General features: G+C 48.4%; 57 protein-coding genes and 2 riboswitches (2 of these 59 only partly in view). Of the genes, 39 read left to right on the top strand and 18 right to left on the bottom strand.

Annotation, left to right across the window (positions count from 1 at the left end; translation table 11 throughout):
• From DP120_RS04255 to DP120_RS18655, 11 genes are all read left to right on the top strand, one after another.
• Positions 1 to 925: the 3' portion of a GGDEF domain-containing protein gene (locus tag DP120_RS04255; protein WP_112222112.1), read on the top strand. The gene continues 191 nt to the left of window position 1, outside the view; the window shows 925 of its 1,116 coding nt (coding positions 192-1,116); its start codon lies off the left edge, out of view; it ends in the stop codon at positions 923 to 925.
• A 132-nt stretch (positions 926 to 1,057) separates the two neighbouring features.
• Positions 1,058 to 4,198 (top strand): DEAD/DEAH box helicase, encoded by a 3,141-nt coding sequence (locus DP120_RS04250; RefSeq protein ID WP_112222110.1) that lies wholly within the window; start codon positions 1,058 to 1,060, stop codon positions 4,196 to 4,198.
• A gap of 293 nt (positions 4,199 to 4,491) precedes the next feature.
• Entirely contained in the window at positions 4,492 to 5,106 is a 615-nt protein-coding gene (locus tag DP120_RS04245; protein ID WP_112222108.1) for an NUDIX hydrolase, read from the top strand.
• A 203-nt stretch (positions 5,107 to 5,309) separates the two neighbouring features.
• Positions 5,310 to 6,086, top strand: coding sequence for a glutamate 5-kinase (gene proB, locus DP120_RS04240; protein WP_112222106.1), 777 nt, complete (start codon positions 5,310 to 5,312; stop codon positions 6,084 to 6,086).
• 385 nt (positions 6,087 to 6,471) lie between these two features.
• On the top strand, positions 6,472 to 7,257 hold the full coding sequence (gene proB, locus DP120_RS04235; protein ID WP_112222104.1) for a glutamate 5-kinase: 786 nt from the start codon (positions 6,472 to 6,474) through the stop codon (positions 7,255 to 7,257).
• Between the two features lie 18 nt (positions 7,258 to 7,275).
• The gene (locus DP120_RS04230; RefSeq protein ID WP_112222102.1) at positions 7,276 to 8,553 is read left to right on the top strand and encodes a glutamate-5-semialdehyde dehydrogenase; all 1,278 of its coding nucleotides are present in this window, start codon (positions 7,276 to 7,278) and stop codon (positions 8,551 to 8,553) included.
• 153 nt (positions 8,554 to 8,706) lie between these two features.
• Positions 8,707 to 9,441 carry a sulfite exporter TauE/SafE family protein gene (locus DP120_RS04225; protein ID WP_112222100.1) on the top strand — a complete coding sequence of 245 codons (735 nt, stop codon included), beginning with the start codon at positions 8,707 to 8,709 and terminating at the stop codon, positions 9,439 to 9,441.
• Positions 9,442 to 9,872: 431 nt separating this feature from the next.
• The gene (locus DP120_RS04220; RefSeq protein ID WP_420812420.1) at positions 9,873 to 11,063 is read left to right on the top strand and encodes a multidrug effflux MFS transporter; all 1,191 of its coding nucleotides are present in this window, start codon (positions 9,873 to 9,875) and stop codon (positions 11,061 to 11,063) included.
• Between the two features lie 136 nt (positions 11,064 to 11,199).
• Positions 11,200 to 12,000, top strand: coding sequence for an ABC transporter ATP-binding protein (locus DP120_RS04215; protein ID WP_112222096.1), 801 nt, complete (start codon positions 11,200 to 11,202; stop codon positions 11,998 to 12,000).
• Entirely contained in the window at positions 11,993 to 12,988 is a 996-nt protein-coding gene (locus DP120_RS18660; RefSeq protein WP_240611964.1) for a hypothetical protein, read from the top strand. The genes DP120_RS04215 and DP120_RS18660 overlap by 8 nt, the downstream gene beginning before the upstream one ends.
• Positions 12,988 to 13,659, top strand: a complete 672-nt coding sequence (locus tag DP120_RS18655) for a hypothetical protein (protein WP_240611963.1) — start codon at positions 12,988 to 12,990, stop codon at positions 13,657 to 13,659. The genes DP120_RS18660 and DP120_RS18655 overlap by 1 nt, the downstream gene beginning before the upstream one ends.
• Before the next feature lie 500 nt (positions 13,660 to 14,159).
• On the opposite strand, the gene DP120_RS04205 is transcribed toward DP120_RS18655, so the two are convergent.
• The 8 genes from DP120_RS04205 to mtnW all read right to left on the bottom strand — a co-directional run bounded on the left by DP120_RS04205 (position 14,160) and on the right by mtnW (position 20,421).
• The gene (locus DP120_RS04205) at positions 14,160 to 14,540 is read right to left on the bottom strand and encodes a VOC family protein (protein ID WP_112222094.1); all 381 of its coding nucleotides are present in this window, start codon (positions 14,538 to 14,540) and stop codon (positions 14,160 to 14,162) included.
• 16 nt (positions 14,541 to 14,556) lie between these two features.
• A complete protein-coding gene (locus tag DP120_RS04200; RefSeq protein ID WP_112222092.1) occupies positions 14,557 to 15,198 on the bottom strand; it encodes an alpha/beta fold hydrolase in 642 nt (213 codons plus the stop codon).
• 123 nt (positions 15,199 to 15,321) lie between these two features.
• Positions 15,322 to 15,732, bottom strand: coding sequence for a DUF4395 domain-containing protein (locus DP120_RS04195; RefSeq protein WP_112222090.1), 411 nt, complete (start codon positions 15,730 to 15,732; stop codon positions 15,322 to 15,324).
• 78 nt (positions 15,733 to 15,810) lie between these two features.
• A complete protein-coding gene (gene mgtE / locus DP120_RS04190; protein WP_112222088.1) occupies positions 15,811 to 17,169 on the bottom strand; it encodes a magnesium transporter in 1,359 nt (452 codons plus the stop codon).
• Between the two features lie 184 nt (positions 17,170 to 17,353).
• Positions 17,354 to 17,887 (bottom strand): 1,2-dihydroxy-3-keto-5-methylthiopentene dioxygenase, encoded by a 534-nt coding sequence (locus DP120_RS04185; RefSeq protein ID WP_112222086.1) that lies wholly within the window; start codon positions 17,885 to 17,887, stop codon positions 17,354 to 17,356.
• A 25-nt stretch (positions 17,888 to 17,912) separates the two neighbouring features.
• A complete protein-coding gene (locus tag DP120_RS04180) occupies positions 17,913 to 18,542 on the bottom strand; it encodes a methylthioribulose 1-phosphate dehydratase (protein WP_420812419.1) in 630 nt (209 codons plus the stop codon).
• Positions 18,539 to 19,204 (bottom strand): 2-hydroxy-3-keto-5-methylthiopentenyl-1-phosphate phosphatase, encoded by a 666-nt coding sequence (locus tag DP120_RS04175; protein WP_112222084.1) that lies wholly within the window; start codon positions 19,202 to 19,204, stop codon positions 18,539 to 18,541. The genes DP120_RS04180 and DP120_RS04175 overlap by 4 nt, the downstream gene beginning before the upstream one ends.
• Positions 19,205 to 19,206: 2 nt before the next feature.
• Positions 19,207 to 20,421: a 2,3-diketo-5-methylthiopentyl-1-phosphate enolase gene (mtnW, locus tag DP120_RS04170; RefSeq protein ID WP_112222082.1), complete on the bottom strand. Its 1,215-nt coding sequence runs from the start codon at positions 20,419 to 20,421 to the stop codon at positions 19,207 to 19,209.
• A 68-nt stretch (positions 20,422 to 20,489) separates the two neighbouring features.
• A riboswitch (SAM riboswitch) is annotated at positions 20,490 to 20,600 on the bottom strand.
• A gap of 382 nt (positions 20,601 to 20,982) precedes the next feature.
• Here mtnW and DP120_RS04165 point away from each other — a divergent pair.
• From DP120_RS04165 to DP120_RS04145, 6 genes are all read left to right on the top strand, one after another.
• On the top strand, positions 20,983 to 21,312 hold the full coding sequence (locus tag DP120_RS04165; RefSeq protein WP_112222080.1) for a hypothetical protein: 330 nt from the start codon (positions 20,983 to 20,985) through the stop codon (positions 21,310 to 21,312).
• A gap of 242 nt (positions 21,313 to 21,554) precedes the next feature.
• Positions 21,555 to 21,709, top strand: a riboswitch (SAM riboswitch).
• Between the two features lie 260 nt (positions 21,710 to 21,969).
• A complete protein-coding gene (mtnK, locus tag DP120_RS18590; RefSeq protein WP_205854500.1) occupies positions 21,970 to 23,148 on the top strand; it encodes an S-methyl-5-thioribose kinase in 1,179 nt (392 codons plus the stop codon).
• A 3-nt stretch (positions 23,149 to 23,151) separates the two neighbouring features.
• Positions 23,152 to 24,213 carry an S-methyl-5-thioribose-1-phosphate isomerase gene (gene mtnA, locus DP120_RS18585; protein ID WP_205854499.1) on the top strand — a complete coding sequence of 354 codons (1,062 nt, stop codon included), beginning with the start codon at positions 23,152 to 23,154 and terminating at the stop codon, positions 24,211 to 24,213.
• Positions 24,210 to 25,295: a sugar ABC transporter substrate-binding protein gene (locus tag DP120_RS04155; RefSeq protein ID WP_112222078.1), complete on the top strand. Its 1,086-nt coding sequence runs from the start codon at positions 24,210 to 24,212 to the stop codon at positions 25,293 to 25,295. Before mtnA ends, DP120_RS04155 begins: the two co-directional genes overlap by 4 nt.
• Before the next feature lie 59 nt (positions 25,296 to 25,354).
• A complete protein-coding gene (locus tag DP120_RS04150; protein WP_112222076.1) occupies positions 25,355 to 26,908 on the top strand; it encodes a sugar ABC transporter ATP-binding protein in 1,554 nt (517 codons plus the stop codon).
• Positions 26,832 to 27,869, top strand: a complete 1,038-nt coding sequence (locus DP120_RS04145; RefSeq protein WP_112222074.1) for an ABC transporter permease — start codon at positions 26,832 to 26,834, stop codon at positions 27,867 to 27,869. Before DP120_RS04150 ends, DP120_RS04145 begins: the two co-directional genes overlap by 77 nt.
• A gap of 358 nt (positions 27,870 to 28,227) precedes the next feature.
• Here the strand turns inward: DP120_RS04145 and DP120_RS04140 are convergent, their stop codons facing one another.
• Positions 28,228 to 29,640 carry a sodium/glutamate symporter gene (locus tag DP120_RS04140; RefSeq protein ID WP_112222072.1) on the bottom strand — a complete coding sequence of 471 codons (1,413 nt, stop codon included), beginning with the start codon at positions 29,638 to 29,640 and terminating at the stop codon, positions 28,228 to 28,230.
• A 400-nt stretch (positions 29,641 to 30,040) separates the two neighbouring features.
• On the opposite strand from DP120_RS04140, the gene DP120_RS04130 reads away from it, so the two are divergent.
• From DP120_RS04130 to DP120_RS18255, 3 genes are all read left to right on the top strand, one after another.
• Positions 30,041 to 31,045, top strand: coding sequence for an EAL domain-containing protein (locus tag DP120_RS04130; protein ID WP_112222070.1), 1,005 nt, complete (start codon positions 30,041 to 30,043; stop codon positions 31,043 to 31,045).
• Positions 31,046 to 31,109: 64 nt separating this feature from the next.
• Complete coding sequence (locus DP120_RS04125; RefSeq protein WP_112222068.1) at positions 31,110 to 31,703, top strand: flavin reductase family protein; 594 nt, start codon at positions 31,110 to 31,112, stop codon at positions 31,701 to 31,703.
• Positions 31,704 to 31,767: 64 nt separating this feature from the next.
• Positions 31,768 to 32,007, top strand: a complete 240-nt coding sequence (locus DP120_RS18255; RefSeq protein WP_133257372.1) for a hypothetical protein — start codon at positions 31,768 to 31,770, stop codon at positions 32,005 to 32,007.
• 139 nt (positions 32,008 to 32,146) lie between these two features.
• Here the strand turns inward: DP120_RS18255 and DP120_RS04120 are convergent, their stop codons facing one another.
• From DP120_RS04120 to DP120_RS04105, 4 genes are all read right to left on the bottom strand, one after another.
• Positions 32,147 to 33,154 (bottom strand): FecCD family ABC transporter permease, encoded by a 1,008-nt coding sequence (locus DP120_RS04120; RefSeq protein WP_112222066.1) that lies wholly within the window; start codon positions 33,152 to 33,154, stop codon positions 32,147 to 32,149.
• A complete protein-coding gene (locus DP120_RS04115) occupies positions 33,151 to 34,149 on the bottom strand; it encodes a FecCD family ABC transporter permease (RefSeq protein ID WP_112222064.1) in 999 nt (332 codons plus the stop codon). The genes DP120_RS04120 and DP120_RS04115 overlap by 4 nt, the downstream gene beginning before the upstream one ends.
• A 69-nt stretch (positions 34,150 to 34,218) precedes the next feature.
• Positions 34,219 to 35,136: an iron-hydroxamate ABC transporter substrate-binding protein gene (locus tag DP120_RS04110; RefSeq protein WP_112222062.1), complete on the bottom strand. Its 918-nt coding sequence runs from the start codon at positions 35,134 to 35,136 to the stop codon at positions 34,219 to 34,221.
• 5 nt (positions 35,137 to 35,141) lie between these two features.
• Entirely contained in the window at positions 35,142 to 35,933 is a 792-nt protein-coding gene (locus DP120_RS04105) for an ABC transporter ATP-binding protein (RefSeq protein ID WP_112222061.1), read from the bottom strand.
• A gap of 132 nt (positions 35,934 to 36,065) precedes the next feature.
• Here DP120_RS04105 and DP120_RS04100 point away from each other — a divergent pair, with 132 nt between their 5' ends.
• The 3 genes from DP120_RS04100 (at position 36,066) to DP120_RS04090 (ending at position 38,880) form a co-directional block, all read left to right on the top strand.
• Positions 36,066 to 37,115: an NAD(P)/FAD-dependent oxidoreductase gene (locus DP120_RS04100; protein WP_112222059.1), complete on the top strand. Its 1,050-nt coding sequence runs from the start codon at positions 36,066 to 36,068 to the stop codon at positions 37,113 to 37,115.
• Positions 37,116 to 37,646: 531 nt separating this feature from the next.
• On the top strand, positions 37,647 to 38,483 hold the full coding sequence (locus DP120_RS04095; RefSeq protein WP_112222057.1) for a PP2C family serine/threonine-protein phosphatase: 837 nt from the start codon (positions 37,647 to 37,649) through the stop codon (positions 38,481 to 38,483).
• Entirely contained in the window at positions 38,473 to 38,880 is a 408-nt protein-coding gene (locus tag DP120_RS04090; protein WP_165843713.1) for a GNAT family N-acetyltransferase, read from the top strand. The genes DP120_RS04095 and DP120_RS04090 overlap by 11 nt, the downstream gene beginning before the upstream one ends.
• On the opposite strand, the gene DP120_RS04085 is transcribed toward DP120_RS04090, so the two are convergent.
• Entirely contained in the window at positions 38,850 to 39,446 is a 597-nt protein-coding gene (locus DP120_RS04085; protein ID WP_112222053.1) for a histidine phosphatase family protein, read from the bottom strand. The genes DP120_RS04090 and DP120_RS04085 overlap by 31 nt on opposite strands.
• Before the next feature lie 93 nt (positions 39,447 to 39,539).
• Here DP120_RS04085 and DP120_RS04080 point away from each other — a divergent pair, with 93 nt between their 5' ends.
• A complete protein-coding gene (locus DP120_RS04080; RefSeq protein WP_112222051.1) occupies positions 39,540 to 40,109 on the top strand; it encodes a GNAT family N-acetyltransferase in 570 nt (189 codons plus the stop codon).
• Between the two features lie 47 nt (positions 40,110 to 40,156).
• Positions 40,157 to 40,873: a sulfite exporter TauE/SafE family protein gene (locus tag DP120_RS04075; protein ID WP_112222049.1), complete on the top strand. Its 717-nt coding sequence runs from the start codon at positions 40,157 to 40,159 to the stop codon at positions 40,871 to 40,873.
• Positions 40,874 to 41,174: 301 nt separating this feature from the next.
• Here DP120_RS04075 and DP120_RS04070 read toward each other — a convergent pair whose 3' ends face one another.
• Complete coding sequence (locus DP120_RS04070) at positions 41,175 to 42,014, bottom strand: aldo/keto reductase (RefSeq protein ID WP_112222047.1); 840 nt, start codon at positions 42,012 to 42,014, stop codon at positions 41,175 to 41,177.
• Between the two features lie 92 nt (positions 42,015 to 42,106).
• Positions 42,107 to 43,336, bottom strand: a complete 1,230-nt coding sequence (locus DP120_RS04065; RefSeq protein WP_112222045.1) for a dicarboxylate/amino acid:cation symporter — start codon at positions 43,334 to 43,336, stop codon at positions 42,107 to 42,109.
• A gap of 493 nt (positions 43,337 to 43,829) precedes the next feature.
• Here DP120_RS04065 and DP120_RS04060 point away from each other — a divergent pair, with 493 nt between their 5' ends.
• Complete coding sequence (locus DP120_RS04060; protein WP_112222043.1) at positions 43,830 to 45,062, top strand: MFS transporter; 1,233 nt, start codon at positions 43,830 to 43,832, stop codon at positions 45,060 to 45,062.
• Between the two features lie 47 nt (positions 45,063 to 45,109).
• On the opposite strand, the gene DP120_RS04055 is transcribed toward DP120_RS04060, so the two are convergent.
• Positions 45,110 to 45,961, bottom strand: a complete 852-nt coding sequence (locus DP120_RS04055) for a MurR/RpiR family transcriptional regulator (RefSeq protein WP_112222041.1) — start codon at positions 45,959 to 45,961, stop codon at positions 45,110 to 45,112.
• A 122-nt stretch (positions 45,962 to 46,083) separates the two neighbouring features.
• On the opposite strand from DP120_RS04055, the gene gnd reads away from it, so the two are divergent.
• The 11 genes from gnd (at position 46,084) to DP120_RS03995 (ending at position 55,605) form a co-directional block, all read left to right on the top strand.
• Positions 46,084 to 46,968, top strand: a complete 885-nt coding sequence (gnd, locus tag DP120_RS04050) for a phosphogluconate dehydrogenase (NAD(+)-dependent, decarboxylating) (RefSeq protein ID WP_112222039.1) — start codon at positions 46,084 to 46,086, stop codon at positions 46,966 to 46,968.
• A 148-nt stretch (positions 46,969 to 47,116) separates the two neighbouring features.
• On the top strand, positions 47,117 to 48,661 hold the full coding sequence (gene gntK / locus DP120_RS04045) for a gluconokinase (RefSeq protein WP_112222037.1): 1,545 nt from the start codon (positions 47,117 to 47,119) through the stop codon (positions 48,659 to 48,661).
• Between the two features lie 792 nt (positions 48,662 to 49,453).
• Positions 49,454 to 51,109 (top strand): FAD-binding dehydrogenase, encoded by a 1,656-nt coding sequence (locus DP120_RS04035; RefSeq protein WP_112222033.1) that lies wholly within the window; start codon positions 49,454 to 49,456, stop codon positions 51,107 to 51,109.
• Between the two features lie 38 nt (positions 51,110 to 51,147).
• A complete protein-coding gene (locus DP120_RS04030; RefSeq protein WP_133257371.1) occupies positions 51,148 to 51,444 on the top strand; it encodes a hypothetical protein in 297 nt (98 codons plus the stop codon).
• Positions 51,437 to 51,880 carry a DUF4181 domain-containing protein gene (locus DP120_RS04025; protein ID WP_112222029.1) on the top strand — a complete coding sequence of 148 codons (444 nt, stop codon included), beginning with the start codon at positions 51,437 to 51,439 and terminating at the stop codon, positions 51,878 to 51,880. Before DP120_RS04030 ends, DP120_RS04025 begins: the two co-directional genes overlap by 8 nt.
• A gap of 78 nt (positions 51,881 to 51,958) precedes the next feature.
• Positions 51,959 to 52,363 carry a GNAT family N-acetyltransferase gene (locus DP120_RS04020; RefSeq protein ID WP_112222027.1) on the top strand — a complete coding sequence of 135 codons (405 nt, stop codon included), beginning with the start codon at positions 51,959 to 51,961 and terminating at the stop codon, positions 52,361 to 52,363.
• 142 nt (positions 52,364 to 52,505) lie between these two features.
• Positions 52,506 to 53,045, top strand: a complete 540-nt coding sequence (locus DP120_RS04015) for a GNAT family N-acetyltransferase (protein ID WP_112222025.1) — start codon at positions 52,506 to 52,508, stop codon at positions 53,043 to 53,045.
• 35 nt (positions 53,046 to 53,080) lie between these two features.
• A complete protein-coding gene (locus tag DP120_RS04010) occupies positions 53,081 to 53,644 on the top strand; it encodes a nucleotidyltransferase family protein (RefSeq protein WP_112222023.1) in 564 nt (187 codons plus the stop codon).
• A 12-nt stretch (positions 53,645 to 53,656) separates the two neighbouring features.
• Positions 53,657 to 54,175, top strand: coding sequence for a GNAT family N-acetyltransferase (locus DP120_RS04005; RefSeq protein WP_240611962.1), 519 nt, complete (start codon positions 53,657 to 53,659; stop codon positions 54,173 to 54,175).
• Positions 54,172 to 54,738, top strand: coding sequence for a GNAT family N-acetyltransferase (locus DP120_RS04000; RefSeq protein ID WP_112222021.1), 567 nt, complete (start codon positions 54,172 to 54,174; stop codon positions 54,736 to 54,738). Before DP120_RS04005 ends, DP120_RS04000 begins: the two co-directional genes overlap by 4 nt.
• Positions 54,739 to 54,756: 18 nt before the next feature.
• Positions 54,757 to 55,605 (top strand): hypothetical protein, encoded by an 849-nt coding sequence (locus DP120_RS03995; RefSeq protein ID WP_112222019.1) that lies wholly within the window; start codon positions 54,757 to 54,759, stop codon positions 55,603 to 55,605.
• A gap of 53 nt (positions 55,606 to 55,658) precedes the next feature.
• On the opposite strand, the gene DP120_RS03990 is transcribed toward DP120_RS03995, so the two are convergent.
• Entirely contained in the window at positions 55,659 to 56,096 is a 438-nt protein-coding gene (locus DP120_RS03990) for an NUDIX hydrolase (RefSeq protein WP_112222017.1), read from the bottom strand.
• A 173-nt stretch (positions 56,097 to 56,269) separates the two neighbouring features.
• Here DP120_RS03990 and DP120_RS03985 point away from each other — a divergent pair, with 173 nt between their 5' ends.
• Positions 56,270 to 56,914 (top strand): class I SAM-dependent methyltransferase, encoded by a 645-nt coding sequence (locus DP120_RS03985; RefSeq protein ID WP_112222015.1) that lies wholly within the window; start codon positions 56,270 to 56,272, stop codon positions 56,912 to 56,914.
• A gap of 36 nt (positions 56,915 to 56,950) precedes the next feature.
• Positions 56,951 to 57,671 carry the 5' portion of a metallophosphoesterase family protein gene (locus DP120_RS03980; protein ID WP_112222013.1) on the top strand. Its footprint extends 41 nt past the window's final position, so the window shows 721 of its 762 coding nt (coding positions 1-721); it begins with the start codon at positions 56,951 to 56,953; its stop codon lies off the right edge, out of view.

Below are 57,671 nucleotides of genomic sequence, written 5' to 3'. Positions count from 1 at the left end.
CGCAATCATCTTCATTTCCTGGTTCATGGTCAGGGTATTAAAGATTTTCAATCCTTATATCCTCTTTTTCGCCGGGACCCTTATTGCAGTTGTTATGATTCTTTCGAATCCAGGGCTGCCGGGGCTTCAGATGACTTTGCTTTTGCCGATGGCGATTTCTTTGATCTACCTTAAGAAATTCAAGCTGACCATCAGTTTCCTGACAAATTTCGTGGCTCTTCTGATTATTTACCTTATTAGCGAAGACAGTCGGGCAGCAATGACGCCTTATGAATATTTTGCGTATTTGTTTATTCTGGTAGCCGGTTTTATCGTTTATCTCGCAGTCATTGAAAGAGGAACGGAAATGCTTTCGATACTTAGACAAGCGGTGGAAAAAGAAGAAGAACTGCTTATTCAGAATCGGGTCATGGAGCGGCTGTCGAAGACGGATGCACTGACGGGTCTCTATAATCATAAAACTTTCCAGAATTATTTGGATACACTGGTCCAGCAGGTGGAAGGGTCGGGGATGCAGCTCCAATTGGCGGTATTGGATATCGATAATTTCAAGAGCATCAATGATAATTTCGGCCACAGTACCGGCGATTCGGTGCTGAAGCATGTTGCGGGAATCCTATCGGAAAAAGCCGGTGTCCATGATGTCGTTGCGCGTTACGGCGGAGAAGAATTTGCCGTTATTTTTACAGAAAAATCCTTCGAAGAGACATTGAAACTTCTAGAGGAAATGCGCAGAGCGGTAGCCGAATTAAAACATCCCGAAATCGCTGGTGGAAGCGTCACGATCAGCGCCGGGCTGCAAAATTACTATCCGGGCCTGCCAAAAAGCTATTTTTTCAAAAAGGCGGATGCGTATCTATATGATGCGAAGCGGAACGGCAAAAATCAAATTCAGCATAATCGGAGTTATAACTATATTATCTGATGAATACTTGCCGCTTCGCCTTTAGGCGGGAGCGGTGTTTTCTTTTATAGGCCATCAGTTCGATTGTACCAAACCGGTTTTATTAGCGATAATGGAGAGTAAATGCAAGCGTGTGCGGGAAAGGGTCATTCCATGAATACATTATTGAACGATTATCGGATAAAAAAATTATGCGGCATGGCTGCTTACCGAAAAGGCAAGGCTTATTTTGACGCGGGCAAAGTGGCATTGGAGCCGCTAAGTGAAAATACTTCCGTCGTCAAAGCGGAAGTCCAGGCAAACGGCATTTTTGAAGTGTCGGTCAAGGAAGAACAGGATGAGACGATCTTCGCTTCCTGCAGCTGTCCGCCTGTCGGCTTTGTCAGCACCTATTGCCAGCATATTGCCGCAACGCTTTTGGCAATCAATGAAGTGCAGCAGCAGGAGCTTCAAAAAACGCAGCGCTTGATGGAGTTATTCGGCGACAAAAATATGCGTCCAAGCAAAAAGCAACTGCATTTTGATGACCGTCCGGTATTGGAAATCAACTTGTTGCTGCATTCAGCGGAAGCGGAAGACGGCGAGCGTTTCTTCTCGGCTAAACTCAGCGCCGGCATGGACGGGGCGGTGCCGATCCGCAACGCGGGGGCGTTCCTGCAAGCTGTCGACCAAGGCGTAAGCTATCCGATTTCTCCGGATTTGACTTATTCACGGGAGGCCTTCAGTTTTACGACGGAAACGGACGCGCTGCTGCGTGAATTGATGAAGATCAACGGTGCGGTGACTGGCCGCGGCCGCATCATTATTCCTGCTTCTTCCTGGGATACGCTTGTGAAATTGCTCGCGGAAATTCCGTCAGTCAATATCGGGCATAAAGGGCGGATATACAGAGGCCTGCGTTTTGACACCGATTTGCCGTTGATCTTCCGTTTTGAAGCGGCCGGCAACGCGGGTTATCTGCTGACAGCGGAAGGGCTCGAACAAATCACGGTCATGAAATCGTACGGACTCGCCATCAGCGGTGGGGCGTTCGTGAAATTGCCACCGGACGACTGCAGGCGATTGGAAGAATTGAAAGAGTTGATGGAGGGTTCGGCTGAGCTTGAAATAACACCGGCTCAAGGCGATTATTTCATGGAAAGCGTCATTCCGGGACTGGAGCGTCTCGGAGAAGTACATATGGCGGCCGCTGTCACCGGTCGGCTGGAAGAAACACCGTTATCGGCAAAATTATATCTCGACCGGATCCGCAACCGGCTGCTTGCCGGAGTGGAATTTCATTACGGCCAATTGGTCATTAATCCATGTGAAGAAGCGGAAGATGAAATCCGCCATCTGCCAGGCGTCCGCCGCCAGCGCGCCAAAGAAGAGCGGATCATGGAGCTTATGAAGAACAGCCTCTTCACCCAGACGGACGGCGGCTTTTACATGCAGGACGAAGAAGCGGAATATGATTTTTTATTTCACACCATCCCGCAGCTGGAAGAATTGATGCAGGTGTATGCCACGACAGCTGTGAAAATGCGCGTGCAGAAAAATTACTTGGGACCGAAAGTGAAAGTGGAAGTAAAAGAGCGGACAGATTGGCTGGCGTTTAAACTCGAGCCGGGTGAGATTCCAGAGGCGGAAATCCGTCTGGTGCTCGCTGCTTTGAAGGAAAAGCGAAAATATTACCGCATCCCTAACGGTACGTTATTGTCTTTGGAGACACCGGAATTTATTGCGCTGAATGATTTGATGCTTGAACTTGGCAATGAAGAGCAGTGGTTCGGCGACGAAATCCGGCTGCCGTTGATTCAGGGGCTGCAGCTGGTGACGTCGCTCGAGGAAAGCGAATTGCTCGACCCCGGCGCGGATTTTGCGAAGCTGCTGCAGAATCTCAGCAACCCCGAAGAAGTCGGTTTTGAAATCCCGGAACCATTGGCAGAGGTATTGCGTGATTACCAGAAAGCCGGTTTCAACTGGCTGAAGGCTTTGGCGAAATACCGTTTTGGCGGCATTCTCGCGGACGATATGGGGCTCGGCAAAACTTTGCAGAGCATCGCGTTCATCCAGTCGGAACTAGCGGAAATCCGCCGGCGAAAAGCTCCGGTGCTGATCGTCGCGCCTTCATCGCTGACCTATAATTGGCTCGAAGAATTCGCGAAATTCACTCCCGATATTAATGCCGTAATCATTGATGGCAATAAAACCCGGAGAACGAAACGGTTTGCCGAAAACGAAGAAGCGGATGTCCTCATAACGTCCTATCCGTCGCTCCGCATGGACGGCGCTTTATACAAGGGTAAAACGTTCCATACGCTGTTCTTGGACGAAGCGCAGGCTTTCAAGAATCCGGTGACCCAAACGGCGAAAGCGGTCAAAGCGATTGAAGCGGATTACCGCTTTGCACTTACCGGGACGCCGATTGAAAATTCGCTGGACGAATTATGGTCGATTTTCCATGTCGTATTCCCGGAACTGCTGCCGAACCGCATGCGTTTCGCTGAAATGCGGCGCACGAGCATCGCAAAACGCGTCCGTCCCTTCATCCTGCGGCGCGTCAAACAAGATGTGCTGAAGGAATTGCCGGACAAAGTCGAAACCCTGCAATTTTCCGAACTGTATCCGGCACAGAAAAAATATTATGCGGCGTACCTCGCAGAACTTAAACAGGAAGCGCTCAAGCATCTCAATAAAGACAGCCTGCAGAAAAATCGCATCAAAATTTTGGCGGGTCTCACGCGCCTACGCCAGTTATGCTGCCACCCTTCGCTGTTCGTTGAAGATTATCAGGGCGGTTCGGCGAAATTCGATCAATTGATGGAAATCGTTGAAAGCAGCCGAATGGCGGGGCGCCGTGTATTGGTGTTTTCCCAGTTTACGCAAATGCTGCAATTGATCGGCAACCGGCTGACGCGGGAGGGACGGCCATATTTCTATCTCGATGGCCAGACTCCGCCGCAGGAACGCGTTGAAATGTGCAGCCGCTTCAACGAAGGTGAAGGAGACCTGTTCCTTATTTCATTGAAAGCAGGAGGAACCGGGTTGAACCTGACAGGAGCCGATACGGTCATCCTCTACGACCTCTGGTGGAATCCGGCAGTCGAACAGCAGGCCGCGAGCCGGGCGCATCGTATGGGGCAGCAGCACACCGTACAGGTGATTCGGATGGTCGCTAAAGGAACCATCGAAGAAAAAATCACCGAATTACAGGAGAAGAAGAAGAATCTCATCGACGAAGTCATCCAATCCGGCCAGGAACCGCTGGCGGCGATGACGGAAGATGATATTCGGGAACTGTTGATGATTTGATGGAGAGTCGTTAATAGAAGGACAAATTCATTTATGACATCACTTCAGCTTCGAGAGGGATTTCTATAGATATGGAGCAAAGCAGCTGAGATTCTGGATTCACTTATTGCTAATTAAAAGCAGTGCTCCTGTATCGCTTCGCTGCTTCGTCGCAAAGATTTAGCCTTACAAGCGTCGGCTAAATCTTCGAAGCTGTTTTGCGGGATATCGTTTCGTGTATCCATTTAATTGCCAGGAAAGCATTTAACTGGATGGTTTGTTAAAATAGAAGGAAAGGAAACGGAGGTGAAGATATGGATCCGAAAAGTTTAGTATCAAAAGTGAAAGACCGTATTCCCGAAGTGCTGGGCAATAAGGATTTCTCGAAATTTGCAATTCTCCTGCCGATGATCGAAAAAGACGGCGAAGTCCATATCCTCTTCGAAGTCCGTTCCCATCAAATGAGAAGCCAGCCGGGAGACATTTGCTTTCCTGGCGGGAGAATCGACAAACAGGATGATTCAGAAAAAGATACAGCAATCCGCGAAACCATGGAAGAGCTGGGAATTGAACGCCAGCAGATTTCGGAGGTTTTTCCTCTGGACTATATCGTTTCGCCGTTTGGCATGATTGTTTACAGCTTTGCAGGAATCATTGATCCGGATGTTGAATTTCGGCCGAATCCACCGGAAGTGGACAGTCTGTTCACGGTGCCTTTATCGTTTTTCCTCGAAAAAGATCCAAAGGTCTACCGCGTGAATTTTGATATTCAGCCGGAAGAAAGTTTCCCTTACGACCTCATTGCCGGAGGGGAAAATTATAATTGGCGCACCCGACAGGTCGATGAATATTTCTATATCTACGAAGACAAAGTGATATGGGGCCTGACCGCCAAAATACTGACACATTTCATGGAGATCATTCGCTGAATGGTCTTTTTTTTATGCTTTAAACTCGTTTTTTTCATTATTTCAAACTACGGTATATGCAGTTTTATGAATAATTATGTTATAAAAACTTTATTTATAAGTATTAATATTAATTATTATTGACTAAAAATACATATAAGTGCATAATAATAAAAATTATAAGCTAGTCTCCAAGCAGGAGGGAAAGACTGGGTGGTAAGAGTTTGAAAAAGAAACGGATTGTGGTAAAAATCGGCAGCAGTTCACTAACAAATCCAAAAAACGGATTGTGTATCGACAAATTGCAGGACCATGTGGAGGCACTCGCATATTTAAAAAAACTGGGCCATGAAGTCGTGCTAGTGTCATCAGGAGCGGTGGCAGCCGGATGTACGGGGCTCGGTTACTTATCGCGCCCTGTCCACCGCATTGGGCGTCAGTCTGCGGCGGCAGTGGGCCAAGGTCTTTTATTGCAGGCCTACGTTGAAGAATTCAAGAAACATGGAATTCTGGCGGCGCAACTCTTGTTGACAAAAGATTATTATGTGAATGCCCGTGAGACAATTATTGAACTTTTAGAGCATGAGGTCTTGCCGGTGATCAATGAAAACGATTCTGTTTCCGCCGAAGATTTAAGCTTTGGCGATAACGATATGCTCTCAGCGCTTGTAAGTGGACTGATAAAAGCGGATTTCTTGATAATCTTAACCGACGTTAATGGGATTTATGGACAGAACCCGAATAAAAACCCTGCTGCTGAAAAATACGATTTTCTCACGGAAATAAGCGAAGAGCTGATGAATGCAGTTTCCGGATCTGATTCTGAAGTCGGGACAGGCGGCATGGAGTCAAAAGTGAAGGCGGCAGGAACAGCTCTTTCTTTTGGCGTGGATGTATTCATAGGGTCCGGGAACGGGCAGGAGAAACTTTTTAAAATAATTATTGGAGAAGGGGACGGCACTTACATCAGCAAGGCTTTGGAAGCTATAAAAGCACATTGAGAACTGGGGGGAATTTGGAAATGTCATTAATGTATGTTAAAATTGCTACTTAATTCTTTTGTTTAAAATTTCACAAGCAAATATTTAAACAATACCGAACGAGGCGAAGCGCTGGTGGGAAGATGCTGGATTCAGAGAGAAAACCCTTTTGGCGGTTTTAGAATCCATGCAGGATTATACGCTCATCATTTTGTTTTTAAATTATAAAACTCTTTTTCACAGTGTTAATTCGGTCTATTAAGTTAAATAAAAAATCGTAACAGCGTATAGTCTGATCGTATGATTGAGCACAATCTTCAATTGGAAAACATGCCATGGATCCGAGGTTTTTCCCTCTTCAAGAAGAAGGAAAAAATTTTTATTTAAAATTAGGAGATGATAGTAAGTGGAAAAGAAAAGAATAGTCGTGAAAATAGGCAGCAGTTCGCTGACAGATTCGAATGGGAAGTTATCGATCAGCAAATTGCGCGAACATGTTGAAGCGTTGGCCCGTTTGAAAAACCAAGGCCATGAAGTCATTTTAATCTCATCTGGAGCAGTAGCTGCAGGATTTAAGAGCATTGGTTATTTATCGCGTCCGGATGCAGTTGTCGATAAACAATCGGCTGCAGCTGTCGGACAGGGACTGTTGCTGCAGGCGTATGGGGATGAATGCAAAAAGCACGGTATTATTGCCGCACAATTGCTGTTGACCAAGGACTTATATAAGAATGCTAACGATACTATCTCGAATTTATTGGAGCGGGACGTAATGCCGATCATCAATGAGAATGACTCGGTCGCAGTGAAAGAACTGACTTTTGGAGACAATGATATGCTGTCGGCTTTAGTCAGCAAACTGGTGCACGCTGACTTCCTGATGATTTTGACTGATATCAATGGCATCTACAGCGGCAACCCGAATACCGATCCAACAGCTAAAAAATATACATTCCTTACAGAAGTCCATGAAGAAATGGAAAATGCCGCTTCTTCAGAAGGTTCTTCAAACGTCGGTACCGGCGGAATGAAATCAAAAGTGGTAGCTGCTAAAACAGCATTGGCCTCAGACGTACAGGTCTTTATCGGTTCAGGAGAAGGCAGTGACAAACTGGTAGATATTTTTGAAGGAAAAGGCGACGGAACTTATATTGGCAAATTGGTGGAATCTAAAGTACTAGTAAATGCATAAATTGAAAGGAGACAAAGGATGACTGAACTTCTACAAGAAGAAAAAGTTACAGAGAATGAATTGATCCTAAAAGCACAAAAAGCAAAAGAGGCCGCTTTCCAATTAGCGAAAGCGACGACAAAAGATAAAAATGAGGCTTTGCAAACTATTTCAGCTCAATTGTTGGAGGAGCAGGACTTCATTTTAAACGAAAATGCAAAAGACATAACAGCCGGGCAACAGGCAGGGATGAACGATTCACTGGTGGATCGCCTGAAACTGGATGCAGTCCGCTTAAAAGATATGGCTGATGCGCTTATCCAATTAACCCAATTAAACGACCCCATCGGAGAAACCCTCGAAAAATGGGAGCAGCCCAATGGACTGGCGATGACAAAAATCCGCGTACCGATCGGTGTCGTCGGCATGATCTACGAAGCGCGCCCTAATGTAACAGTTGATGCCTCGAGCCTGTGCCTGAAAACAGGAAATGCGATTGTACTGCGCGGCAGTTCAACAGCTATCAACTCCAATAAAGCGATTGTCCAAGTAATTCGCCGTGCGCTGGAAAAAACCAACTTGCCGGTTGAATCGGTTCAATTGCTGGAAGATACACGCCGGGAAACGGCGTCGCAAATGTTCAAATTGAACGACTATCTGGATGTTTTGATTCCGCGCGGCGGAGCGAAGCTTATCCAAACGGTCGTGCAAAATGCCACAGTCCCCGTTTTGGAAACAGGAGCGGGGAATTGCCACATCTTTATCGACCAAACAGCGGACGTGAAGATGGCAATTGATATTGCAATCAACGCGAAAACCCAGCGTCCTTCTGTCTGCAATTCGTGCGAAACGATTCTCGTGCAGAAAGATTGGGCCGAAGCTCACCTGACTGATCTTGTGGATTCTTTACAAGGAGAGAACGTGAAGATTCACGGAGATGAAGCCGTACAGCAAATTTCTTCATCTGTTGCGCCTGCAACTGACGAAGATTGGGCGACGGAATATCTGGGCTTTGAAGTGGCCATGAAAGTCGTTGACACGGTCGACGAGGCCGTTCAGCATATCAATCAATACGGCACGAAGCATTCGGAAGCCATTATTTCAACGGAAGCGGCGAATGTTGAACAATTCTTCAATGAAATTGATGCAGCTGCGGTTTATCATAATGCTTCAACCCGCTTTACCGATGGCTTCGAGTTTGGCTTTGGCGCTGAAATCGGCATCAGCACCCAAAAACTTCATGCACGCGGACCGATGGGCTTGCCGGCTTTGACGTCAACGAAATATATTATCAGAGGCAATGGACAAACGAAATAATGAACAAGGGAAGGCTATCCCAAAAGTCGTGTGAGCGGCTTTTGTGGGTGGCTTTTTTTCTACATAAGATAAACTTATCGTTTTTTATAATAACTATTGAATTTATTTAAGTTGCTGGAAGGATTATAGTTAGGGTGAAAAGAGGTGACAGGGATGGAATTCATATTTATGTTCTTTCTCGGCGTGGTTGCTACGACTCTGGGAACCCTGGCTGGAGGCGGCGGACTGATCAGCCTGCCGGCGATGCTGCTGCTCGGTCTGCCCGTCCATTCAGCGATCGGTGCCAATAAAGTCTCGAATACGGTCAGTTCGTTCTCCAGTTTTTATTACTTGATCCGCAAAAAGAAGATATCGCTGAAAGAGTCCTATTGGATCGTGCCGGTCAGCTTAGTGGGCGGTGTGGCAGGTGGTTTTATCGCTTCATCGATACCCGAAGAACAAATGTATATACTGGTGAGTTTCCTTTTAATCGCTGCATTCTTCACTTCGTTTATCGGCAAGAAAGGGTTTGTGGGCGAAAGCCGGCTGAAATTGGAGCCGAAAAGTGCGGGCGGGTTATTCGGTATCGGAATGTACGATGGCCTTTTCGGTCCCGGGCAGGGGACGCTGATGCTATTCCTGTTCAGCTACCTCGATATCGCCTATATCCGCGCTGTCGGTTTTGTGCGGCTCGCTACGTTTTCCAGCTGTCTTGGAGCCGCGATCACATATACGCTTGCGGGCCATATCATCTGGCCGTTGACGCTTGCGCTTATGGCCGGATCGGTTACCGGAGCACAGGCAGGCGTGAGAATTGCCGAAAAGCTCAATCCGAATTTTGTGAAGCCGCTGCTGCGTGCGGTCACAGTGTTGTTGATTGCGCAAATTCTTTTTACGCGGGTATTTTGAGGAAAACTTCAGTCCAATCAAGGAAGCCTTTGCGGGTGCAGAGGCTTTTTTAGTTGTGGGTGCAGGTTGTAGGAGGCGAAACTGCTGGAAATAATTGCTTGATTTTTTGGAGACAGAGTAATTATCTTTCGCATCGAAATTTGCGCGCGATTAAATTGATTTGTGCACGATAAAACTAATTTATGCGCGATTAAAATGATTTGCGCGCGATTAAAAAATTATATCGGCGTTCAGCAAAAATAACGCTGCAAACTGGAAATATCTTCTTAATTCTTTCCTTCCAAAGAAAATTCACAGGCTACAGAAGCCAAAAAAAGGGAAGTCTGACTTGTTCTGTGGTAGGCTAAAAAACAGCTATTTTCTTTTCAGGAATTTGTTAAGAAGAAATATAATTGAAAGAAGGTACCATACGAATGAAAAATTTAGCCGGGATGAAACGATCACGTTTCATCATACTTTTAGGCGCTTTAACAGCCATGATTCCTTTTACCATCGATATGTATCTTCCGGCGTTTCCGACTTTGGCAGAGGTATACCATACCAATGCGTCGGCAGTACAGCTCAGCTTGACCGCCTGTTTGCTGGGGCTCGCATTCGGTCAATTGGTGACGGGACCGCTCAGTGATTCACTTGGCCGTAAAAAGCCATTGATCATTTTTTTGATAGCTTATGCCATCGCTTCGGTCGCCTGTATCTTTGCCCCGAACATATACATATTCATCGGATTGCGCTTTGTACAAGGCTTTGCAGCTTCTGCCGGGCTCGTTATTTCCCGGGCAATAGTGCGGGACGTCAGCAGCGGATCGGAATTGACCCGCCTGTTTGCTTTGCTGATGGTCGTCAATAACCTCGTACCGCTGCTCGCTCCATCAGTGGGGAGTACGGTTCTCTTATTTGCCGACTGGAAAGGGATTTTCCTAATTCTTAGTTTGCTGGGGCTCATTCTTTTATTCGTTAGCGCTTGGCGCCTTGAAGAAACCCTCCCGCCGGAAAGAAGAGTGCCGGGCAACCTGACGGAAACCTTCAGCAATTTCAGCATCATCATCAAAAACCGGAAGTTTACCGGTTATGCGTTGGCGCAGGGACTGTTGATCGGCGGCGTCTTTGCCTACGTGGCCGGAACGCCGTTTATCTACCAGAACATTTACGGCGTTTCGCCGCAGGTATTCAGTATCCTTTTCGGAATGAACGGCATCGGCCTGATTTTCGGCAGTTATGCCGTCGGTCGCTTCAGCCATGTGTGGTCGGAGAAGAAATTCCTTGAAGTTGCGCTGTATACGGCGACTGCTGCAGGCGCCGTCCTGCTTGCCGTCGTATTGGTTGATGGACCGCTGTGGGCTGTCGTCGTTCCGATTTTCTTCTTTGTCACGGCAATCGGAGTCGTCGGCACCGCTTCCTTCACGCTGGCGATGGAAGAACAAAGCCGCGTGGCAGGCAGTGCTTCTGCATTGCTCGGACTTCTGCCATTCATACTCGGTGCAATCGCCGCGCCTTTAGTCGGTGTTGCCGGAGAAGAAACCGCCGTACCATTAGGTCTGATTATATTCACTATGTGTCTGCTGGCGCTGCTTGCCTATTTATTCCTTGTAAAACGCCTGGATCATAAAGTGAATGCGAATTAAATAAAAATGGAAATAACACCCTTTAAGCTGTCGAATTCTATTCGGCAGCTATTTTTATTAATCCCAAATGGACTCCCAAATTCAACCAGTTCAATGTTAAAATTAATGTATTACATAAAATTAATGAGGTGTTCAGATGGATTCAGCAAATGAATCGATTCTATCCATTCAGGATTTGACGATGAGCTACGGAGGAAAACAGGTGCTGAACGGCATCAATCTGGAAGTGTCAAAAGGGCAGATTATCGGCTATATCGGACCGAATGGTGCCGGCAAAAGCACGACTGTAAAAATCATGCTGGGCTTGATCGACAATTATAAAGGGAAAGTCGTGATTTTCGGTCAGGACATTTCAACTGGCGACCCGTCCTATAAGCGCCGCATCGGCTATGTGCCCGAAAACGCGGAAGCCTACGACAACCTGACAGCGATGGAGTATCTCGTCTTCATCGGAGAACTTTACGGCTTGGATCAGGCGTTTGCCCAAGGAAAAGCGGAAAGCCTGCTGCAGCAATTCGAATTGATTGATGTCCGTCATGCACGTCTGTCTTCTTTTTCGAAAGGAATGAAGCAAAAGGTGCTGATCATTTCGAGTCTCCTGCATAATCCGGACCTGCTGTTTTGGGATGAGCCTCTGAGTGGCCTTGATGCCAACAGCATGATGGTCATCCAGGAAATCCTGTCGCAGCTGGCGGAAGAAGGAAAGACCATCTTTTATTCGTCCCATATCATGGATCTGGTCGAAAAGATCAGCAATCGCATCGTCCTGCTGGTGAACGGCAAAGTAGTGGCGGACGGCAGTTTCGAAGAATTGCAGGAACAGAGCGAGGAAGGGTCGTTATCGGGAATCTTCAACCAATTGACCGGCTTTACCGAGCATCGTGAAAAAGCCGCGCATTTCGTTTCCGTTGTAAGAGGAGACCATGACGATGCGTGAGTTTAAATCACTCAAATTCATCGCATTGTTCAAGGGGCTGTTCCGTCGTTTCGGCGTCGATTACGAAGTCATGATGCTGATTTTGCGGATCAAACTGACAATGGACGAGCGCCGGGTGCCGACGGTTTTCAATGAAATGGGCAAGAAAAAGGAAGGCAATCAATTCCTGAAATCGCTGTGGATTTATGGCATCTACAGTTTACTGTTGCTGCCATTCCTGTTTATCGGCGAAAATTACATTTTCCAGATGAGTATCATGTTCGGCATGATCCTGTTTATCCTCATGACTTCAATGATCGCCGATTTTACATCGGTCCTGCTGGATGTCCGCGATAAGAATGTGCTGCAGACGAAACCGGTCGATAAAAAGACGATTACGGTTGCGAAAACGATTCATATCCTGATTTATATGAGCTTTGTAACCGGCGCGTTTGTGGCCTTGCCGTTGTTCGTAGGTTTGTACCGGCACGGACCTCTGTTCTCTCTAATTTTCCTGGGAGAAATAATATTGGCGATGTTATTGGTTGTCGTGCTGACGTCGCTGCTTTACCTGTTTGTGCTGCGCTATTTCGACGGAGAGCGCTTGAAAGACATCATCAATTACGTCCAAATCCTGCTTTCAGTGGGACTCATAGTCGGTTACCAAGTGCTCATCCATGCATTTGAATTCACCAATCTCAATATAACTTACTCGTTCAGCTGGTGGCATTACCTGATTCCGCCGATCTGGTACGGTGCGCCGTTTGAGATGATACTGAACGGCAATACGGCCGGTCATATGATTGCGTTTACTGCACTTGCAATTCTTGTGCCGATTGTCGCGATTTTGGTGTACAGCCGATTGATGCCTTCATTTGAACGCAATCTCGAGAAAATGCTGAGCGATACGAAAAGCCGGAAACCGGGCAGGCATTTACTCGATGAATTCTGGGCGAAGCTGTTGTGCCGCAGCAAGGAAGAACGTGTTTTTTCCGATTTTCAGCATTGATGATGAAAAAGGAAAGAGAGTTCAAGCTGAAAGCTTTTCCGAATCTCGCAATGTCTGTGATTTTCCCGTTTTTATTCATATTCAATGAATTGCGGATCCGCAGCCTCGCCGATATTTCAGAAGGCAATATGTTTTTGTTCATCTATTTCTGCAACATCATGATTCCGGGAACAATTTTCATGCTGAAATTCTCAGGCAGCTACAAAGGCGGCTGGGTTTTCAGGGCAGCTCCGATTGAGCGTGAGTCTGCGGCTTTCAGCGCGGCGATTAAAGCGTTTCTCGCCAAACTGTATCTTCCTATATTTGTGGTGATCAGCGTTGCATATGTATTCATCTTTTCGGCACGCATCCTGCCGGACCTTGGCGTTGTGCTGCTGAGCGCCATTCTGCAATCACTGATTACCTATAGAGTAATGAAAGATGAAGACTTTCCGTACACGAGATCCTTTGAGTTCGCACAGGATCCCGGCACTGCCCGGATGATGCTGATGACGTTCATCATCGGTGCGTTCCTCGGCGTCCATTTCATCGCAAGGGCGATCGATTACGGCATCTATGTCTATTTGGTACTGCTGATTGTGGCAGTGGTCATAGGATGGCGCAAGACGTTTCCGGAAGATTGGAAAGCGGAAGATGTGAAAGAAACTTCCAAAGCGGAAGTGGAGATGTAGGTAGACACCTCTCTGGAGCGAGTGCTTTGGTGGGGTGTTTTTTTGGAGTGAGAGTTAATATTATGTGGTAATATTATACAGTAAAATCGGCGTTCAACTGTAATTAGGAAATAGAAAGTATTCATGGCGAATTGGAAAGTATTTCAGTCAATTTGGAAAGTATTTAAGCCAAACTGGAAAGTAAATTAGGCTATTTGGAAAGTAAGCCCAAATAATGGAAAATAAGATTGCTGATTTCTCATAACTTGAGGCGTTAAATTTCGCTCTCAACACGTAATGGACAGTATTTAGCTCATAACAGACAGTATATCCGTAAAAATGGAAATTACTACTCTCACTAGCTCTTATCCGGGCATACCTCCAAAAGAAAAAACATTGAATTCATCGGATAGTTGCGCCGCACAGCGGCAACTATCCCCTGGAACATTCGCCCCGCCGAATGTTTTTCCATCACAAACGAAAGTCCGGACGGCTGTGGCTGTCCGGACTTTCGTTCATTCCTATGAAGAAATCTTATCACTCGTCAGAGCGTGCGTATTTCCTTCGGTATCTTCAAAGAACGCCATCCACGTTTCAGCGGGACCATTTTTGACGACACAATGGGGAGGGCCGCTGAACTCGACGCCGCGCGCTTGAAAGTCTGTATAGCTGCGGTCAATATCTTCGACTTCGAAATAAATGACCGAACTGGCATGGGCGAATTGCTCTTTTTCCGGCAGGCTCAACATCAGGCGCAAGCCATCGCAGTCGAAGAACGCCATCGTATCTGTGCTGAACAAGAGGGACAGGCCTAGTTGTTCTTTGTAAAAGTCGATCGCCCGTGTAATATCTTTCACAGGCACGCCGATTTGATTGATTTTCTGGACAGTGGTTATAGTCATCAGTATTGTCCTCCTTTTAGAATTTCTCGATTTCGTCCATGATGTCTTTCATGATGTCGATGGAAGCGAGGATCTTTCCTGGAATCTCCAGACTGTGCTCGGTGCCGGGCACCAATCGCAGCGTCATCTGCGGATTCGTTTCTAATTGATTCCACCGTTCTGGAATGTAACCCGGATCTTCATCACCAATAAAACTGAGTGCCCGGTTCGGAAAGGTATGCATCGCATCAAAAACATCCGGCCGTTTGATGAGCGGCGTCAGCCAGATGGCGTTTGCATCCCGGAACAGCGGACGCTGCAATTCGGACGCCATCGCGATGGTGCCGAAGGATTTGCCGATCAGGCAGAATTTCTCGTAGGAGGATTCGGCCATCACTTGATCGATGATTTTTGCCACATCAAAACGAACGGCTTCGCTCAATTCTTCCGTTGTGAAGTCATCGTAAAATTCATCGTTGTAGCGGTAATTCACACTTAAAACATCGTAGCCTTTTTGCAGGTAGATATCCGTAGCGTAATGGAACAGCGGTGCCTGGCTCGTATACCCGGCGCCCGGCAGCATTAGAGCGAGACGGCCGGAAGCTTCTTCCTGCCGGATGAGCAGGTATTGAACAGCGTAACCTTTGTATCCTTCGATAAATCCTTTAACCAATTTCACCAGCAACTCCCCCCTATTATTTCCAGTATAGCGAAATTTCGGAATTATGAAACTGCAAATTGAAATTAAGCATATAAAAACGCCTCATTAGAAAGATTTCACTTTCAATGAGGCGTACAGTATTTAATTCGTCCGGGTGCGGTTGTGCTTCATCATCATCAAACGGTAGCGAATGGTACAGCCGATGCAATAGCCCATCAACGCAATGCCGGCTGCTGCCATGACCATGATGCTGAAGAAATAAGCGGCTGCCGTGATTCCGGCGGAGAAAAATACCAGCGATAACCCGAGGCAGACAGTCGCAATCCATTGATTGAACAATTGCTGGTCGCGGTCTTCCTGGATATATTCATTGGCCGGCTTCTTCAAAAGCGGTCTGGCGGCCATGATGACTGGATTTTTCTTCGTGATCAATGTATAGACACCCACTGCAAACGGCAGCAGGAGGATAGCTGGTGAAAGGATCAGCCCGGCAATAACGGACAATACAATAAAACTCTGATTTATTTGGACAAGCGGTTTTGGAATAGTCATAATGCAACCCCTTTACTCTTTTGGACATTATACCAAGTAATTTAATAGGAATAAAGGGAATAGTACTGGCGCAACTTTCTACATCAATTGCGTGATGAAAACAGTGGCGATGCCGAAATAGATCAGCAGCGACAAAATATCATTTATTGTCGTAATCAGCGGCCCCGATGCGACGGCGGGATCGATGTTTAATTTGAATAGAATTAAAGGAATGATGGTGCCGGCCATGGTTCCGATAATCAGCGTCAGGAGCAGCGAGCTGCCGACGACAAAGCCGAGCACGAGGCTGCCTTGCCAGAAATAAGCGATGCCTGTGATCAGCACGGCGCAAATTATACCGATGATGATGCCGACCCATAATTCCCGGACAATCAATTTGATGCTTTGGCGGAAATTCGGTTTCTGCGATACGAGGCCGCGGACGACCACCGCCAGCGACTGGGTGCCGGTGTTGCCGGTCATGCCCGCAATCATCGGCATGAAGAAAGTCAGCGCGACAACCGTTTCAAGCGTCGCCTCGAACCGGCTGATGATGCCGCCGGACAGCAAGCCGATAAACAGCAAAAGGACGAGCCACGGCAGGCGACGGTAAGCGGCGACAATCGGTTTTGTTTTGAAATCAATCGATTTACCGGAAGCGGATAGTTTCTCGATATCCTCATTGGCTTCCTGCATAACGACATCGATTACGTCATCGACGGTCACAACACCGACGAGCCGGTTGTCATCTTCCACAATCGGCAGCGAGACGAAATCGTAGCGGCTGATCAGATTGGCGACTTCTTCCTGGTCCGTCATTACATCCGCTTTTACAACGCGGCTGTACATGACATTTTTGATTTCTTCATCCAGCTCACCGAGAAGCAGATCCTTATAGGATACAACCCCTTCAAGACGTTTATCCTCATCGACCACGTACAGGTAGTTTAGAAATTCGGCGTAATGAACAAAATGCTTAATCTTGTCGATGGCTTCACGGATGGTGTAATGGCTCGGAATCCAGACGTAGCGTGGGTTCATGATCCGGCCGGCCGTTTCAGGCGGGTAATTCATCAGGTTCTGGACAATCGTCGATTCATCGCTGTTCATATTCGCCAGCAATTCATCGGCGCGATGGGGCTCGATGTCAGCGAGCAGCGAAGCCAGGTCATCGTTATCCATCCGGTCGAGAACTTTCTTGGATTTTTCGACGCCCAGTTTCTGCAGGATTTCCATCTGCTCTTCGCTGTCCAGTTCATCCATCAATTCCGTCAATTGTTCCGTCGTTAAGTATAGAAGGAATTTGGTGCGGTGCTTGTCCGGTATGCGGAGGTAATGCTGCGCCATATCATAGGGCTGCAGTTCATCCATGACTTCTTGGAACTCCAGGATTCGCCCTTCTTTCAGTGACTGGACAATTGCCAATGTAATTTCGTTATCGGTCATTAATAGTGCCATTAGAATCTCTCCTTGAATCAACAGAACGCCAGCCGTTCCAAAAAGCGGACGTGCGGCGTGTTCATTTGTTACACTATCCCCCAAAACGCCGGTGATGAAAAGCTTTTTTATACAAAAAAATCCCGGAGACTCGAAGCGATGCGCTTCTTCTCCGGGATTCTGTTTTCATTTAGTTAGAATGCTTTCAGCTTTGCACGCTTTCTTCCTGGTAAACCGGCACCCATCCTTCAGTCGTAACGAAGATGCGTACTGCGACTACTTTGCGGTCATCGGAGAGGGTGAAGTAATGCGTGATGTTTTCCGGTACGGAAATCAAATCGCCAGGCGTCAGGTGGACTTCGAAAAAGCGCTCGTCTTTGCCCTGGATGATGAAAACGCCGTGGCCGCTGACGATATAGCGGACTTCGTCGTCTGTATGGATATGTTTGCGCTGGAAGTTCTTCAATAATTCATCCAGTTTCGGATTCGAATCGGAAAGGGAAATGACGTCAGCCGCTTTGTAGTTGCGACGCTCGGAGATATCGTCGATTTCCGCTTTGAACGCTTGCAGGATCTGTTCTTTCTCGTCATCGCTCAAATCGAATTTTTCACGGAGCGGTTCCGGCAGTTTATTGATATCCCAGTGTTCATAAACAACTTCCTGCTGTTCCAAAAATGCTGCGACTTCGTTTTGCGCTTCAATCGTTTCGTCTGTACCTTGAATTTTGATGATTGCCATTAATAATCTTCCTCTCTGATTGGGTTTATTTTATTTGAAGTAATGCCAGTTGATATTGAAATAAAAACTCGCTGGCCTCCAATAATTTCTTCGCTTCAAAAGCGTCTTTGCCCCATATGGTGATGCCGTGATTGCGGATGAGTACTGCGCCTTTATCGGCCGTCAGGTGTTCTTCGAAATCTTCCGCCAGCCGCGGAATATGAGCGTGATTGGCGATAATGGGTATGGACAGCACGGCATCTTCATCCCATAAGCCGAATGCTTTGATGAGCTCCTGTCCTTTGAAATCGATTTTGCCGTCGCGTCCATAATGTTCGGACAGGACGTTATTGGCAACGGTGTGGACATGGAGGCTGCAGCCTGCACCAGTTTTATTGTAGATGGCGCTGTGCAGCAAAGTTTCGGCGGAAGGCTTAAGGTGAGTGGCTTCGACCGGCTCGCCTGCCGCATCGACGAGGAGGAAATCCTCATCGGTCCGTTTGTATTTATCCTTGCCGCTTGCTGTGACCAGGAACTGGAGAGGGGCATCGCTTACTTTGATGGCGAGATTGCCGCTTGTGCCCATGAACCAGTCGCGTCCGGCAAGCACGTCCTTGACGTCCGCCAGCTCATTCCATTTTTCCTGTAACTTCGTCAATGTCTGTTCTGCCGTCATGACCGTACACCCAATTTCGAATCGATGATTTCCGTAACGTCCCCGAAATTCTCAAAAGGCTCATAAGGGATGTTCAGTTCTTCGCATTTTTCAATCAGGAAATCGCGGGCAATGACCAAGTCGGCATATTTTGCTGCCTGCAGGTCGGTGATTGAGTCGCCGATGACAATGCTCGTGCCGCCGTCTGCAAGCAGCTTCCGGATGATCGACGGCTTGCAGCAGCCGCAGCCTTGGCTTGCGCATTGTTCGTCGCAGCCGTGCGGGAAATCGATGCGGATAGTGTCGCCTGAGAAATCGGCTTCGTTGCAATAAATGCCGGCAAACGGTCCGAACGGTTCGAGCAGCGGGTAAACGAAAAAGTCGATTCCGCCGCTGACGATATAGAGCGGAATATTGTGCTGTCTCGTATAGGCGACGAAATCTGCAAAGCCTTCCCGGATCTCTGCCTGCTCGAGCACGTAGGCGATGACTTCGTCCTTTTTGGATGATGGCAATAAAGAAAACATCTTTTTGACACCTTCACGTATGGAGATAGTTTGAGCGAGAATCTCGTCTTTGATCGGTTCCCAGCCCGGTGGATTGAAATGCTTCATGATGGCGATTAAATTATCATTGGTTGTGATTGTGCCATCAAAATCACAAAAGATGATTGGCTGTTTCATGATTACCCCCATAATTCCAAAGCTGTTTTTAATTCTGGCTGCTGTTCACTGGCGTTTTCCAATGTTTGATTCTGCAGGACAGCATCGACCGCCTGGCGGAATGCTTTGCCGCCGCCTGCTGCGCCGTCCGGATGTCCATGGACACCGCCGCCTGCGTTGATGATGCTGTCGATTCCGAAATCGTTGATGAGTAACGGTACGAGTCCCGGATGAATGCCGGCGGAAGGAACTGGAAACGCCGGTTTCAACAGGCTTTCATTCGTTAACTGTTCGCCAAGTGCCAGTGCCGCTGTCTTCTCCATGGCAACACTGCCGTAAGGAGAGGGGAACAATGAAAAGTCAGCGCCGGCGTAGCGTGTCAATTTGCCGAGCGCGAGCGGTGCAGCGACGCCGTAGAACGGAGAAGAAGTGAACGCGCCGCTGAACGCTGGATGCGCCATGAGCGGAAGTGCAATTTCGTCATCTTCCGCCAGTTCCTGCAGCACATCGAGTCCGTAAGCATGGACATTGAATAGTAAAGCGTCGGCGCCGAGTTCGCGAGCTTTTCGTGCTTTATCGCGCAGTTGAGATGTGCGGCCTGAGAGGTTCACCGCATAAAGCGTCCGGTGGCCGGTTTCGCTATAGACTTCATGGAGCACTTGTTTCGCAGCGGTGATGCGCTGTTCAAAAGGTGTCAGCGGATTGTCGAACAGGATTTCGTCGTCTTTGACCAGGTCGACGCCGCCAAGCGCTTGCTGTCTGAGCTGCGCTGTTAAATAATCGATGTCCCGGCCAATCACGCCTTTGAAGATGCTCATGACGAGCGGGCGGCCGTGGACGTCGAGCAATCCGCGGATGCCGTCGATGCCAAAGCGCGGTCCAGGAAATTGTTTCAATAGACCTTCCTCAAAATCGAGATCCAATAATCTCACTTCGCCGTCGAGCGACAATTTGCCGAAAACGGTGGTCAGAATAGCCGGCAGATCCGCCGAGAAATTCGCGCTCGGATAGGAAACTTTGATATGCGCTTTGATTGCATCGGGCTTGAGGGGGTGAGGGCTTTGTGGAAATTCCTCCACCGATACCACATAGCCTTTATGTTTTTTCAATTGCTCCTGTTCGAGAAGCGGCAAGTCGGTCCACGATCCGATCGTGAGTCCGAGCGCGATGCCTTCCGCCTTCTTTTCAAAAGACCCCGCTTTGCCGTATACCTGATAGCTCGCTGTCAGTCTGCTCATATGTGACACTCCTTTATTTCAAATAAAAAAACCTCTTCAAATAAGAAGAGGTTAAGGGCGTTAACGACTTCTTATTTCTCAGCCATTCATTTCTGGCTGCAAGAATTAGCACCGTGTCCATTGCTGGACCGGTTGCCGGGCTTCGTAGGGCTTGTCCCTCCACCTGCTCTAAATAAGAATTGATATTCGGTTGGTTGTTGCAATAAAGTAATTCTGATTATTCCATGTGCGAAGAATTCTGTCAACAGGGAATTGTGAGAAAGTTTTTTGGGAGAGATGCCAGTGGTAAAACTGCATAGTGGGGAGTGAGCGGCTCGCCGCTCACGAACCCAGCAGTTTGCGCAGCGAACTGTAGGCAATTAGGGGTTTAGATTTGGCGGCGGAAAGGGCTCCGGACAGTAAACAGGCCGATCCGGACAGTATTTCCGTTTTGCGGACAGTATTTTGAGAATGCGGACAGTAAATCCTTAATTTGGAAATAAAGATTGAGAAATGAATTTGGAAAGTAAAGTGGCTGTTTTGGAAAGTATTTTGGTCAATTTGGAAAGTATTTAGGGTGAAATGGAAAGTATTTCGGCTATTCTGGACAGTAAATCCTTAATTTGGAAATTAATACTGATTGGAAATGAAAAATCATCACCCATGAGAGTCAAATCCCATCCGAAATCGCTAATTTCCCTCAAATCATTCACTAAAAAACGCCGCCCCTCTCAATCAACGACCGTTTTCACAGAAAAACAGATGAAATCACGACCGAAACCGGCTACAACTTCAACAAGCTACAACAAAACCCCTCAAAAACAAAAGAACAGAAATGGAAAAGCCTTCGCCGCCAGCGAAGGCTCCTTTCAAACCTTGGAATTTTTCGCGCAGCGAAAAACTTCCGCTTAAAGGGGCTTAATTTTTTATTGGAGTGAGTGGGGAATTGCAAAAGCAGCCAGCAGCGCCGACAATGAATCGATAGCTTACAAAAAATCCAGCGCGCCTAAATAGAAATTCTTCATAAAGAGCACGTGGAACGGAACGATCAGTCATTTCACAAATTGAAAATAATTCAAAAATTCCTGTTGACAGTCTATTCTGAACCGTGATAGGATTCATCTCATAACAAAAACCGCATATAAAACTTAGTACTCTTATCAAGAGCAGGCAGAGGGACATTGGCCCTATGACGCCCAGCAACCGACCGTAATACCTTCGTGAGAAGGGGCGCTTTATGCGCCGGGATGAACATCCCGCAAGGCACGGTGCTAATTCCACCAGATATTTTATTTCTGGAAGATAAGAGGCATGGAAACTCTTAATTCTGCGCCTCTTTCTTAACGGAAAGAGGCGTTTTTTATTGCTCAAAAAAAGTATCAGTATTCGAATTTTGGAACGTCTTTGAAATAGCGAATAACTGTCCAGACTTCAGCGGCCCAGCTCTTCGGGACATAAGTCAACCCAGCTGTGCGGCAAAAAACGCCACTTCGCTGGTCTGCCTTATGCCTGTCAGAGCTAAACGGGCGCTTCCGCTTTTCTATAATTGAATTCAGGAGGAAGATGACCATGACAACTACAGCAGTATCCACATATCACGCATTGACAGAAGCAGAAGCCATCGCTTTGGCGGCGGGACTTTTCCCGGCAGGAACAGATCTGGAATGCCGGGAAATCGGCGACGGCAATTTGAATTACGTGTACCGGGTAAGCGACCGGGCAAGCGGCAAAGGCGTCATCATCAAGCAGGCGCTGCCTTATGCCAAAGTGGTGGGCGAAAGCTGGCCGCTCACATTGAAGCGTGCAGCGATCGAAGCTGCGGCATTACGCAAGCATGGCGAATATGCGACTGGCCTCGTGCCGGAAGTGTATAGCACCGATGAAGAATTGGCGTATACGATCATGGAGGATCTGTCCCATTTGACGATCGCCCGTGAAGGCTTGATCCAGGGGAAAAACTATCCGAAGCTTTCAACCGATATCGGTGAATATCTGGCACAGACTTTATTCCATACTTCCGATTTCGCGTTGCATCCATTTGAAAAGAAGCGGCTGGCGGCTGAATTTTCAAATCCGGAACTTTGCAAGATTACGGAAGATTTGATTTTCACAGATCCATTTTTCGACCACGAGACAAATGACTTCGAACCGGAACTTCAGGAGACCGTCGAAGCCATCTGGCACAACGACCGCTTGAAACTCGAAGCGGCAAAATTGAAACGCAGCTTTTTGACGGAAGCGGAGGCATTGCTTCACGGCGACCTGCACACCGGCAGCATTTTCGCTGATGAAAATGAAACCAAGGTCATCGATCCGGAATTCGCTTTTTACGGACCGATCGGTTTTGATGTCGGCTTGTTTATTGCCAATCTGATTGTACAGGGCATTACGCGGAACGGCGAAGGCCGCGGGACAATCATCGGTCACATTGAAAATACATGGGAGGTATTTGAAACGCGCTTCACGGAGCTTTGGAAAAATGAAGGCATTGAAGATTTCAAAGGCGTTCCGGGTTACCGCGAATCCGTTCTCGACAAGATTTTCAAGGACACACTCGGCTTTGCCGGCTGTGAATTGATCCGCCGCACCATTGGCCTGGCGCATGTCAAAGACCTTGACGGCATTGAGGATGCAGAAGTGCGCATCGAATCCAAAAAACTGGCTCTCCGCATCGGGGAGACATTAATCTTAAAACGCAGCGAACTCACATCGATTCAGGATGTGACAGCGCTTTTGAAGGAGCTGTAAAGCATGGCAATCCCATTATCGATCCAATGGATCAACAACCAATTGATCATTCTCGATCAACAAAAACTTCCGCATGAAACGGAATACATCGCGCTGAACACAATCGAAGATGTCTACGACGCAATTATTACAATGAAAGTCCGCGGCGCACCGGCGATCGGCATAACAGCGGCTTACGGTTTGGCGCTGGCCGCCCAAAAGCACGACACCGAAACACTGGAAGTATTCCATCATTTCGTGAAAAAAGACGCGGTTTACCTGGCGTCTTCACGTCCGACTGCAGTCAATCTGGCGTGGGCGATCGGCCGGCTGCAACAAGCGATTCAATCGGCAAAAACGGTTGCAGCGGCAAAAGCGGAAATCTTAGCAGAAGCGAAACGTATTCATAAGGAAGACGAGGAAGCGTGCCGGACGATCGGCGGTTATGCGCTTGAGTTATTGGGAGGCCGCTCGAAAGTCATGACCATCTGCAATGCGGGCTCCATTGCGACAGCAAAATACGGCACCGCGCTCGCGCCGTTTCATCTCGGCAAGGAATTGGGCCGTGAGTTCGAAGTCTTTGCCTGCGAAACGCGTCCGGTATTTCAGGGGTCGCGCCTGACGGTGTGGGAGCTGCAGCAGTCAGGTGTTGATGTGACGCTGATCACCGACAGCATGGCGGCGCACACAATCGGGGCGAAAGGCATCGAAGCGATCATCGTCGGGGCTGACCGCATTGCGGCAAACGGCGACACTGCCAATAAAATTGGCACCTTCAATCTGGCGATTCTGGCCGCTGCATATAAAATCCCGTTTTATGTGGCAGCACCTGCATCAACTTTCGATCTGCAGATTCCAAACGGCAAAAATATCCCGATCGAAGAGCGTTCGGCGAAAGAAATCACTCATATTGCAGACCAACCCATCGCGCCGAACGGCACGAAAGTCTACAACCCGGCATTTGATGTGACGCCGGCACAGTACATTACGGCGATCATCACGGAAAAAGGCATTATTCATCCCGATTATGAAAGAAATATACCGGAACTGCTGGCAGCAGTCTCAGGAAAAGGAGAAAACTCATGAAAAAACAATCATTTTTAATTATCGCGGCTTTATTGTTCATCAGTATTTTATTGGCGGCGTGCCAGCCGAAAGGCGAAACAGTGACAGAAGCGGAAACGGATTCGGACAAAAAATCGGAAGCCTCGGAACATCCGCTGGCGGGCAAAGAAGTGGCATTGATTTTACAGCAGAATCTTGGAACGTTTTCGGCGCAATACATAGCCGGAGTGGAAGATCAGGTTGAGAATTTCGGCGGCAAAGTCACCGTGTTCAACTCTGAAGGAGACTTGGCGAAAATGGCATCCAATCTGGACGCAGCCATCAACCAGGGAGCAGACGCGATCCTGATTGACCACGGAACGAAAGAGGCGCTGAATCAAGGCGTTGAAAAAGCGGTGGAAAAAGGAATTCCGGTTGTGGCGTTTGACGCAGGAGTTGACGTGGAAGGCGTGGTTTCGCTTGAGCAGGGAGACCAGCTGATGGCGGAACAGACTTTAACGAAACTGGCTGAAGACCATGACGGTGAAGCGAATATCGTGAAAATCTGGACGGCCGGCTTTGCGCCGATGGAACGACGTCAAATCGCTTATGAGCAATTTTTGAAAGACAACCCGGGCATTAAAGAAGTGGCGGCTTTCGGTTCTGCCACTCAAAATACGGCGCTCGATACACAAGCGCAAATGGAAGCAATCCTGAAGCAATACCCGAACGAAGGTGACATCACTGCAGTTTGGGCGGCTTGGGATGAATTCGCGAAAGGCGCTGTCCGCGCAATCGAGCAGGCAGGGCGCACAGATATCAAAGTTTACAGCATCGACATGAGCGATGAAGATTTGCAGATGATTCAAAAAGACGGCAGCCCGTGGGTAGCTTCGGCAGCGGTCGATCCGACAGATATCGGGCGTATCCAGGTGCGTTACGCTTACCAATTGATCAACGGTGAACAGCCGGAAGAGAAAGTTGTGCTGGAGCCGGTATTCATCGATGCCGGACAGCTTCCGGACGAAACGGTGACAACTGAAACGTTGAGCGAGCACATCGAAGGATGGGGAGCAAGCGAGCAAGGCTATACCGACGACCTTCGTGAATTGGAAGGAGAATAAAGGATTGGAGCCGTCCTCGGAATTGGGCGGCTCCTTTGGGCGAAAGGAGGATTGCAGAGATGGCAGAATTACTGGATATGCAGTCAATCGGCAAGCGATTCGGCAATGTAACGGCGCTGGAGAACGGCCAGTTAGCACTCGAAAAAGGTGAAGTCCACGCTTTGCTCGGCGTCAATGGAGCGGGAAAAAGCACCATGATCAAGATCCTTTCAGGAGTTTACGGCCAGGACAGCGGCGAAATTAGGCTGAACGGTGAAATCATCTCTCTGCGTTCACCAAAACAAGCAAAAGAACACGGTATTTATTGCGTTTACCAGGAAGTCGATACGGCCATTGTTGCGGAACTGACGGTGGCGGAAAACATCCTGATGGACAGTTTTGCGGCAGGAGGCAGTTTGCTGTTGTCGAAACAGAAAATCAATAAGCAGGCGAAAGAAGCGCTGGTCCAATTGCAGTCGGAAGAAATCTCCGTCACCCGAAAAGCGGGCACGCTCACTTTGGCGGAAAAACAGCTGGTGCTGATTGCCCGGGCGCTGGTGCATTCGGCAAAGATCATCATTTTCGATGAACCGACAGCACCTTTGTCATTGACGGAATCGGATAAACTGTTTTCGGTCATTCAGAAACTCAGCAGCGAAGGCGTCGGCTGTGTCTTCATTTCCCACCGGCTGCCGGAAGTTTTTGAGATCAGCGACCGGATCACCGTGATGCGAGAAGGGAAATGGGTCAACACTTTCGTTACGGCAGAGTCCGATTCTGAAGGGATCATCGAAGCGATGCTGGGCGAAGCGCTCAGCCATGAGCTGGAATACCAGCCGCATCCGACTGGCGACAATGTACTTGAAGTTAGAAGGTTATCTGACAGCGGCAAGCTGAAGGATATTTCATTTTCAGTGAAAGCAGGCGAAATCGTCGGCGTTGTCGGACTTGTCGGGGCAGGGAAAACGGAACTCGCAAAAGCGTTATTCGGAGCAGCGAACTCCGTCAGCGGCTCGGTGGAAATTGCCGGGAAACAAACCCGCATCAAGCATCCGGAAGATGCAATCCGGGCGGGGATGGCATTGATTCCAGAAGAACGCCGGAAAGAAGGATTATTTGTCCACGAAACGCTTAGGGCCAATGCCTCGTTCCCGAATCTCCGGAAATTCTCGACAAAATTGTTCATGAATAAAACAGCTGAAAATAAATTCGCGGAAGACATCATCGATAAATTAAAGATCAAAACAGGCGATACGGAAACACCGCTTGTCCATCTGAGCGGAGGCAATCAGCAAAAAGTGGCCATCGGCAAATGGATGAGCCTCGATTCGCTGCTTTATTTATTCGATGAGCCGACAAAAGGCGTCGACATCGGCGCGAAGGTGGATATATTCAAATTGATCCGGGAACTGGCCGGAAGCGGCAAAGGCTGCCTTTATTTCTCCAGTGAAATCCATGAAGCGATCGGCATCTCCGATCGGATTCTGGTAATGTGCGATGGTCAGATCGTGAAGGAATTATCACGTCAAGAAGCGACCCAGGAAAGGATATTACTTTATGCAAGCGGTGGAAAAGAAGAGCTTAACCAAACCGAAAAACTCAGTGAAAGAGAACGCAGTTCAATTTCTGTTTAAATACGGCGCCATCATCCTGCTGATTGCGATCATTCTGTATTTCAGCAGCATCAGCGACGCGTTCTTCAGCTACGGCAACTTCTCGGATATTCTCCGGTCGATTTCAATCGTCACCCTGCTGGCGCTTGGCGTCACATTTACGCTCGTCGTCGATGGCTTCGACTTGTCCGTAGGCTCGACGATGTCCCTGTCGACCGTCGTGACGGCATCTTTAATGGTGTGGTATGACATGCCGCTGTGGCTAGTGCTGCTGTTGCCGCTATTAATCGGTGTGGCGGTCGGGCTCGTCAACAGCTTCCTCATCACGGTCATCGGCATTCCCGATCTCCTCGCGACGCTCAGCATGATGTATATCGTGGCAGGCCTTCACCGCACGTATACGGAAGGTTATTCGATCTACAATAATATGCCGCTGACTTCCGGCGGCACGGCTCCCGGCCAATTGTCCGAAGCGTTTCTATGGATCGGCCAGGGCCAGATGCTCGGCCTTCCAGTGCCGGTGTGGATCATGGTCGTCATGGTGCTGGCGGCGTATGTGATTTTGAATCATACGCGCTGGGGCCGCATTCTTTATATGACCGGCGGCAATGCGGAAGCGGCGACGCTGTCAGGCGTTAACGTGAAACGAGTGAAGACTTCGGCGTACATCATTTCCGGCGTTTTTGCTTCGATGGCGGGAATCCTGTTTACGGCACGTGTCGGTTCCGGCCAGATCGATGCCGGCGCTCCGCTTTTGATGGAAGCGGTCGCGGCTGTGTTTGTCGGCTATTCAGTGCTCGGCGCCGGCAAGCCGAATGCGCTCGGCACATTCTTCGGTGCAGCGGTCATCGGCATCCTGCTGAACGGGCTTACGATTCAGAACCTGCCGTATTACGCGTTTGATATCATTAAAGGGGCGGTATTGGTTGCGGCGCTCGCGGTTACGTATGTGTATGCGAAGAATAAGTTTGCGAAGACGTGAGTTGTTTTTTGTTTGTAAATCTTCCTGGAATTAAAAGGGCGTTCGTAAAGTGTTTTAACATATTTACGAACGGTTCTATTTCCAACTCCTTCTTCTTTTCAATTTTTACTTAGATATAATTGAAAAGCTGGGAAGTTAGGAAAATTAGGAAATGGGGGAAGAAGATATCATACATTCACTTGTGGTTAGGCGAACCTGAATTTTTGAGATAATTATAGAACACCTTCGAATTGGTACCCTTATCGCAAGTACTGAAATCGATGGTGTTTTTTCATGGGCAAAAGCATGTGTGCAAGTGAAACCAACTGAGTATAAGTGTCCCAGTGACCGGTAAAGCGGGATAAAGGCGAGAGAAGCTTTATTTTTTCCCGAAATAAAATAAACCGATTCCAATCCATATAAGCATAAGAATTGTACAAAAGATCAAGACGGGTATAATCCCGAACTGCGAAATGAGGGGGAGAGAAGCTGCAGTGAATAATCCGCCTCCTACGATCGGCTCAAACATCAGCTGTTTATAGCCGAATGCTTCCAATGCTTTAGATTTGTCTTTCGAATCAGCAATTCGAATGAGCATCAACCCCGCGGCAGTCATTCCCATGGACTGTCCGTAATCCCCGATTCCGCGCTCGAACCAGTAGTCGGGGATCATGCGGGGTGCTAAAAAAACAAACGCTATAGTATTCCAAGCAATTCCTGTCGCAGCCAACAGTAAAAATGGAACCAGGTTGTTTCCGATAACCGTTAAAGATAGAGTGGCCAATGCGCTGACAATTAAGAAATCCAAAGCAAATCCTTGTATGCGCAATATCATTTTCCGGTTAACGAGTTTGTACTTGTCGTATCTATCCAAAAGAAGCTGCAGCAGGACACCGCCAATCATCGCTAAAGGAAATAGAGGTAAAAAAGACATGATTTCAGTGTCAGTCCATGCTCCCCAAGTGACAGATTCGATATAGATAAGCCCCTCCAGCAGAACCTTGCCAATCAGAATAGCGACTCCTATTATTGCCATGTGCAAGGCAAGAGGTTCAATCGACTCGGGTTCTGTCGTCATTTTCCCTGCAATCGGACGATCTTCGGGTTCTGTAATGCCTCGAAGTTTGTTTTCCGGAAGGTCGTTCGGGTTATCTAAAATCGTCGCCTTGTCCTTTTTTACGCCCCAATTGATTAAGATGATTCCACATACCACTCCTGAAACAACCCCAACAGTAGCTAATCCGATGGCAAGGTCAGCGCCTTCGCTGAATCCCAGTTCTTGAAAAGTCCCCGCCAGACCGGCACTTGTTCCGTGTCCGCCTTCAAACCCTATTTCGATTAATGCTCCAGCCATCGGGTTTATACCAAAAAAGGGAGCTAGCACGATTAGTGCCAATAGAAGGCCAAAGACATACTGTCCCCAAGCCACTGATTGGCCAAACGAAACCTGGGGACCGGCCAACAGCCAAATATCTTTTAGGTTGGGAATCTTTTTCCCTAAAAATAAGCTCGCAAAAATGACACTGATTAACAAACTCGGAAAAGTAGACCATGATTCAAGCACTTCCTCCGGAAAAAGCCCATTTGAAACAGGAGTTGTTGATCCTTCTGTGAAGAAACTCACCAAAGCTCCTAATACCTCAGGTCCAAGAAGTAAGCCCATAAAACCGGCGATAATAGAACTTGGCAGGAAATATTTTTGGAAAACGGAAAAACTCACACGAATCCATTTTCCTATTAACAATAAAATACCAATCAGTAATATGCTGAAGCCAACCATCTCCGCTGACATCATACCCCTCCTGAACGATTATATGACCTGCGTAGCCTGTACAGCATCTATAAATCTGTTCCCCTTGCTTTACTACATAAACCAATATGGGCTTACGTCAACAAATAAAACGAATATAGCATTTAGTATGATGGCAGCGCTGAGAAGAACCGCCCCGGCGAACGCTGGAGCACCCCTTGTGCCCATTAGAGCAGGGCAATCTTGAATTTTTACCAAATAGTAGCTAAAGAAAATCTGGCAATATAGCGAAATAGCACAAACCCCGAAGCTCATGAAGGAATATCTAAGCAATTAGTCCAAGATGAAAACAATCAATTTATTCTTAAATTCGAAAATTAATAAGGATTTATTAACCATTTTAAGGTAATCTGAAAGGAATAGTACAGGAGGAGTGTGGCCAGTGGAATGTAATAATTGTTCAGTCGCTGAACTGAAATTTGATATCAAGCTCGAAGGCGAAACGAATCTTTCTCTGATGGACAAAGTCGTCAGCCATCTTGCACGCCGTGTTATGGAAACTACAAGGAAAGAAAATAGATTGTTTATGAACGAACGAGGTGCGAAGGAATTCCTCGATTTCTGCTTGCATCATATGGAACCGGCAAAAGTGTTGTTCAGGATTGATAAAGGTGAGTGGAACAAGATTGAAGAGATGGAGCAGGTTTTCAATACAGAATGGATTGATGACGTGATCCGCAAGGAATTGCTGGGCTGCCATTATCAGCCGATCGTCACAGCGGATGGAGAGATTTTCGCGTACGAGATGCTGGCGCGTTTTCACCATGAAGACGGCACAGTCATTTACCCGAATGAAATCTTCCCGGCTGCCAAATCACGCAGCAGGCTCTATGCGCTCGACCGGGTCTGCCGGATGGCCGCTGTGCGCCATGCCGCTGTTTTAAAAGATGTGAAGGCTTTTATTAATTTCATCCCTACGTCGATTTATTCGCCTGAATTCTGCCTGCGTTCGACGACAAACTTGGCCAATGAATTGGGCTTAGACCCACGTCAATTGGTGTTTGAAGTGGTGGAGACGGAAAAAGTGGATGATGTCGATCATTTGCGGGAAATTCTCGCTTTCTATAAGAAGAAAGGGTTCCAATACGCGCTGGATGATGTGGGCGAAGGCTACAGCACCATTGAGTTGCTGGCGGATTTGAAGCCGCATTATATGAAACTTGATATGCAATATGTGCAGGGCGTAGCAGATGACGCGGACAAACAGAAAACAGCGCTGCGCTTCCTGGAGAAAGCCGTGGAAATCGGTTCGGTTCCTTTGGCGGAAGGCGTCGAAACGAAAGAGGATTTCGACTGGCTGAAACAGCGGGGCTATCAGCTATTCCAAGGCTATTATTTCGGCAAGCCGGCAAAAGAGCCTCAGGGAATCGTGACAGTTCCAGTCTAAAATGAGCATTTCCTGCGGCAATGAAAAACGTTTCGGGTAAACTGAACGAAAAGGAGTGGTGGCTGTGCTGAGCTTTGATCCTTATCAACAGACAGAACGTGAAAACTATAAATTGCTTGTGGGCACGATCATCCCGAGGCCGATTGCTTTCGTCACAAGCAAATCGGAAGAGGGGGTCGTCAATGCGGCCCCTTTCAGTTATTTCAATATCGTGTCGTCGAATCCGCCGATGCTGTCTGTTTCCGTTCAGCGCAAGGGCGACGACAAAAAAGACACCGCGCGCAATGTGCTGTCCGGCAAGGAATTCGTCGTTCACATTGTCGACGAGGAAAATGTCTTCGAAGTCAATGAAACCGCGGCATCGCTGCCGCCCAATGAAAGTGAGATTGATGTGACCAAACTGACGTTAATCGACAGTGAGGAAATCGATGTGCCGGCTGTTGCCCAGTCGAAAGTCCGTTTTGAATGCGTCCTTGACCAGGCAGTCGACTTGCCGAATACGGATCTGCTTATCGGCAGGATCGTCCGGATTCATATCGATGAAGCGATTTATGAAAACGGCCGCATCAATGCGGAAATTTTGAAACCGGTCAGCCGTCTGGCGGGAACGAATTACGCTAAATTAGGTGAGTTGTTTTCGTTGAAGCGGCCGGATTAACTTAGGAATTATGTGTGGAGTCCCTGTTGAAAAGCGTTGCAGACTTTTCCCTTTATAGCGGGTTATGCAAAATTCAAAAGCAGGAGCGGATGTTTTTCGCTGTGCGAAAAACTCCAATCTTTTAGGAAGCCGCCGCGAAAGTGGCGGCTTTTTCAAATTTGGGGTTGGTTTTTGGGTGAGCGCAACTAAAATGGGTTTAACCGCAACTAAAATGAGTTTAACCGCAACTAAATTGCGAAATCGCGCAACTAAGATAAAAAAGTGGAAAATATTTCAAATTACTGTTCGCTTTTCTATATTTTAGCGTTAAATAATTGCAGACCGCACCTCAAATGGAGAAAACCGCACCCCAAACGAGTCAACCCGCACCCCAAGCCAATCAAGCCGCACCCCAAACCAAAAAACGCAGCCAGCTGAACAAGCTGACTGCGTTTCCCACATTTTCATTTCTTCATCAACAAATAAATAAAATAAGGTGCGCCGATCAAGGCGGCCATGACGCCGGCCGGAATGCCGGATGGCTCCAATAGATTGCGGCCGATGGTATCCGCCAGCAACAGCAGCCAGCCGCCGGTCAAAATAGCCAAAGGCAGAAATAATTGATGCCGCGGACCGACCAGTGCTTTTGCGATATGCGGTGCCATCAGGCCGATGAACGCGATGCCGCCGGTAACAGAAACGGCTGAAGCGGCCAAAGCGACCGCAGCCAATAGCATCGTGATGCGTTCTTTTTCGACGGAAACACCGAGCCCGACCGCTACCGGTTCGCTGAGGCCAAGCATATTCAAGCGATTGGCTTTATAAAGGACAAATGGAATAAGCACCAATAACCACGGCAGCAATGCCAGGATAAACGGCCAGTCGGTGCCCCAGATATTGCCCGCCAGCCAATTGGCGATGAAATCCACTTTTTCGCGTTCAGCGGATGAAATCAACACAATCATGACTCCGGACAGCGCCATCGAAAAGCCGATTCCTGTCAGAATCAGCCGGATCGGCTGAAGCCCCGTCTCCCTTTGATAAGAGAAAAGATAGATCAAGATTGCCGTCAATAATGCGCCGCCAAAAGCGACCAATGGCAATAGGTAAACGAACGAACCCGCGTCAACAGGCACGAACAAAAAGAATAAAGCGATTGCGGCGCCGGCTCCGGAATTGATTCCGATGATGCCTGGGTCTGCCAGATCATTACGTGTAATGCTTTGCAGAATGGCACCAGACAAAGCCAGCGCCATACCGGCAAGCACTGTAATCAGGATGCGCGGCATACGGATAGAGAACAGGACGAAATTTTCCTTGAACGTGCCCTGGCCGATGAGTGCCGCTGCAATCCGGTCGTAACCCATTGAAGAATAACCTGCGCCGATGCTGATGATGGCTGTCGCCAAAATCAACCCGAGCAGCGTGAAAAAGAAGAAACGCTGTTTTTTAATCAAAGCTGACTGGATCATGTAAACGCGCGGCCTCCTTTACGGACGATAATCAGGAAGAACGGCAAGCCGAGCATGGCGACGATTGCAGCCACTGGTGTTTCGAAAGGTGCGTTGATCGTTCGGCCGAGCAAATCGGCAAACAGCAGGAAAATCGCGCCTGCTACAGCGGACATCGGGATGATGTGCCGGTAGTCGACGCCGACGATAACGCGCACGATATGCGGCACGAGCAAGCCGACAAAAGCCATGTTTCCGGCAAGTGCTACAGCGGCGCCCGCTAGAGCAGTGATGACGACAAACAGCAGCGCTTTTGTGCGGTTGGTGTTTTGGCCGAGGCCGATTGCCGCTTCCTCGCTCAAACTGAGGATCGATAATTGGCGCGACAGCAGCAGCGCGACCACCATCGCAATGAGGATGAACGGCGTGATTGTCTGCAGCTGGCCCCATGATGTGCCGATCAAGCCGCCGGCAGTCCACATAGAGATGTCTTTAGAAATTTTAAAGTACAAGCCGATGCCTTCTGCCACGGCCGTGAGGAAAGCGGAAATGGCTGCACCCGCCAGCACGATCCGGAAAGGTGAGAAGCCGCCTTTTTTCATTGAGCCAAGTCCGAATACCAAAGCACCGCCGACAGCTGCGCCAATAAAACAGGCAACCATGATGCCGAAATAATTGGCAGCGGGAATCATGGCAAGCGTTACTGCAAGCGCTGCATTGGCACCGGCAGTCAATCCAAGAAGTCCAGGATCCGCTAATGGATTGCGCGTCATCCCCTGCATAATGGCGCCGGACACAGCCAGCGCCGCACCAACCAGGACAGCCGCCAGTTCCCGCGGCAGACGGATTTCACGGATCACTGAAATGGCATCATTTGAAGCGTTTGAAAAAAGGGCAAGCCGGATATCATTTAAGCTGATATCGGCTGCGCCAAAAGCGATGGCGGCTGTAAATGTCAGCACGAAAACGGCAACCGCCGCGAGCAGCTTGGCGAAGAAATTAAATTTTGTCGGCATAAGGCATCATCATTTCTGTTGAGGATAAAAAGGAATTCCCGAGGATTCAGGAATTCCTTTTCTTTTTTATTATTTCAAGAAGTTCTCTTTAAAGAATTCCAATTGATGATCCAGTGAAAGCGGATCGTTGAAATAGAATTCCTTGGCGTTCGCTTCAAAGACATGGCCGTTTTTCACAGCTTCCGTATTTTTGTAGACATCTGTTTCCTGGAACGAATTGTCCTGTTCGGAGTCTTTGCTGAAGATCACGTAGTCGCCCATGTATTCAGGCAAAACTTCCTGTGACAAAGCGTAGTAACCGTCTTTCAGTGCCATTTCTTTCACTTTCTCAGGCATTTTCAATTTCATTTCCTGATATAGGATTTCCGTTCCGCGGCCCCAGCTGTCGCCGAACACGTAAATTTGCTTCTCGAAGTTCTCGATGACCGATACAGTTGCGTCTTCACCGATTTCTGCACGGATTTCTTCGCCCGCAGTTTGCGCCCGCTCTTTAAAATCATCAATCCAAGCTTGAGCTTCTTCTTCTTTATTCACTGCTTTTCCGATTTCAAGATGCTGCGTCAGATAATCCACGTTATTGTAAGTGAATGTAACTGTTGGTGCGATTTCGTTCAGCTTATCAATATTTTTCATGGTGGACGAACCGATGATCAAATCCGGATCCAACTCGATGATTTTCTCGAGGTCATCTTCCGCGACTTCTTCAACTTCCGTTAATTGCGTTTCGAAACGGGGATTCATTTTCGACCATGAATCCACCCCGACCATTGGCACATCAAGCGCCATGACGTTTCCTGCATAAGTCGACAATACAACCACACGCTGCGGATCTGCAGGGACTTCAATCGGTCCTGTTTCTGATTCATATGTAATCGTTTCCGGCTTCGATTCCGCCGAGGCTCCATCTTTTTCTTCCGTTGACTCTGAGTTGCATGCTGCAAGGAATAAAGCAGCCAATAAAACCAGCAGGAATGTTAATTTTTTCATTATGGTTATGCTCCTTTGATTAAGTTATAGGTAATGCAAATCGGCTTCTGCGTTCTTGGATCCATTCCAATTTCTGCATCAATCCGAAATACGGTTTTTAATACATCTGCAGTGATGACTTCATGGCAAGCGCCGGCTTTAACGATTTCACCATTTTTCATGGCAATCAGGTGGTCGGCAAAACGTGCGGCCTGATTTAAATCATGCAATACCATGACAATGGTGCGTTCCTGCTCTTCATTCAGCTTCTGCAGAAGTTCAAGAATTTCCAGCTGGTGCGCCATATCGAGATATGTAGTCGGTTCATCCAGGAAAATCATTTCGGTTTCCTGGGCGAGCGCCATGGCGATCCAGACGCGCTGGCGCTGGCCACCCGATAATGCGTCCACTGGATGATATTTAAAAAATTGCGTTCCGGTCACATCGAGTGCCCAGTTGATAATGTCATGGTCCTCGGCGGACAGGCGTCCAAACCCTTTTTGATAAGGGAAGCGGCCATAGGACACCAATTCGCCGACTGTCAGGCCTGGTGCATTTTCCGGAGTCTGCGGCAAAATGGCGATCTTCCGGGCGAGCTTCTTTGTATTTTCTTTGGCGATATCAGCGCCGTCGAGCACGATGCTGCCTGACTGATGGGGAATAACGCGTGTCAGGGCTTTCAGTAAAGTGGATTTGCCGCAGCCATTTGATCCGATGATGGTCGTTATTTTCTTGTCGGGAATGGACAGCGATAAATCTTTTACAATCGCACGGTCTCCGTAGCTGATATCCAGATGCTCAGCGAACAGGCGAACCATAACTTTCAACCTCCTTGTGAAACTGTGTGAGAAATTCATTGATAATGATTATCATTTTCAGTACAATCAATACTATAAGGCGAAAGCATATTGTTGTCAACGGGAATCTTAAAAAGAAGAGGATGATTCTGAATGAATGAAATAGAAGTTTTTGACGTCACCATTATCGGCGGAGGTCCAGCGGGGTTATATTCAGCTTTTTACAGTGGTCTTCGGGAAATGAAAACGAAAATCATCGAGTTTCAGCCGCGCCTTGGCGGAAAAATTCATGTCTACCCCGAGAAAATGATTTGGGACGTGGGGGGCCAGCCGCCGATGCCGGGCGCTAAGCTGATCGACCAATTGGTGGCGCAGGGACTGACATTCAATCCGGAAGTTGTTCTTAATGAGAAAATCGAGAGCATTGAGAAACGGGAAGACGGCTTGTTCAGCCTGGAAGGTTCCTCCGGCCAAATCCATTTGTCGAAGACGGTGATCGTGGCAGTCGGCGGCGGCATTCTCAATCCGCAAAAACTGGAGATCCAAGGAGCCGAACGTTTTGAAGTATCCAATCTGAATTACACCGTTAAATCGCTCGAGCGTTTCAAAGGAAAGACCGTCCTCATTTCAGGAGGCGGCAACTCAGCAATTGACTGGGCCAATGAGCTCGAACCGATTGCCGACAAAGTGTTCGTCAGCTACCGGAAAGAATCGCTCGCGGGGCACGAAGCCCAGGTCAGTCAATTGCTTGGAAGTTCGGCGGTCTGTTATCTGAATACATCCATCAGCCGCTTGATTGCCTCTGACAAGCGCGATGCGATCGAACTGGTCGAATTGACCAATCGGATTAATGGAGAGAAAATATTGCTCCCTATAGATGAAGTCATCATCAATCACGGCTACGAGCGCGACATTAGCTTGCTCGGCAACAGTCCTTTGGACATTGAGATTGCGGACGATTACTATATTGCTGGAACACCGAAAAGCGAATCATCGGTCGATGGCCTCTTTGCCGCGGGCGATATCCTGCAGCATCCCGGTAAACTCAATCTGATCGCCGGCACATTCCAGGACGCAGCCAACGCCGTCAATCAGGCGAAAAGTTACATCCAGCCCGATGCAAATAAAATCGCCATGGTCTCTTCGCACAATGAAATCTTCAAGAAGCGCAATAAAGAATTGGTAAAACAGATGATGAGTTAAGAGAGGCGACCGGTGGGGTCGTCTCTTTTTCTATGCAGATGGAGTTGAGTTCAAAAGCGTCGAGCGGATGTTTTTCGCTGTGCGAAAAACTCCAGTCTTTAAGGAAACCGCCGCGAAAGTGGCGGTTTTTTCAAATTGAGGGGTGGGAATTTGGTTGACCGCAACTAAAAAGGCTGTAACCGCAACTAAATTAAGTTTAACCGCAACTAAATGACCGAGAACCGCAACTAAATTGTGAAAGCGCGCAACTAAAATGAAAATTGAGGAAAATTTTTCAACTTCTTGGGCGCTTTTTTATATTATAGAGGTGAATAACCGCTGACCGCACCTCAGATGGAGAAAACCGCACCTCGCAGACGAATAACCGCACCCCAAACGGTCTAACCCGCACCCCAAGCCAATCAACCCGCACCCCAACCCCAAAACCGCCCCATCCTCACCGACTTTATTAAAATAAATTCCGAAAAAGTTTTCCAGTAGCTGACAGATGTTCTATAATTGTAAGAATATTATAAAGAGGATGTGGGGTTGATGGAGGAGTTTGACTGGGTAGGCAGCGAAGAGCATTTTGTGGATCAGCCGGATTTGTGGAAGATGCAAAAGATGACAATCGGCCGGTTCGGCGGCAATTCTTCGGCTGGGCAGACGAAGAACGAGGATGCCTGTCTGGCTTGGGCGAATCCGGAAGAGGACTGGGAATTGGCGTTGATCATGGATGCCCATGACACGGCGGAAAGTGCCGAAGTGGTGATGGAGCAATTTCTCGCGCATCAGGAAGAGATCAGGTCGTTCTTGTCCATGGATGTCAGCTTTGAATTTTTTCAGAGCCTTGAGGCATTGTTGCTGCGGATATTCCGGCAAAAGGATTTCCTGGCGACATGCCGGGAGATACAAGGCGAAACTGCCTGTTTGATCGCCATTCGCAAAGGCAAGCACCTGTATTGGTTTTCAGTCGGCGATTGTCTGCTCTACCTGTTTCATCCTGAATTTGCGGCAATGGGGCAATATCAGCTGAATCAGCGTCATTTTTACGAGTGGATCGGACGCAATAACAGCTTTGCCCAGGCGGTGCCGAGTTTCAGCAGCGGCTTGCATGAACTGCGGCAAGGGGGCAACCGGATCCTGTTGGCGACGGACGGCCTGACGGAATGCCCGGGCGAACCTTACGCGGATCCGGTGGATATTTACAATGAACTTGAAGGGCTTTCACAGCAAGAAGGTCTTCAGATTCTGCTTGAAACAGTGCAGCAACAAGGGGTGCGAGACAGTGTCACGCTCGTCACCTGGACTGTGGATGTTGCAGAAAAACCGCTATACGCCAGCAATCAGCAAACTGTCACGAAAGAGGGTAGTTGGGATGCTGAGTAAAGCGACGGCAGCCTACCCTAGTCCGCAACTCAAGGAAGTGATGGCTTTTGCGATGGCGAAGGATCAGGTGGAAGTGGAATACGCTCAGTATGCTAAAAACCCAAACCGCCATTTGTATTTGATGGAAGAAGAAGCGTTTATCGGCATCGAATTGAAAGACGCTTCGCGCTGTGAGATTCGCCATATTGCAGTTGCCGGCGATTGCCGCAACAGCGGAACCGGGTTACGGATGATTGAAGACATCATCAAGCTCCATGGTATTCAGGAAATATTCGCAGAAACAGATGTGGATGCAGTCGGTTTCTACCGGAAAATCGGATTCAATATAAAAAGCCTGGGCGAAAAATACCCAGGCCGAGAACGATTTTATTGCACGAAGACTTTGCCTTCCAAATGACGCGTGCAGTTATAGAGCGGACATTGCCACGCTCCTTCAAGATTTTTCAGGATGGTGATCGAGGTGTTATCGAGCAGGGTCTTCTTGAATTGCTCGGGCAATAATGATCTAAGCGTCAAACCGATCAAGCCGCCGTGGCTGACGACAAGGACCCGTTTGCCCGGATAATCTTTCACGATATCCTGCAAGGCGGCAGTTGCGCGTTCTGCCACTGCTTCACGCGTTTCCATACCGAGGTCGAGCGACCGCCAGTCGGCACCCCATTTCGCAACGCGGTCATCTTCCGTCGTACCTTCGATTTCGCCGCCGTTCATTTCGCGCAGGCGTGTATCAAAATGGCTGATGGGAAGACCGAGCTTTGCGCCGATGATTTCAGCGGTTTCCTTGGCGCGCTCCAAATCGCTGGCGATGATCAGGTCCCATTCCTCTTCAGCTGCCAGCCGTTCGGATAAAGCGATTGCCTGCTCCCGGCCGGTTTTATTCAGCGGGATATTGCTGTTGCCCTGCGCAATCCCAAGTACGTTCCATTCTGTAATGCCATGTCTGACGATACCGATTGTGGTCATCCGATCCAACTCCTTTGACGATCTTTCTATTATATAGAATAAACCAATTTTGACACTGACGCACTCACCAAAATCGAACAGGGAGGAATACATATGAATGAAACATCAATAATCTACAGCCAATTGCCGACCATTGAAAGTGAACGATTGATATTGCGGAAGCTTGAACTGGCGGATGCCGAGGATATGTTCGAGTACGCATCCGAACCTGCGGTATCCCGTTTCATGCCCTGGCAGGCGCATCAAACAACTAACGATACGAGAGAGTTTATCGGTATTATCCGTAAAGGCTATGAAGACAATAAAAAACTGACATGGGCCATCGAATTGAAGAACGAAAACAAGATGATCGGCACCATCGATTTCGTCAGCTGGCTGGAGAAACGGCAACGGGCGGAAGTGGGCTATACGCTGTCCCATCATCATTGGGGGCAGGGGCTGATGCTTGAAGCCGCCGAAACGTTAATCGATTTCGGCTTCAAGAAAATGGATCTCATCAAAGTCGAAGCGCCGATCATGCTGGACAATACACAATCACAGCGCGTCGCCGAAAAACTTGGCATGATCCGGGAAGGTGTATTGCGTAAGCACATGATCATCAAGGGAGAATTTGTCGATCTGGCGATGTACGCAGTGCTGAAGGAAGAATTTTATTCGCGGTAGGTGTGTGGTAAAATCGCTGTCAATCTATTTGTAAGGCGGGTGCTCTTGTGGAAGTCCTATTATTCATCGCGATTATCCTGACGGCATCCGTGCTCCAGACCAGCACCGGTTTCGGATTCTCGATTCTGGCGACACCTTTTCTATTGCTTCTTTTCAGCGTCAGTGACGCCATCCAAATAAATCTTGTGCTGTCGCTCATCATTTCGTCAGCGCTGATCACAAAAATTCGAAACGATATCGATTTCGATATTTTGAAAAGGCTGATCATCGGCAGTATTGCGGGTATGCCGATCGGCATCGCTGTTTTTGTGTTGGTTGATATGCAGAAGCTGAAACTTGGCATCAGTTTGGTCATTCTGCTGTTGACGGTTTTGCTGATTTTATCCCTGCGCATTCGACGGACAAACGGCCGTGATTTTCTGTTCGGTGGCTTATCGGGAAGCCTGACGACGAGCATCGGCATGCCGGGGCCACCGCTGCTTCTGTATTTTTCGGGAACCGAGACCCTAAAGGAAAAGCTTCGGGGAACGACGCTCGCGTTTTACCTGTTCATTTATTCGGTCAGCCTGGTGCTGCAAATTATTTTTACCGGCACTCACACGACCGTCTGGGTCTCCAGCGCGATGGCCATCCCAATTGTGCTGCTCGGTCTGTATCTCGGTCAGCGGCTGTTCCACCGGATCGATCAGCGCACTTTCCGGTATGTGACTTATGCAATTTTGCTGTTTACGGGATTGTATTTATTATTTGATAATTTGAGCTGACCACTATGGAATAAAAACGAAAATGTCTTTGAATATTTTCTAACCGCAACTAAATCGGCTGCAACCGCAACTAAATCAAGTTTAACCGCAACTAAACTGCGAAATTGCGCAACTAAAAATAAAACATTGGAAAATATTTCATATTATTATTCGTTTTTCATATATAGTCCTTGAAAAATTGCCGACCGCACCTCAAATGAAGATAACCGCACCTCAAACGGTTCGACCCACACCCCAACACAAAAAAGCCATCTTTCTCACCGGCAAACGGTGCAAGAAAGATGGCTTTTCGTATAATATATCAAAAATCAAAATCATCCGGGTCCGGGCCGACGCGGCGGTTTTCATTCAGCGCGGAAATGCGCTCCATGTCTTCATCGGTCAATTCGAAATCGAATATTTTGGCATTCTGAATAATGCGCGGTTCTTTTGAAGATTTCGGAATGGTGATGACGCCGTTTTGAAGGTCCCAGCGCAGGATGACCTGTGCCGGAGTTTTCTCGGTTTTCATAGCAATTTCCTCGAGGACGGGATGGTCGAGCAGTTTGCCTTGCATGAGAGGCGACCAGGCTTCCAATTGGATGTTGCGGGCTTTGCAGAATTGATGAAGTTCTTCCTGCGTCAGGAGCGGATGGTACTCGACTTGATTGACCATCGGCACGATATCCACGTCTTTCAATACATTCTCGAGATGGTGAATCTGGAAATTACAAACACCGATCGCTCTGACGCGTCCGTCTTTATACAGTTTTTCAAGCGCGCGCCATGTGTCTTTGTATTTTCCTTCCACCGGCCAATGGACCAAATACAAATCCAGGTAATCGAGTCCCAGCCTTTCCAAACTCGCTTCGTATGCGGCAAGCGCAGAATCGTAGCCAAGATCTGAATTCCATACTTTCGATGTGATAAAGACATCGTCACGGGACAGGCCGGTTTCTCTGAGCGCTTCGCGAACTCCCCGGCCGACACCGGTTTCATTGCCATACATTGCAGCAGTATCAATGCTCCGGTAACCATTGACGATTGCTGTCCGCACGCAATTGGCGGTCTCGTCGCCATCCTTCAGCCCCGACACACCAAGGCCGAACCAGGGCATTTCCACAGCATTATGCAAAGTGCTGGCGGATGCCAGATTTTTCATCGGATGAACACCTCCCAATCGTAAATAACTTGTCTTCTAATATACCCGCTGCCCCAATAAAAAAACGGGTGTCACAGCAGGCGGCAGCAGCGCTACGCTTTTGCAGTCTGCCGTTTCTTTTCGGTTTTATCGATTACGGTCGTTCCGACAAGGTCACCGGTTACGTTCAGCATCGTTGCACCCATGCCGACAAGTGCGTCAATCGCGGTCAACAATGCAACAGCCTCCATCGGCAGCCCGAGCTGCGCGAAGACAGTGGCGATCATGACGATGCCGGCACCCGGCACGCCAGCTGTTCCGACAGAGGCAAGCGTACCGACGAGCACCACCATCAGCATATCCGGCAAGGACAGTGGATTGCCGGTCAAATTGGCGGCAAAAGCGGCGGAAACAGCGATTCGGATGGCGGCTCCGTCCATATTGATGGTTGCGCCGAGCGGCAGGCTGAAACCGTACAAGCTTTTCGATAATCCGAGACCGCGCGCCGCTTCCAGTGTCAGCGGCAGAGTTCCGGAACTGCTTTGCGTAACGAACGCCGTCAGCATCGGCGTCCGCGCATAGCGGAAGAATGTTCCCGGTTTTATTTTCATCAAAATCAAAAGAAGAGTGTAAAGCACAATCTGCACGGCGATGGCGGCATACAGCACAAGCACCATTTCACCGAGTGACAGCAATGTATCAAGACCCTGGTTGCCGACCACTTCGGCCATGATGGCGAAAACGCCGATCGGCACATATTGCAGAATCACTTTCAGGACGACAATCGTCGCTTCATTTAAACCGTGGACGGTTTTATAAAGATGCTCCCCAAGCTCTCCGAATTCCGCAGAGCCGCGCATATAGGCGATTGCCAAACCGAACGCGAAAGCGGTGAAAATGATGCCGAGCAGGTTCATTTCAGTGAAAGCGGTAAAGATGTTCGATGGTACGATATTCAACAGCACACTGATGACGCCGGGGTTTTCCGGTGCTTCGAAAGTTTCACCGGCAGGCAGCGACATACCGGTGCCCGGCTGGAACAGGCTTGCGACGGTCAATCCGACCATGATGGCGAACGCCGAACTTAAAACATAATATAGAAATACCTTTCCGCCCATGCGCCCGAGGTCGCCAAGACGGCTTTGGTTGACGCCGACCATCAGGGTGAACAGGATCAGCGGAATGATCAGGAAGGTCAATAAATTCAGCAGCAGATCCCCGAGCGGCGCCAGCACCGCAGCGTCTTCGCCGAACAGCAGCCCGACCGCTACACCGAGGATCAAAGCAATGGTAATTTTAACAATTAAAGAGGTATCGATATAAGTTCTCCAAAGGGCTTTCATAAGCTGCCTCCTTCAAAAATTATTGAAATATAATTTAATCCGTACAAAATTACTTGGAATTAACCATTACAGCAGATGAAGGGCCGGCAGCTGTCAAAGCCGTTGTTCAAAAGGATGATTCTATAAACAAAAATTTACCCTATACACTATTAGTGCCCAATGTTATCCTATTGAAAACCAAATGCGAAGAAGAGAAGAGTAGGCACATCCCAACCTTTCACAAGAGACCCCTGGCAGCTGGAAAAGGGGATGGGCGGACGGCTGAAACAAAACTCTGAGCAGCGCGCCGGAACCAGTAACTGGAGGTGGCGTGACAGGAGCTCCTGTTACCGGGCAAAAGTATAAGCAGGCGCGTCCTGCCGTACTTAATGAGACTGGCATGGCGACATGCCGGTGAACTGGAGTGGCACCGCGAACCCGAACCGCCTCCAAGACGAAATGTCTTGGAGGCGGTTTTTTATTATGCCGAATCCGGGCGGGGGAGCGGAAATGGATGAAGAGATTACATGATTGGAAAGATCCGCTGATTTTATTGGCGGCAGTCGGCATTTCGAATATCGGGGCATGGATTTACCTCATCGCCTTGAATCTCAAAGTGCTGGCGATGGCGGATAATTCGGCGTTGGCGGTAGCCGGCCTCTATATGACGGTTCCGCTCGCCGCGGTTTTCACGAATATGTGGGCAGGCAGCCTGATCGACCGGCTGAATAAGCGCAAGCTGCTGATCCTGCTCGACTTGGCACGCGCAGCGCTTATTCTGCTGCTGCCGCTGTTCGATTCACTGGCCTTCATCTACGCCGCCGTTTTTGTGCTCGGCATTGCCGGCTCCATGTTCGCGCCGACGTCGATGGCTTATGTGACCTTGCTGCTGAAACCTTCGCAACGTCAACACTTTAACGCTTTTCGGAGCCTGGTCGGTTCCGGCGCTTTTCTGTTGGGACCCGCTGTCGCCGGCACCCTGCTCGCCGTCGGAAGTGCAGATTTCGCTCTCTATACTAATGCCGCGGCTTTATTTCTTGCCGCCATGCTGACCATCATTCTGCCGAATCTCGATGGCAATAAAACCGGCAGCGCCGAAGAGCCATTAAACTTGAAACTGATTCGGCGTGATTTGACCGCGGTGCTCGCTTTCAGCCGCAGGAACCGATACATTGCAGCAGTCTATCTGACTTTCAGTGCGGTAACGGTGCTGGCGACTGCGCTGGATTCACTTGAAGCTTCTTTTTCGATTCTGGTGCTCGGCTTCAATGAACAGCAATATGGCTTCCTTGTCAGTGTCGCCGGTGCCGGAATCGCGGCCGGTTCGCTCGTCGCCGCTGTCCTCGGAAATCGGCTGACAGTTTCTTTCTTAATGGGAGGGGGGACGATTATCGTATCCGCCGGTTATCTGATCTATGCTTTTTCAGGAGAATTCACAGGCGCCGCAATCGGTTTCTTTGTCCTCGCGTTTGCGCTGGCATTCGCCAATACAGGGTTCCAAACCTTCTATCAGGAAAACATTCCTGTCGCCATGATGGGCCGGATTGGCAGCATCTACGGAATGGCTGAAGCGATTCTTGTCATCCTGCTGACGTTTTGCTTTGCCGTGGCTGCCGAACTACTGTCCATCCGCCCGGTAATTATCACCGGTTCTTTGATGATGCTCGGCGTCAGCATCGGTCTATCCATTTACATCAGCAAGGAGCAGCTTGCTGCGAATAAAACACGGAGTGAAACCGCTGTATGATCGCAAAAATAAAAACAGACCCGCCACCCAGTGGCAGGTCTGTTTTCTTATAAACGTTTATGCGACATCGCTTCGCGCATATCCTGCAGCGACTGTTTGCCGGCATCGCTGCGCGCAATCATCAGGTTCGTATACAGCGCATCGATCAAACTCAGCTGTGCAATGCGGGAAGACAACGCTTCCGACCGGAAATCGGTTTCTTCGGAGACCGTGTACAGGCAAATATTCGATTCCTTGGTCAACGGCGATTTCGCGAAATTCGTCAGGCAAATGATGGTGACGCCTTTGTTTTTCAGGACATGTAACACATCCAAAATATCGGTCGTCGAGCCGGAATGGGAAATGACAATCGCGGCATCCTGTTCATTCATCTGGGATGCGGACATCACTTGGACGTGTGCGTCGAGATTCATGGCCACCGGCAAGCCGAGACGGATGAATTTATGGTAACCGTCCATCGCAACGCTGGCAGAACCGCCATTTCCGAAAAATTCAACTTTACGGGCGTTCATAATCGTCGTTACGGCTTGTTCGATTGTTTCACCGTCCACAATCTGCAACGTCGCTTCCAGTGTCTTGATGTTGGAGCGGAAAACTTTTTCAGCGACCGTTTTGACTTCGTCGCCTTCTTCGATTTGCTCGTGGATATCTTTCAGTGGTGTCACCACTTCGGAAGCCAGAGAGATTTTAAAGGCCTGAAAACCTTTAAAACCGATGCGCTGGCAAAAACGGAAGATGGTGGATTCCGCGATGTTTAATTCGTCTGCTATTTGGTTGATCGTCAAATGGATGATGTTGCGCGGATCATTTAATACAAAATCAGCGATTTTCTTTTCTTTGTCGCTGAACTGCGAATAGTTGCCGCGGATGGCTGCCTGCGCAAACTTTTGTTCTTTCATAAGTCAATTCCTCATTTCTGACACGTTTCGTACTGACATTATACTACACTTCCCTTGTGTAAGGAAAAAAATTTGATATAATAAAACCACTACGGAAAAAAATTCCCAAAGGGGCGATTAAAATGGAAATTGGTTTGATTGGACTAGGAAAAATGGGCTTGAATTTGGCCTTAAATTTAGCGGATCACGGACATCAAGTGGTCGGATACGATAATTTTGCAACATTTGAAGAGGATAGCTTCAAGCGGGTTTCTTCTATAGAAGAAATGGTAGGCAGTCTGAAAGCACCGCGCACGATCTGGTTGATGGTGCCGGCGGGCGAAATCACAGAAACAGTGATCGGCGAATTACTGCCTTTACTCCAAAAAGGCGATGCATTGATCGACGGCGGCAACTCGAATTACAAAGATACTTTGCGCCGTGCAGCAATGCTTCAGGAGCACGGAATTTACTTCTTTGATTGCGGGACAAGCGGCGGCACAGAAGGCGCTCGCCACGGCATCTGTTCGATGATTGGCGGAGACGAAGAGAAATTCAAGGATATCGAACAGGTATTCAAGGACATCTCTGTTGAAAACGGCTACCTTTACACAGGCAAAGCCGGCAGCGGCCATTTCCTGAAAATGATCCATAACGGCATCGAATACGGTATGATGCAGGCGATTGCGGAAGGTTTCGACATCCTCAGTAAGAGCCAGTTTGACTACAACTACGAAGAAGTGGCTGGCGTCTGGGACAACGGTTCCATCATCAGCTCTTACTTGATGGGCCTCACACAAAACGCATTTTCTAAAGACGCCAATCTCGATGAAATCAGAGGGGTCATGAACTCATCTGGCGAAGGCCAATGGACGGTTGAAACGGCACTCGACTTGAAAGTTCCGGCACCAGTCATCACCATGTCATTGATGATGCGCCACCGCTCACAGGAAGACGATACCTTCACCGGCAAAGTCGTCGCGGCACTGCGCAACGAATTTGGCGGACATGCGGTTGTGAAGAGTTGACCGAAGCTGGCGAGGGCAACTCTTTGCGACGAAGCTAGCGAAGCGATGCAGGAGCAAAGAATTTTGCAAACCATCGTGTCAAAGCAGCACAAACGGCAACCCATATTTTATTCGCGTATAATTTGAGTATCAGAAGAGGAGGGTTCCAATGGCTGAACCATCACATTATCTTGGAGTGGACATCGGGACGACTTCGACAAAAGCCGTTCTGTTCAATAAAGCGGGGAAGGTCCTGGCGACGGAGACAATTTTCTATCCTTTGCACACCCCTACGCCGCTGACGGCGGAACAGGATCCGGAAGAAATTTTCCGTGCCGTTCTTGGGACGGTCCGGGAAACAATCCGCAAAAGCGCCATCAATCCGGCAACGCTGAAATTGGTATCCTTCAGTTCGGCGATGCACAGCCTAATTGCGGTCGGCGCAGAGGATCAATTATTGACTGAAAGCATCACCTGGGCGGATTCGCGCGCTGCCAAACACGCCACCCGTATCAAGGAAGAAATGGACGGCCATTCGATTTACCTGCGCACCGGCACGCCGATCCATGCGATGTCGCCGTTATCCAAAATCGTCTGGCTGAAAGAAGATAAGCCGAAGATTTTCGGTCAAACGGCGATGTTCGCAGACATCAAGAGCTTCGTGTTCCATAAATTATTCGGCGAATATGTCGTCGACCATTCCATCGCTTCAGCGACCGGCCTGTTCAATCTCGAGAATCTCGATTGGGACAGCGGCGCGCTTGAAGTCGCTGGAATCGATGCCGGCCAGTTGCCGAAACCGGTGCCGACGACACACCAGATGAGCGGGTTAGCGACTGAATATGCCGCTTTCATGGGGATTCCAAAAGACGTGCCGTTCATCATCGGCGCAAGTGATGGTGTACTTGCCAATCTTGGCGTCGGTGCCATCGATCCGGGTGTCGTCGCCGTAACGATTGGCACGAGCGGAGCCGTGCGCACCGTTTCTCCGGTGCCGAAAACTGATCCGAAAGGGCGGACGTTCTGTTACGCGCTTACCGCCGACCATTGGGTCATCGGGGGAGCCGTCAATAACGGCGGCATCATCCTCCGCTGGCTGCGCGACGAATTTGCGGCTGCGGAAGTCGAAACGGCCAAGCGCCTGTGCATCGACCCGTACGATGTGTTGACGCGCATCGCTTCAACCGTTAATCCGGGTTCGGATGGGCTGCTGTTTCACCCCTATTTGACGGGTGAACGTGCGCCGCTTTGGGATTCCAATGCCCGCGGCTCGTTTTTCGGCCTGAGCATTCATCACGAAAAGCAGCATATGATCCGTGCCGTGCTCGAAGGCATCGTCTACAATCTATATACTGTTCTGCTCGCGGTCGAGGAATTGACCGGCGAACCGAAATTGATCAAAGCATCCGGCGGCTTTGCCCGTTCGGAAATGTGGCGCCAGCTGATGGCCGATGTCTTCGGCCAGCCCGTCACCGTTCCCGAAAGTTTTGAAAGTTCGTGCCTCGGCGCCGTCGTTCTCGGCATGTATGCGCTCGGTGAAATCGACGACTTCAGCATCGTCGGCGACATGATCGGCCATACGCACACCCATGAACCGGATCCGGACTGCACCGAAATCTACAAGGAACTGCTGCCGATTTTCATCCGGCTATCACGTCTCTTAACAGACGAATACGCAAGCATCGCCGACTTCCAGCGTAAACATCTGGGCTAATGCGAATAAAATCCGGTGCCCCGGTTAGATGGGGTACCGGATTTTTTTATGGGGCAATTTATATAGTGAAAAGTTATATATGGATTAAAAGAGAGTGGAAGTTTTTCGCACGGCGGAAAAGTTCCGGTGTTGTGGGAAACCTTTGCGATAGCGAAGTTTTTTTCAAACTGAGGGCTGTGGTTTTGAAAATGAAGTGGTGAACGTATCGAAAATGCTGGGAATATTTTCTTTAAATATTTGGAATAAGATAAACTCCTTAGCCAAACGAATTTGTGGGCGATTAAATAATTTTATGGGCGATTAAATGGATTTGCGGGCGATTAAAAAATTTTATGGGCGTTCCCGAGTGCTTTATGAGCGTTTAGCAGAATTCTCATCAATAAAATTAGAAACTACGAAGACTATAAAATATTTGGATAAAATTACCATACTTATCAACGGAGCCTTTGCTATAGCAAAGGTTTTTTCATATTGGGGGTTTTATTTTAGAAAGAAAGTAGAGTGGTTCGCTGGTAATATTTTCTTTTACTAGTTTAATAAATCTCTAAATTCCTGATATGCAGGATTTGCGAGCGATTAAATTGAAATACGCGCGATTAAAACCATTTGCGTGCGTTCAGCAGAATTTCTCTTCACAGAAACCTAACCAGCTCCTTTATGAAAAAATTATGGATAAAATTTCCCAACTCATCACCGCCTTTATTGTCAGAAAACAAAAATTATTAACTATAATTTACCAACTCAAAGTGATACGATATTAGCAGAAACAGCATCGTCAAGGGGGAAGCGCGGATGGAGTTTGATGTGATCGTAGTGGGTGCCGGATTGGCGGGGTTGACGGCAACAGCGGAGTTGGCGGATGCCGGCAGGAAAGTGTTATTGGTGGATCAGGAACCGGAAGCGTCTTTTGGCGGACAGGCCTGGTGGTCATTTGGTGGATTATTCCTGGTCGACTCGCCGGAACAGCGGCGCATGGGAATCAAGGATTCAAAAGAGCTCGCCTGGCAGGACTGGCTGGGAGCGGCAGGATTTGACCGAACCGGCGACGAAGATTATTGGGGATTGAAGTGGGCGAAAGCGTATGTCGATTTCGCGGCCGGTGAAAAACGTAAATGGCTTGCTGAAATGGGCGTTAAATTTTTCCCTGTAGTCGGCTGGGCGGAGCGGGGCGGTTACCTCGCCGAAGGCCACGGCAATTCGGTGCCGCGTTTCCATATCGTCTGGGGGACAGGTCCGGGAATTGTCGCGCCATTTGAACGCCGCGTCCGGGAGCATATGAAAAACGGTGTCGTCGAATATCGTCCACGCCATCAAGTGGACGGCTTGCTGACAGAAGGCGCTGCGGTAACCGGTATCCACGGATCGATTCTGGAACCGAGCGAAGCGGCAAGGGGAGAAGTGAGTTCGCGCAATAAAATCGGAAACTTTACATACAACGCCCAAGCGGTGATCGTCACGAGCGGCGGCATCGGCGGCAATCACGAATTGATCCGCAAAAATTGGCCGGAGCGGCTCGGCGAAGCGCCGCAGGATATGTTATCCGGTGTGCCGGAACATGTCGATGGACGGATGCTCGCGATTACAGAACTGGCGGGCGGTCGCCTCGTTAACCGCGACCGCATGTGGCATTACACGGAAGGCATCAAAAACTGGAATCCGGTGTGGAGGCGCCACGGCATCCGCATCCTTCCGGGACCGTCTTCGCTATGGTTCGACGCGACGGGCAAACGATTCCCGGCGCCGAATTTCCCGGGCTTCGATACGCTGGGGACGCTTGAAACGATTCAAAAAACAGGCTACAGCTATTCCTGGTTTATTCTCACTCAAAAAATTATCGAAAAGGAATTTGCGTTATCCGGCTCAGAGCAGAATCCCGATTTAACCGGAAAAAGCATTCCGCAGGTGCTGTCACGAGTGAAAAAAGGTGCAACAGCACCGGTTCAGGCATTCATGGATAAAGGCGAAGATTTTATTGTCGCGGATAATCTGCCTGATCTTGTGACAGGTATGAACAAGCTGACCGGCGAGAATTTGCTGGATTTGAATGAAATAAAACGGCAAATCGTGGCGCGTGATCGCCAGCTGGACAATACATTTACTAAAGATCTGCAGGTGACGGCGATGCGCGGAGCCCGGAATTACAGAGGCGACCGTTTAATCCGTGTCGCGTCACCTCATAAAATATTGGATCCGAAAAACGGTCCCCTCATCGCAGTGCGCCTGAATATCGTCAGCCGCAAAACGCTCGGCGGCCTGCAGACAGACTTGTCCGCGCGCGTACTCAATGACGCCGGCCAGCCGATTTCGGGTTTATATGCTGCAGGAGAAGTCGCCGGTTTTGGCGGCGGCGGAGTGCACGGTTACCGCTCGCTTGAAGGAACTTTCCTCGGCGGCTGCCTGTTTTCCGGCAGAGTGGCTGGACGGGCAGCAGCGGAATTCAGTGGCTGAAATTCGAAAAATCATAAATTCGATGGAAGGATGATTTGGTGAATAAAAATTATCTTACTTTCACTTATGCAATTTCAGGAATCAGCATCATCGTCGGCTTGCTGATGATTCTTAATAGCGGATCTAGGGGACAGTCCGTTGCGGCTGCTGAGTTGACTCGCCAATTTAACAGCATGGATACAGCTCAGTATAATATGATTTACGAAGCCGGCATCAACCAATTTCTTGTCCTGGGCGGAATTCTTTTAGGCATCGGCTTGTTGATGATTTGCCTGCTTTCGTTTGTATTATTGCTCAGATCCAAGCCGGAAGCTGAGGACGAACTACATGTATGATGACCATCCAGACTATGCACGTTCCTGGCTGCCTCTGGACTTTGATTGGAAGTTTGTTTTATTTCTATTGGGTATGGTTGCAATCCTGTTCCTCGTCAATCTCTTCCTGAAAAAAGTTTTGGGTGTCGAGAAACGGAATATATTCAAAGCGAATTATGTTAATGCCAGGCATGAGAAAGTGGAGTTCTATTTGAATATAGCCGGGACGGTGGGGATGGTTGCTGCATTCATTTATGGTTATGAACATGGTGCGCTGTATCCGATCTATGCCTCTGTCATTGTGGCGTTGATCGTCACTCTCTACAAGGCATATATGGAACGGAAATATGCAGAAAATCCGAGGGAGTATATCTTCACATTACTGGAATTCCCTTTGATCATCTTGTTTATTTTAAGTTTTGCCAATTTCATGTTCCCGGAAATTCCTTTATTCTGAAATTCAAATGAATTCGAATGAAAAAATACATGGCAGCGTGACTAAAGAACTCAGTTTATGAAAGGCAGGAATCACAATATGCAAGAACAGCAAGAGCTGATAATCCGTCCATATGAAGAAACGGATTTTCCGGCGATTCATCAGTTGAATGAGCAGGAAGGCTGGAGTAATCTGGTGGCGAAACATCAGCAGACTAAAGCGGCGTGGCAAGGTTCGAATCTGGCCGTAGTGGCGGAACAGGATGGCCAATTGGTCGGTTGTCTCCGTGCGTTGACGGACGGAGCCGTGACGCTTTATATCTGCGAATTAATTATAGAGAAAAGCAGGCGCGGCACTGGAATTGGCGGGAAGTTAATGCAGTATGTCCATGATTTATATCCCGAAACGCGGATGGAACTGCTCGCCAGCACTACGTCCAAATCTTATTATGAAGCGAAAAAGTTTCGTGCTTTTTATGGATTCCGGAAAACTTACGAAGAATAAAAGAAAAGCGGAATACGAGGAATCGACTTTTGTAGAATAGGCACTGAAGATTGGACAATAAATAATAATGTTTCACGTGAAACATCTTTTTGTTCTTTTAGCACGTTTTTGTCCGAATTGATCAGTAAGAGGAGACGGTAAGATGCGGGGAGAAAAAGTTCATATCCGTTTTTTGACGCTGAAAGACGCGCAAGCTAAGTTGCAGATGGAACTGGACAATAAAGAGTTCTTCAAAGAATTCTCCGTCATTACTGGCGAAGACTTCTATACTTTATTGATGCAAAAAGAAGTGATTGAACAAAGTACGGAGAACCGCGAAGCCGGCCGGGAATATAATTTCGCGATTGTTGAGAATGAGACCGGTCAATTAGTGGGGACGATCAACCTTTTTCGAATTTTTCGCGGACCGCTGCAAAGCAGCATGATCGGTTATGTCATCGATAAGAAATTCAATGGCAGAGGCTATGCGACTGAAGCGATCCGGCTGGCTGTGGATTACGCTTTTCGGGAACTTGGGCTGCACCGGGTTGAAGCCGGCGTCATGCCGCATAATGCGCCGTCAATCCGTGCGCTTGAAAAGGCCGGCTTCGAGCGGGAAGGGCTTGCCCGCAAAAATGTGCAGATCAATGGCAGATGGCAGGATCACGTCGTCATGGCCATTATCAATCCGGAAGACGAATAAAGAAGTGGAACAATTGGCGAAGCGGGAGATGCTGGATGGAAAATAGAGACGAAATTCTAAAAGGGATTGAAGAAGACGAATGGATGATGGAAGTGCTGCATTCAGCCGAATCGCTGCAATTGCCCGATTGGTGGGTGTGCGCAGGCTTCGTGCGTTCCAAAGTTTGGGATTATCTGCATGATTACACAAAAAGAACCCCTTTGGGCGATATCGACGTTATTTATTATGATGAAAAAGATTTGGATGAAGAACTCGAGAAAAAATATGAACACCGATTAAGCGGGCTAATGCCAGGGTTGCCGTGGTCCGTTAAAAATCAGGCAAGGATGCACAAAGTCAACGACCTGCCGCCTTACCGGTCCTCGGTCGATGCTATATCACAGTTTCCCGAAACAGCGACTGCATTAGGTGTGAAGCTGGATGAGCGGGGTGAGCTGGAATTGACTGCACCTCATGGGTTGGGAGATTTAATTGGCATGAAAGTTATTCCGGCACCAGCTTTTGAAAAAGATGAGCGTTTGATGAGTGTTTATCGTCAACGGCTTGAGTCGAAAAACTGGATGAAGAAATGGCCGAAGGTGGAAGTGGCAGCACCATAAGAGGGGGAAGACATGAAAATCGAGTCCGAACGTTTAGTTTTTCGCCGTTATGTGGATGGGGATTTTCCGTTTTTGTATGGAATGGCAGCGGATCCGGAAATGGTGAAGTATGTCGGAAACGGAGAGACGCGGGATAAAGACGGAGCGCTGCGTTTTCTTTACTGGGTTTATCAGGGGTATAAGGAAGATCCCAAAACGGGGCTGTTGTTGCTGGAACGGAAAAGCGACGGGAAGCCTGTGGGCCACGCCGGACTCGTCCCGCAAAAAGTGGACGGTGCCGATGAATGGGAAATCGGTTATTGGGTTGCAAAGGATTACTGGTCTAAGGGCTACGCAACAGAAGCGGCAAAGGCATTGCGGGATTATGCTTTTGATGAGCTGGGCAAAGAACGCGCTGTGTCGTTGATCCATCCGGACAATAAAGCATCGCAGCGGGTTGCTGAAAATTGCGGCATGAAATTGGAGAAGAAAAGTCTGATATCCGGCAGAGTCGCACACGTATATGCAATCCACAAGGAGGAATGGAAATGATATTTCCAGTATTGGAAACAACAAGGCTTCGTCTGATTCAAATAGGGCCGGAGCACATCGATGCGCTGTTCGGCATTTTATCAAAAGATGAAGTAACTGAGTATTACGGAATGGACAGTCTGCAAGACCGCCACATTGCGGAGAAAATGGTGTCGGCATTTCAAGTCGGCTTTGAAGCGCAGCGCAGTTACCGCTGGGGGCTGGAATTAAAAGAGACCGGAGAATTTATTGGCACAATCGGGCTGAATAATCTAAATCTGGGCTCAAAGAAATCGGAGGTCGGCTATGAGGTGCATCCGGATTTTTGGCGCAGGGGACTGGCCAAAGAAGCGGTGCTTGAAGTGCTTCGCTATTCTTTTGAAGAATTGGGGCTTTACCGGATGGGTGCTGTTACGTATCCGGCGAACGATGCTTCAAACAACATGCTGACAAAGCTTGGCTTTAAGCAAGAAGGAACTTTACGCGGTTATTTATTCCAGCGGGGTACTTCGCACGACGCGCTGATTTTTTCAATGCTTGAACCGGAGTGGAAAGCGCTGAAGGAATCGATCAGAAAATTATAGGACAAGGCGGGCGATCAAATGGTGAAAATCGTCGACACTGCAGGTTATTTTTTAAAGAATTACAATGGAACGACTGCATTTTTAAGGAGTTACTATAAAGAATATCCGGAAATTTTCGCTGAGTATTTCGCTTATCACTGCAAGGACACAGAAGAACGTCATCTGCAGTCGATCCGCAAATACCAAGGAGCGATGGAGGGAATCGAAGCCTCCCGGTGGAGGTTGCCTGCTTTAATAGAAGAAACGGCTACAGCGTATGAGCGGCTTTACGGCATCACGTTCCCGATTGATGTGAATCTGCTTGTCGGGGGATTTGGCTCCAATGCTTATACACACCGGGCGTTTATCCCGAATATCAGCTTCGCGCTTGAAAAACTGTCGCCGGAACCGGACCATCTGCGCGTTATCGCCGCACATGAATTTGGCCACGCAGCGCATCACATTATTTCTGACAGAGCCGGCACTGACTGGAGCAGGATTAACTGGACCCACCCATTGACCTGGATATATCAGGAAGGCGCAGCTACGCATTTTTCCAGAAAGACTGCAGCTGGTTTGGATCCCGCCGTATATTATTCGTTCAACGGCGATGGCAGCGAATGGCTGGATTTTGCTGTCAAAAATACCGCTGAAATAAAACAGGCATTTGCGGAAGATTACCGTACACTCGATTCGGCGGAATTATTCAGGGAATGGTTTTCCATCAACGGCGGCAAGCGCTTTGGCTTTGAAAGGCTCGCATATTTCCTGGGAAATAATTTCTTTCAAAGCAAGGTTGAACAGATGAGCGAACTGAAGGCGGTACTCGACTGGGGAGAAGAAGGGTTCCTGGAATCCGCTGAGGAGTGGCTGGAAGAAGAGGGATGAGGATTGAGATGGGGAAATGTGCGGGTGCAAAATCACCCGCATATTTTCTATAGTTATGTAAAAGATGTGTTAACCAACGTTTTCGGCGCCGCCAAAAATGCCAGCAATTCTTCGCGGTCTTCCGGATAGGAAAGCGGCAACACGCGCAATTCCTCGGCCGGTTTCCAGGCGATATCAAGGATCAATTCGTCGGGGTCCTGAATTTTAGCTTCGCCGCCTGTAATTTCAACGGCAAAATAATGGACTTCATAGGCAATGTTGAGGTGTTCGTATACGCCTTTCTTTGCTTTGATTTCCGCTAAAATTTCAGCGGTATAACCGGTTTCTTCTTCGATTTCCCGGAGCACGCATTGCTCGAAAGTTTCTCCTTTTTCGAGGCCGCCCGTGGGAATGGACCATTTTTGAGTTTCTGCAGTTACACCTTCCAGAACCATCAACAATTGGGATGATTTGTTTATGCAAATTCCAGCAGCACCGTACCAGGTTTCCATCGCAGCCGCACCTTTCTCTTTTAGGGTTCTATTAATTGTTTCGACGCAACGGGAAGAGTACCTTTTTGGTGAGAAGGAAATTTTTTTGAGTTGTGTCTGAATTGTGTGGATAACTGTCATCAACTGACTTATGTTAAAATTTAGGTAATCGAGATTAACGGAGGAATACATTTATGTTAAATAAGCAAGGCTTTGATTTATGGGCAAACGATTACGACCGCACCGTTCAATTGAGCGAAGAAAACAATGAGTACCCGTTTGCAGGGTATAAGGAAATATTGAATCTTATATTCAATGAAGCGATGCAGAAAGAACAATCGAATGTGCTCGATATCGGTTTTGGCACAGGAGTATTGGCGGCGAAACTATGCGAACTCGACCACCACATCGATGGCATCGATTTTTCGGAAGAAATGATCGTCATCGCACAGCAGAAGATGCCGAAAGCGCGGCTCCTGCAAGCGGATATCACTAACGGCCTGCCTGAACCGATTGCCAGCAGCCACTACGATACGATTATCAGCACCTATGCGCTGCACCATTTGACGGATGCAGAGAAAACGGTATTTATTGAAACTTTGCTGGCGCGTTTGAAGCCGGACGGCAAAATCTATATCGGCGATATCGCGTTCCGCACGCGCGAAGATCTGGCCAAATGCCGATTGGACAGTAGCACTTACTGGGACGAAGACGAGTTCTATTTTGCCTACGATGAATTTGAAAGAGCGATCAGCCACATCTGCCATAGCGAATTTCATCCCGTATCGCATTGTGGAGGAGTTATTATTCTGTCGAAATCAAACACGGACGTTTCGTAACAGCAGTGAAGAAATGAAAAATGGAGGAATCCAGCCATGAAATTTGCAGTGATAACAGATGTCCACGGTAACGCCGGCGCTTTGGAAGCGGTGCTTGCTGAAATCGATGCTGCCGGTGATGTCAGCCATATTTATTGTCTGGGCGATATGATTGCCATTGGCCACGAAACGAATGAGGTGCTGGGTATCCTGTTCGACCGGAATGACGTATCGATGATTACCGGCAATCACGACGAAGCTGTGCTGGCGCTGGCAGCAGGCCGCGAATATCCAAGAAGCCATCTCCACGTTCTCGCTCATCATCAATGGATTGCCGATGGTATGGACAAAGGTTTTATTGCGAAGCTCGAGAAATTGCCGCGTGTAATCCGTGAAGAATTCAGCGGCCACCGAGTGCTTTTCACGCATTATCATATGGAAAAACGCAAAACGGAAGTGCCGATCAGTGAAGATCCGTTTTCACAGATTGTCGAGCCGAATCTTGACAGCGCAGAAAAAATGTTCAGCGGCCACGATGAAAGCCTGATTTGCTTCGGCCATCACCATCCACAGCATTTCTTCCACAATGACCGGACGATTTACCTGAACCCCGGCGCGCTCGGATGCAACGATAAACCGGAAGCACCGTACGCCATCATCGAAGCGCAAGATGAAGGCTTTGAAGTGGAAATAAAATCGGCCACATACGACAATAAAGCGTTTCTCGAAGCATACGATAAACTGCAGGTGCCGGAGCGTGATTTCATCCTCCGCATAT

This window comes from Planococcus halotolerans, assembly GCF_003289955.1.
In the GTDB taxonomy this organism is placed as follows: domain Bacteria; phylum Bacillota; class Bacilli; order Bacillales_A; family Planococcaceae; genus Planococcus; species Planococcus halotolerans.
Note: the sequence above shows the minus strand (reverse complement) of the source record. Positions and strands in the feature narration are given on the sequence as shown.

Bases quoted from the DNA above. Each gene is read 5' to 3' on its own strand.
- mtnK (WP_205854500.1), top strand. From the start codon at position 21,970: ATGACAACTACAGCAGTATCCACATATCACGCATTGACAGAAGCAGAA.
- gntK (WP_112222037.1), top strand. From the start codon at position 47,117: ATGGCTGAACCATCACATTATCTTGGAGTGGACATCGGGACGACTTCG.
- DP120_RS04165 (WP_112222080.1), top strand. From the start codon at position 20,983: ATGGAAAGTATTTCGGCTATTCTGGACAGTAAATCCTTAATTTGGAAA.
- DP120_RS18660 (WP_240611964.1), top strand. From the start codon at position 11,993: ATGCGTGAGTTTAAATCACTCAAATTCATCGCATTGTTCAAGGGGCTG.
- DP120_RS04120 (WP_112222066.1), bottom strand. From the start codon at position 33,154: ATGATCCAGTCAGCTTTGATTAAAAAACAGCGTTTCTTCTTTTTCACG.
- DP120_RS04150 (WP_112222076.1), top strand. From the start codon at position 25,355: ATGGCAGAATTACTGGATATGCAGTCAATCGGCAAGCGATTCGGCAAT.
- DP120_RS04000 (WP_112222021.1), top strand. From the start codon at position 54,172: ATGATATTTCCAGTATTGGAAACAACAAGGCTTCGTCTGATTCAAATA.
- DP120_RS04025 (WP_112222029.1), top strand. From the start codon at position 51,437: ATGTATGATGACCATCCAGACTATGCACGTTCCTGGCTGCCTCTGGAC.
- DP120_RS04195 (WP_112222090.1), bottom strand. From the start codon at position 15,732: ATGACTATTCCAAAACCGCTTGTCCAAATAAATCAGAGTTTTATTGTA.
- DP120_RS04060 (WP_112222043.1), top strand. From the start codon at position 43,830: ATGAAGAGATTACATGATTGGAAAGATCCGCTGATTTTATTGGCGGCA.
- DP120_RS04145 (WP_112222074.1), top strand. From the start codon at position 26,832: ATGCAAGCGGTGGAAAAGAAGAGCTTAACCAAACCGAAAAACTCAGTG.
- DP120_RS04095 (WP_112222057.1), top strand. From the start codon at position 37,647: ATGGAGGAGTTTGACTGGGTAGGCAGCGAAGAGCATTTTGTGGATCAG.
- DP120_RS04070 (WP_112222047.1), bottom strand. From the start codon at position 42,014: ATGAAAAATCTGGCATCCGCCAGCACTTTGCATAATGCTGTGGAAATG.
- mtnW (WP_112222082.1), bottom strand. From the start codon at position 20,421: ATGAGCAGACTGACAGCGAGCTATCAGGTATACGGCAAAGCGGGGTCT.
- gnd (WP_112222039.1), top strand. From the start codon at position 46,084: ATGGAAATTGGTTTGATTGGACTAGGAAAAATGGGCTTGAATTTGGCC.
- DP120_RS18655 (WP_240611963.1), top strand. From the start codon at position 12,988: ATGATGAAAAAGGAAAGAGAGTTCAAGCTGAAAGCTTTTCCGAATCTC.
- DP120_RS04035 (WP_112222033.1), top strand. From the start codon at position 49,454: ATGGAGTTTGATGTGATCGTAGTGGGTGCCGGATTGGCGGGGTTGACG.
- DP120_RS03985 (WP_112222015.1), top strand. From the start codon at position 56,270: ATGTTAAATAAGCAAGGCTTTGATTTATGGGCAAACGATTACGACCGC.
- DP120_RS03995 (WP_112222019.1), top strand. From the start codon at position 54,757: ATGGTGAAAATCGTCGACACTGCAGGTTATTTTTTAAAGAATTACAAT.
- DP120_RS04175 (WP_112222084.1), bottom strand. From the start codon at position 19,204: ATGAAACAGCCAATCATCTTTTGTGATTTTGATGGCACAATCACAACC.
- DP120_RS04155 (WP_112222078.1), top strand. From the start codon at position 24,210: ATGAAAAAACAATCATTTTTAATTATCGCGGCTTTATTGTTCATCAGT.
- DP120_RS04105 (WP_112222061.1), bottom strand. From the start codon at position 35,933: ATGGTTCGCCTGTTCGCTGAGCATCTGGATATCAGCTACGGAGACCGT.
- DP120_RS18255 (WP_133257372.1), top strand. From the start codon at position 31,768: ATGCAAAATTCAAAAGCAGGAGCGGATGTTTTTCGCTGTGCGAAAAAC.
- DP120_RS04055 (WP_112222041.1), bottom strand. From the start codon at position 45,961: ATGAAAGAACAAAAGTTTGCGCAGGCAGCCATCCGCGGCAACTATTCG.
- DP120_RS04065 (WP_112222045.1), bottom strand. From the start codon at position 43,336: ATGAAAGCCCTTTGGAGAACTTATATCGATACCTCTTTAATTGTTAAA.
- DP120_RS04005 (WP_240611962.1), top strand. From the start codon at position 53,657: ATGAAAATCGAGTCCGAACGTTTAGTTTTTCGCCGTTATGTGGATGGG.
- DP120_RS04020 (WP_112222027.1), top strand. From the start codon at position 51,959: ATGCAAGAACAGCAAGAGCTGATAATCCGTCCATATGAAGAAACGGAT.
- DP120_RS04085 (WP_112222053.1), bottom strand. From the start codon at position 39,446: ATGACCACAATCGGTATCGTCAGACATGGCATTACAGAATGGAACGTA.
- mtnA (WP_205854499.1), top strand. From the start codon at position 23,152: ATGGCAATCCCATTATCGATCCAATGGATCAACAACCAATTGATCATT.
- DP120_RS04205 (WP_112222094.1), bottom strand. From the start codon at position 14,540: ATGACTATAACCACTGTCCAGAAAATCAATCAAATCGGCGTGCCTGTG.
- DP120_RS04230 (WP_112222102.1), top strand. From the start codon at position 7,276: ATGACTGAACTTCTACAAGAAGAAAAAGTTACAGAGAATGAATTGATC.
- DP120_RS04185 (WP_112222086.1), bottom strand. From the start codon at position 17,887: ATGGCAATCATCAAAATTCAAGGTACAGACGAAACGATTGAAGCGCAA.
- DP120_RS04110 (WP_112222062.1), bottom strand. From the start codon at position 35,136: ATGAAAAAATTAACATTCCTGCTGGTTTTATTGGCTGCTTTATTCCTT.
- DP120_RS04220 (WP_420812420.1), top strand. From the start codon at position 9,873: ATGAAACGATCACGTTTCATCATACTTTTAGGCGCTTTAACAGCCATG.
- DP120_RS04180 (WP_420812419.1), bottom strand. From the start codon at position 18,542: ATGACGGCAGAACAGACATTGACGAAGTTACAGGAAAAATGGAATGAG.
- mgtE (WP_112222088.1), bottom strand. From the start codon at position 17,169: ATGGCACTATTAATGACCGATAACGAAATTACATTGGCAATTGTCCAG.
- DP120_RS04225 (WP_112222100.1), top strand. From the start codon at position 8,707: ATGGAATTCATATTTATGTTCTTTCTCGGCGTGGTTGCTACGACTCTG.
- DP120_RS03990 (WP_112222017.1), bottom strand. From the start codon at position 56,096: ATGGAAACCTGGTACGGTGCTGCTGGAATTTGCATAAACAAATCATCC.
- DP120_RS04100 (WP_112222059.1), top strand. From the start codon at position 36,066: ATGAATGAAATAGAAGTTTTTGACGTCACCATTATCGGCGGAGGTCCA.
- DP120_RS04250 (WP_112222110.1), top strand. From the start codon at position 1,058: ATGAATACATTATTGAACGATTATCGGATAAAAAAATTATGCGGCATG.
- DP120_RS04015 (WP_112222025.1), top strand. From the start codon at position 52,506: ATGCGGGGAGAAAAAGTTCATATCCGTTTTTTGACGCTGAAAGACGCG.
- DP120_RS04140 (WP_112222072.1), bottom strand. From the start codon at position 29,640: ATGTCAGCGGAGATGGTTGGCTTCAGCATATTACTGATTGGTATTTTA.
- DP120_RS04115 (WP_112222064.1), bottom strand. From the start codon at position 34,149: ATGCCGACAAAATTTAATTTCTTCGCCAAGCTGCTCGCGGCGGTTGCC.
- DP120_RS04080 (WP_112222051.1), top strand. From the start codon at position 39,540: ATGAATGAAACATCAATAATCTACAGCCAATTGCCGACCATTGAAAGT.
- DP120_RS04010 (WP_112222023.1), top strand. From the start codon at position 53,081: ATGGAAAATAGAGACGAAATTCTAAAAGGGATTGAAGAAGACGAATGG.
- DP120_RS04215 (WP_112222096.1), top strand. From the start codon at position 11,200: ATGGATTCAGCAAATGAATCGATTCTATCCATTCAGGATTTGACGATG.
- DP120_RS04245 (WP_112222108.1), top strand. From the start codon at position 4,492: ATGGATCCGAAAAGTTTAGTATCAAAAGTGAAAGACCGTATTCCCGAA.
- DP120_RS04090 (WP_165843713.1), top strand. From the start codon at position 38,473: ATGCTGAGTAAAGCGACGGCAGCCTACCCTAGTCCGCAACTCAAGGAA.